This is a genomic window from Shewanella canadensis, assembly GCF_003966225.1.
In the GTDB taxonomy this organism is placed as follows: Bacteria; Pseudomonadota; Gammaproteobacteria; order Enterobacterales; family Shewanellaceae; genus Shewanella; species Shewanella canadensis.
Genome location: NZ_RXNU01000007.1, coordinates 115,343 through 173,013 on the forward strand (window position 1 = coordinate 115,343; position 57,671 = coordinate 173,013).

A 57,671-nucleotide genomic window follows, 5' to 3' on the forward strand; every position below is an offset into this window, starting at 1 on the left:
AAGGGTCGAGAGTTTTTATCAGCAACAGACTCATCCACATGATGAGCCTGTCATATCCGCACTTATTTAAGTGTCACCTCGGCTGATTTATGTGTCAGCTCAGCTGAAATCAAACCATCACGCTGCACAACCTCATCCTGGGGGCGATATAAGCCCTTCTGATAGGCTAAACTTCCCCACAGTGCCCAAGCTAACGCCACCTGTTTCATCTCATCACTCTGCGGGGTTGCAACCAGCGTCTCATCAAGGAAATCATATTTAAACCCGCTAGGCACCTTCTCAGGTTGCAATACTACGACATCATCACCACGAAGATAGGCCATATTCTTATCATATTGCATCAATGCACGACCCGGCCAGTCGTCGCTGACTCGTGTCAAATCTTGGCCAAGCATAGGATAACTATCCGATATCCCCATCATAGAGAGCAAGGTGGGTGCGAGATCTATCTGACTCACCACCCTCTGATCCCGTTTAGCTTCCACACCATCGCCGACGATAATTCCAGGGATCCTGAATCGCGAGATGGGCACCAGACTGGAACCACCCACTCTGCTGTCGTGATCGGCAACGATCAAAAATAGCGTGTCTTTCCAATAGTCAGACTGCTTCGCTAGCTTGAAAAACTCGCCCACCGCATGATCGGCATACTTTGCCGCATTATTGCGCGTCTGCTTAGGCTGTTCATAGAGCTCTATTCTGTCATCGGGAAACTCGAAAGGATCATGATTACTCGAACTAAACACTAAACTGAAAAATGGCTTACCTTGCTTGTGAAATTGCTCAAATTCACTGTTCGCTCTTCTCATCAGGTCTTCATCTGAAACACCCCATGAGCCCGTAAAAGCAGGATTTTTGTAATCATTTTCATCGACAATATTACTGAAGCCATTGCCGAGGAAGAAGCTCTTCATATTGTCGAAATGACTCTCACCACCATAGACAAATTGCGTCTCATATCCATGTTGCTTTAACAACGCCGCAATCGAGAAAAAACCATGCTGGCTCTTGCCTAACTTAACGACCGAACGAGCCGGTGTGGGGGTAAAACCTGTCGTGACCGCCTCAATTCCACGAACCGAGCGTGTACCTGTAGCATAGAGGTTTTCGAAAGCCCAGCCCTCTTTTGACAACTCATCAATATTGGGTGTCAGAGGTAAGCCACCTAAGTTACCCACAAATCGCGCTCCTAAGCTCTCCTGTAAAATAATAACCAGGTTCTTAGGTTTACCTTGATAGCTTGCAGGGTTAAAGGAGAGGCTAGGGATCGCTTCCGATGTGAATGCAGCAAGCTCTCTGCCACTTTCCCTTCGTATCGTATCGATCACTTGCTCTTCATCCATGCTGCCGTACATTTTGGCCGCACTGGCTTCACTCTTCATCTGGCTGATAGCGAAGAACAGGGAGTAGGAGGAGTTGATCACCAGAGAGTTAACCAGAGGATCATCAGCAAAAGCGACCATTGCAGGGTTCAAGGGTCTGTGTCCCAGGCTGGAGCGGGCGCCCATCAGAGTCACGGCGATCACTAGCAGCGCAATAAACGGGCGAAAGAACCAACGAGGATAACGAATGTTTTTCAGTAGGCTGCCACTCAACTTCCATCCGCCCCACAGGGTCGTCAAGCTCAACAAGGCAGCGAAAATCAGCTCGACTTTACGCCCGGCCCACAGCATCGAAAGCACCTCTTTGGGATAGATAAGGTACTCGATATAAAGACGATTTGGTCTTATTCCATACTCTTGGATAAATGAGGGGGTAGAGGCTTCAAGAAACAACATTAGCCAAAGACCAAGCGTTAACCAGACTCTTAACAGAGAGTTCCAGGTGCGACCCAGAGCATGATCACCGGAAAATATCGCCGTTCCCAGTGCAGCAATGCCCCACAACCAGCAAAGCGTTGCCAGATCGACCCTAAGGCCTTGGAGAATCAGATGGGACCAACCACCAACGGCAACGACTCGATCGAATTGCCAGAAACCTAATCCGATACGACTTAAAGTGACAATCAATAATGCGATTAAACAAAAACATAAAATGGATCTAAATGGACCCAAAATGGAAAAGCGAGAGGCCATGAAAGCACCCAAAAGTTATCTAGTATTACTAATCCAGAGTTCTGGAGTGGTCCATGCGCTAAGACTCCCTGGGGAGTTTCCCTCTCTCACCCTCTGAGGAGTGATAAGTAAATGTCTCTTTCACCGTAATAAAACATGTGTACGAGTTAGATTCACCATCCCTTAATAAAGGGGTTTGGAATAAGACAAGCGCGGAGTATATAAGTTCACTTGTTCTTTGCAAAGCAGAAACAAAAGTGAAACATTAAAAACGAGAGTTACAAGCGTAAAGTAAAAAAAATGTCGAATGGGATAACCCAGTCGACATTCTCTAAGCACTCGATAACTAAAGTATCGGTATTACTTCTTCAATTTTGCAAAGGCATCGGCGAAAGCGTTGCCCATGGCAGCATTGGCTTGCTGTTTTGGCTGAGATCTATGCTGAGGCTTGCCTTTGCCTTGCTGATTCGATTTAGCAGCAGGCTTAGACCCTGCCTGAGTTTTGTGGTTAGGTCGGCTCGCTGGCATATCACCGGCCTTCTCATCCAAACGCATGCTAAGACCAATACGCTTGCGCTCAACATCGACCTGCATCACCTTAACCTTCACCACATCACCCGCCTTAACGACTGTGTGAGGGTCACTGACAAACTTATCCGTCAGTGAGGAGATATGCACCAATCCATCCTGGTGAACCCCGACATCGACGAAGGCACCGAAGTTAGTCACATTGGTCACCACACCCTCTAAGATCATATCGAGTTTAAGATCTTTAACCGCTTCAACGCCCTCTTTAAAGGTGGCAGTCTTAAACTCTCCACGTGGATCTCGTCCGGGTTTGTCGAGTTCAGCCAGAATATCTGTAACGGTTGGCAGACCAAATTTTTCGGTAATGAAATCTTCGGCCTTCAGGCTTCGTAACAGTTCACTGTTACCCATTAAAGTGTCTAAGGCCTGATCTTTTGCCTTAGCAATCGATTCCACCAGCGAATAGGCTTCCGGGTGCACAGAGGAAGCGTCTAATGGGTTATCGCCATCGACAATGCGCAGGAATCCAGCCGCCTGCTCATAGGCTTTAGGGCCTAAACGTGCAACCTTAAGTAGCTGCTTACGCTGTTTAAATTGACCATTTTCATCTCGGTAAGTGACAATGTTTCTGGCCAATGTCTTATTCAAACCAGCAACTTGTGACAGCAAGGGCGCAGAAGCCATATTGAGATCAACGCCAACACCGTTAACGCAGTCTTCCACAACCCCCTCGAGAGACTGAGACAGTTGGCTCTGACTGACATCATGTTGATACTGCCCAACTCCGATCGACTTAGGCTCGATCTTAACCAGCTCGGCGAGCGGATCTTGTAGACGACGGGCGATAGACACGGCGCCACGAATAGACACATCAAGATCGGGAAATTCATTGGCCGCTAATTCAGAGGCCGAATAGACTGAGGCTCCCGCCTCACTCACCATAATTTTAGTTAACCCTGGTAGCTCGGTTTTCACACTGGCCATCAGCTCACCCGCCAACTTATCTGTTTCTCTCGAAGCGGTACCATTACCAACCGCGATCAGCTCAACCTTATGCATCTTGGCAAGGTTAGCTAAGGTGCGAACAGACTTGTCCCATTGGTTTTGCGGAGCATGGGGGAAGATAGTCGTATGCGCCACCAGCTTACCCGTGTTGTTCACGATAGCCACCTTCACCCCGCTTCTCAGGCCCGGATCTAATCCTAGTGTGGCCTTGGCTCCTGCAGGAGCGGCCATCAGAAGATCGCCCAAATTCTTCGCAAAAACGTTGATCGCCTCAGATTCTGCCTGTTCACGCATCTTAGCAAGAAACTCTGTTTCCATCTGTAGTGCGATCTTGATACGCCAGGTTGCTGTGACGACGGTTTTCAGCCACTGGTCTACCGCACTATCTGTCAGGTTAAGCTTAAAGTGATCGGCGATGATAACGGCGCAGTAACTGCTTTGCTTAGACTCATTGTCCGGATCGGCATTCATGCTTAAACTCAGCATTCCCTCATTGCGACCGCGTAGCATAGCCAATGCACGATGCGACGGTATCTTGCTTAATTTCTCTGTATGCTCGAAGTAGTCACGGAATTTTGCGCCCTCTTTCTCTTTCCCCTTCACCATCTTGCTCTCGAGCACAGAGTTTTGGCTAAGGTGCTGCCTTACCTTTTGCAGCAGCGCGGCATCCTCGGCAAAACGCTCCATGATAATGAAACGCGCCCCATCGAGAACGGACTTACTGTCGGTAAACCCCGCTTCTGCATTGATAAATTTACCCGCTTCGAGTTCAATATCTGCCTGTCGGTTACCGAATAAATAATCGGCCAAAGGCTCGATACCCGCTTCAATTGCTATCTGACCCTTAGTGCGACGCTTAGGCTTATAAGGCAGGTAAAGATCTTCTAAACGCGTCTTACTGTCGGCATCGACCAAGGCTTTTTTCAATTCAGGGGTCAGTTTTCCCTGAGTATCAATACTCGATAGGATCACCGCTCTTCTATCATTCAGATCACGCAGGTAACTCAACCTGCTATTTAACGTACGCAACTGAGTATCATCCAACCCTCCCGTCGCCTCCTTTCGGTAACGCGCAACGAAAGGTACCGTTGCACCATCATCGAGTAAGGTGATAGTAGAGGTGACTTGTTGTTCGCGAACATTCAGTTCCTGAGCGATGATTTGGGCAATATTTTGCGTCATTTGCATAAGAAGTTGTGTCGTGCCTGGATAGAAAGATTTGAGTGGTGCCAAAGATAGCACAGCCGATACACCTCTTGCATGAAATATGCTTAAAGAGATTCAAACGGTGTGAACAAAAAAGCCCACAGGGTGCGGGCCTTCTCCGAAGGGGGAATCAATGATGAATATAACCATCCTCTTTGATCAGCTTCTTCGCCTTTTCAATATCCAGAGATTCAATAGGCTCGGCCAGATAATAGGGAAGCTCGACTGCCTGCTCACTCAGTTGAACTATCTTCCCCTCCTGCAGCCTTTCCAGCACAGAATGCAGCGTATCTTCTAACTCCTGTGGTGCACTGCGATATTGAGAGCCCATATAAGCAATCAACTCATTCACCGTATGACGACCATCGGCGAGTGATACCACTATCGCCATCCAATCTTCCATCGGAGTCGTATCGTCCGGCTTCTCAATATCAACCAATGACACCTGATTATCTTTGCGTGTGAAAATGGCGGTACGATAAAAATACTGAGTCTTATCCATCTTTATTATCCATTTTTGTTATCTGTCGAAGAATCACTTGCTCTATATGAGTAAACCAATTGTATTTCCCCTAGCCTATAGGGAGATCTATACATGTCAAAGCCTGAAAACTGATATTAGCATGAACAATTGTCGTCTCATCATGACCGACATCAATTTAGCCCTAGCTAATATTACTCACATTCAAACTGCATTATTCTCAAAGCCATCAAAAATGGCCACACAGCTCATTCCACTTTTCGGTGGCTTGGAGGTCGCCGTTTCCGAAGCTCAATTTAAAAGTGTGTTTAGCTATATTTTCACCTTCTGTTATCCATGAGCTTTAATTTGAACCACACAGCTCACTCCATCGCTCGGTGGCTTGGGGATCGCCGTTTCTAAAGCCAATGTAGGTGTTTAACTTCTTAGTCGTCTCACTCTGATGCTCGGCCTTCACAGAGGTCGGAACCTCTATCAGGTGTAATCCACCTTTATGAGCCGTCTCAACAAGGCAAGTCGCAAGTTGTTCAGTCGTCTCACACAGGTGACCATCTCCCCCATAGGCCTGGATCAACAGCCTTGGATTAAACCCTTGATCGTTACAGGCATAAATAGGCGCATCACCGGCCTTGCCCAGATGGAATATATTGTTTCTCATGTAGAGAATCGTCACATTGGCGCCCTGCTTCTGCAGATTGATCAGTTCATTAGCCTGGAAATTAAAACCACCATCCCCAATCATGACTAATACCGGCTGCTGGCTGTTAATGTCGGCAAGTTGATCGGCAATGGCTCTTGCGTAAGGAAGACAGGTTCCCATGGCCGCATACCAGGGGTTTGCAAGATAACTTCTGCCGATATCACTGATATGGGTCTCTAATTCGAAGCTGGCAAACAGGGAGCTACCGACTTCGGGCACGAAGATGTAAGGCTTAACGAGCTGACGCTGAGCCTGATTAATCGTGTCCGCTAAGTTATGGTAGCCAAGCATTACGGACTCGAGTGGCAGAGTTACTTTTTCATCCGGATCCTGAGTGTTTTCAGCCTCCTCATTTAACGGTAACTTCTGCACCAGAAGATCGATAACGGCCTCGATATCCTTCTCCCATCGCGCCGTTCCTCGCAGCATGGTTTTATGGCGATGAGTGTCTATGGCATGGGTCTGACTGCTAAATGCATTATTGGTATCGGAGGGAAATATTGCCGTCCCTAACTCCAAAATATAGTCGGCCTGAGATTCGATATAGTGTTTGCCTTCGAGTTCACTGAAGGCACCGTTATAACTGCCTAAACAGAGAGGCTCGCTCTCATTCAGCATTCCCTTACCGAACCAACTCGTCGCATAGGGCAGGCTATGTTGATGACACAATGAGATGATTTTCGAGAGTAGCGTGCTATTCAACCTCAGCTTTTCTCCAAGAAAAACCAAAGGCTTGTTGGCCTGTTTAAGCTTTGCCTCGATATCTTTGGCGATCAACTCGGCACCACTCAAGTTAAGTGGCTGATTCTGTGATATCTGCTCCAGACTCAGTGGCAGGCTCAGAGATTGAGTCGGCTGATTGATCAGATCCCTTGGGATCTCGATAAATACCGGCTGGCGGTTCAGATAGGCATAGCTGAGCAATTCCAAACATTGTTCGGCGGCAATATTCGGCTGTCCGCTATGTCTCTGCCCCTGGAGACGCTCGGCTCTGACACCCAGAGCACGAAAAGAGTTTAAGGCCGCATCGAGATCCGTGTGCCAGGCAGTATGTGGGTGTACCGAATGGTGCAGGGCATGGCTATTGACCTCTGCCTCACCGGGTGCGCCAGAGATAAAGACCACAGGTAAACCCTCGGTTCTCGCCAATGCGGCAGCCGTAACACAGGGAAGGCTGCCGACCGTATAGGTCGTTAAGCACATCCCCAGAGGATTCAGTTCAGCCTGAGCACAGGCGCTAAAGCCGGCATGCATCTCATTGCTCGACGGCAACACATCGAGATGCCCCTCTAATGCGTTGATCAGGTTTGCAACAAAATCACCGCCGACACCATAGGCTCGTTTCACCCCAAAAAAGGCCAATAACTCACCCAGGCAGTCGCCAAAAAGTGGCAAACTGTTGTAATACTCACTACCAAAGTTATCTTTAATCGACGGGGACACGGCGCAATCCTTCTCTATTTCGCTGACACTCTTTACTTATTGAAGATGCAGCCTAGAGAGATTGAGAAAGAGTATGTTGATCGAGATCAGTTTTGAAAAAATGAACGGAGCAGACCAAGTGTATAATTAACGTTACACTTAAACGTGAGCCGGGTCACAGCCCTATGTTAGGGGATGATAGGGGAGTCCTGTCTGTAGACCCGGGTTTACACCAATCCGCTCATTGACCCTAACGCGGCATCGGTGCAGACTTGGGTTCAGCTTAGGCCAATCGAGAGGGATCGGCACTTTCCAAACGACTATTGAGCCGATCTAACTCTGGAGGTCTTCAAAAGCCTTATACTGGATCTTGTTGATGTACCACTCCTTAGGCCCCAGCGGTGTCGGGACAACCACCTCGTCGTCAACCTGCTTGCCGATAAGCGCACGGGCCATGGGGGAATCTATGGTGATGTAGCCAAGCTTGGTATCTAGCTCATCTTTACCCACGATGCGGTATTGGACTATCTCGCCAGCTTCATTTTCCAGCTCGATCCAGGCACCGAAGAATACCTTACCCTCCTGTTGAGGCGAGTAATCGATAATCTGCAGCTCTTCGACCCGCTTAACCAGATAGCGAACACGGCTATCTATTTGACGCAAAAGCCTTTTATTATAAGTGTATTAGTACCACTCCTATAAGCATACTAAATAACATAGGAAGCACTAGTAAAGACCAGATCATTAACTCACTTAGTAACTTTGACAAAATAAGAACCATTAACTATATACCTATTAGTATAAGTTGCAGGACCACTATTTTGGCTTATGTTCTAAAGAGGCGAGTTGACTATAAAGCAAATCAATCTGCTTTAACGGTTAGCTTTCCAGCCCTCATTACAGAGAAAGGTGTCTTAGTTTCACACCTGAGGTTTCTCTACTCGAGGCGTAACAAATCTCAATCCTGGCTTGAACGCAATATCTTTGCCGTTGAGCTACTGCTTAATTTTATAAATGCTCATCTCAACACCTGCACTTCAGCGACAGAACTATTGAGATCGTTTGTCGATACCCTCTGCTTTGGTTCAATTGATAATTCGCACAACGACACTTCAAATTTGTACTGGCATCCACGCAAGGTTGAAGATGTTAACGTGCTGCTTGGGCATATCAATTTCTATTGTGACTACCTCGACCAAATCTATGGCCATGAACTTCCCAACTTAAACCCACTAAGAAAAGCAACTAAAGCAGAAGAGCGAATGCGCTGGTGCGCTTACTACAAACGCGAGTCTAACTGCTTTTTGAATCACCTCAGTAACCCATCTAAGAACCGATTTTCAATGGTACGCAGCATTCAAGGACCTATGAACCACCTACTTTCCATTGAATCTGTGCATCGTTTCCCTGAAGAGCACTTCGAGCGTTTTTTACAGTATGGATTTATCAACAATCGAACCGGAGTAATTGATTACGCAAGCCAGCTAATTGTGATGTTGATGCACTATGGCGGGCTTAGGTTATCTGAATGTTTTCATATTTATACAAGCGACATTGCCATTGATACAAAAAGTGGTTCAGCAATTGTTTCCGCATTTCATCCAAGTGACGGGGCGAGTCCAGAGCAAGGATTTTCAAATCGTAGAGAGTACCTAAACACTCTATTTCGTCAAAAGCCACGCAATGAGTACAAACGCTCTCACAGGCTTTATTCCGGCTGGAAGCAGCCTCTTTTAACGAATCGAAACCTTTCATTTGATGTCATGCTATTTCCAAATAACAAGGCTACCGAATTCACTTGGTTACTGCAGCAATACCTAGCAGTAAGATCTGATGGTGATCATCCGTATCTTTTTACTAACTCAGTTGGGAAACCAGAATCGAAAAAGAACTTTATTCAAAAATACAAACGTGCAATCGAGCGCATTGGACTGGAAGCAAGCAAACATCTAGGTACGAGCCCGCACTCCCACAGACACTCTTACGGCTACCGTCTAAGCCAAGCGGGCTTCAACCAATTAGAAATACAAAAAGCAATGCATCACAAAAGCCCCTTCAGTTGTTTGGTTTATTTGCAACCTGAAGATAGTGAAATAAGAAACACAATTAGAGGAATAGGGCTATGAAAAAGGAATTTTATGACACCTACTCATCTGCCCAGCAAGCCACCCAAGAGTTAGCAATAACAACAGCTGCTGAATACCAGCAACGCTACAAACAAGACCCTCACCTGCCATCAAACCCAGATCAAGTCTATGCCAGCGAATGGCACAACTGGTCAACATTTTTGGGCACTGCAGATAGATTCTATCCCAACCTGGCTGCCGCCCAGCAAGCCACCCGGGGGTTAGCAATAACGACGAAGACTGAATACCGCCAACGCTACAAACAAGACCCACACCTGCCTGCAAGACCTGATCAGGTCTATGCCGACGAATGGCACAACTGGTCAACATTTTGGGGCAATCCCATCAAGGAACTCTATCCCAACCTGGCTGCCGCCCAGCAAGCCACCCAAGAGTTAGCAATAACAACGAGGACTGAATACCGCCAACGCTACAAACAAGACCCTCACCTGCCATCAAACCCAGAGAAGTTCTATGCCAGCGAATGGCACAACTGGTCAACATTTTTGGGCAATCCCATCAAGGAACTCTATCCCAACCTGGCTGCCGCCCAGCAAGCCACCCGGGGGTTAGCAATAACGACGAAGACTGAATACCTGCAACGCTACAAACAAGACCCACACCTGCCTGCAAGACCTGATCAGGTCTATGCCGACGAATGGCACAACTGGTCAACATTTTTGGGCAATCCCATCAAGGAACTCTATCCCAACCTGGCTGCCGCCCAGCAAGCCACCCAAGAGTTAGCTATAACTTCTGTTGCTGAATACCAGCAACGCTACAAACAAGACCCTCACCTGCCTGCAAACCCAAATACCTTCTATGACTCCGAATGGCAAAACTGGTTGGCATTCTTGCTACCAAAGAAAATTACTAATCTCACGGTGCTAAAGCATGCATGCAAAATACTTGATATCAACAATTCTCAGCAATATCGACTGGCCCAAAAAGAATATAAGCAACTGCCCTCCAAACCAGACAAAAAATTTGAAGATTGGGTAGATTGGTATGATCTATTAGATATTCCAAGGCCATATCCATATGAGCAATTACGTTCGATAGTACTAAAGCATAAATGCAAAACTCTAAAAGACTATAAAAAGATGCGAATCAAGCTAAATGATCCGCAAGTACCTTCTTCGCCAGAAGAAGTTTATAAAAGCACTGGATGGACTAATTCATATGACTTATTTGGAACTACCAGGCCATATCAAATCAAGTATTTTGCTCCTGAATGGAAAGAGTGGACTGATACAATAGTTGAGTTTTTGAAATCAGCAAAAGGTGGTGATACTAAGGCAAAGGACCTCTGTGAGTTTGTTCGTGAATACATTGAGCTCAATGGATTTGAAACCTCTCCTTTAGAGTATCTAACACGCGGGAGAACCAATATTCAGCCAATGTTAGAGTTATTTGAAAAAGTACCAGTTACGCGTAAAAAAAAGTGGTTGTTTTCAATAAATGAGTTTTTAAATTGGATCATCGCAAATTACCTTATCCTCGAAGATATCGAGACTGGAGAGATGACTCCAATAAAGGGAGCGAGTAATCCTTTTTCTCATGTCAATTTTGATGGAGAGCTAGCCCCACAAACAATCAATGAGACTAACAAGTTAGCGCTACCGTATCAATTTGTAAAAAGTTCTAGAGAGTGGATTCTACCTCCGAGTTCAATGCTAAATAAAACTAGCTATTCAGAACTCCACCACCTGCAACGATTTCCCGCTGATTGGATCCCTATCGATGATACAACACTTATCGATAGCTCCGATCCTGACTGTGTAACCAAGATTGAAGGAGGCAGGACTTTCCTTTGGCTCCCGATATATTGGACATACACCTACGCATTAATGCAGTTACCAGCAAGAGGAAGACAGATAATCTATTGCGACTCTGGTGAAGCTGATACTGAGGTAGCAGACTTTAAAAACGATAAGGTCATATGGAAACGGAATCGAAATAATTTAGCAGAACTAACCCAACAACAAAGCATGATAAGCAAGACTAAAGATAATGACTTTGGCGTATATTACACTTCAAATAAAACCAATTTTAACGGTGAAGGTTACGCCATCCCATTTATGCCCTTAGAGCTTGCTTATTGGCTCATCAAGTTGAGAAAGTGGCAAGAAAAATACAACCCCATCACAGAGCCAACTAAATGGCTTGATTGCACCCGAACTAACTTGAACGAAGTGCAGAGAAAACAGAAAGGGATAAATAGCTTTCTGTTTAGGGACTATCAAGATAATGAACCGGGTACATTTGGGGGACGTTTAGCAACCAGACTAGCAGCTGCACTATTTTTTTCTTCTAAGGAACAATTAGCTTCAGCTAATTATGCAGGCAGAAGCTTCAAAGAGTGTCATCACCAACTAGAACAGCAAGAGAGTATTGCTCTTACTCCTTTCAAATCTCAATACACTCCCCATTCGATGCGCGTCAGTTTAATTAATGCTTACGCATACGAATTTGGTATGCCACTTGAAGTGATTATGAAGCTAGTAGGGCACTCGTCTATTGTGATGTCTATTTACTACCTCAAAAGCGATAAAACGGGCGCCAACATTCGAGAGCGAATACAACTGGGTGAGAAGCAGGCTTTGAGTAATGGGGCAGATACTTTAAGAAATTTTGTTGAGTCACAACGAATTGAGGAGTGTAAAAACCAGCTAATTGCTAATAATCCAGATTTCTTACAAACCATAAATAATGCTCGCCCGGCCTCTAGCTATCTTTTTAAAGACTTTGGTATCTGCCCTGTAGGTGGTGCATTTTGCGACGAAGGAGGGGCTCCTGTTGCGATGAAGGCTAACATTTATCATCCTGTAAATGCAGGTTACCTTGGAGAGCAAAACTGCATTCAATGCCGGTTTTTCGTCACTGGTCCCGCTTTCATGATGGGGCTCTCAGCACTTTTTAATGAGGTCAGTTTAGCCGTTAACACTCAATCACATCGCTACGCAAAGCTAGAAAACCAACTAAATGAAACCGTAACCCAAATTGAAGTGCTCTCAAATCAGATATATCAACACAAACTTCAAAGTGAGCAGCTGACTAAGTTAGAAAGAGAAAAGCAGCAGCTGCAAACCCTCAGACGCAAACTCAATTCCGAAATTGAAACTAGGGCAAAGAAAATGGATTTATACATGTCTGACATGAACTCCACTCATAAGCATCTGATCAGCTGTCAGAAAGTAATAAACCAAGAAAAGCAACAAGACAGTTCAAAGCTACAGTTGATAGTGCCACATGAATTTGAAATCAGCTTTGAACTTAATGATGTGAGTGGTTTTCAGCAGCTATCAGAGGTTTGTGAAAACGCCGAACTTTATCATAGTTGTAGTGACGAATTGGCCGTTACACGGCGAAGCCAGGCACTGGACAAGATGTTACTTAAAAATGGTATGAACCCGCAGTTCGTCTTTCTAACTGAAGAGCAGCAACTTGTTGTTGGTAATCAGATGACTCAGCTGATGATCTCTAGACTACAAAGCTGGGAAAAGGTCGATAGGCTTATTAATGGTAGTTTAGTGTTAAACGACTTTGCTGAGAGTGAAGGGTTCTCTACTAGCGATATTAAAGAGTTATTCGCTAATTCCACTCCTCTGAAATTGGTAGATTAATATGGCCGATATATCTTCTAACACGGTACTTGAACAGCTAAAAACGCAAACTTCATCTCGAGTTCAAGACTCTTTAGACGCAATTTTTAAGATTTGCGAAGAGCAGCAAGAGCGCGGTTTAAACGAATTTAGCTATTCAACCATTGCCCGCCTTGGTAAGGGGCATGGTGTTCCTGCGGCTCAAAGTATACGTAACAAGACTGGAGAGCCATATCGAACCCTAATAGCTAGCTTTGCAAAGGCAACTTCTAAGCCTGAAAAAGCTAACACCCATGCAAACAAAGGTAAAAGCTACACATGGATAGAGGAGTTAAAAGACCCTGTTGTTAAACTGCAAGCAAATATCCTCTACTCTCAGAAACTAGCTGCTGAACGGTTAGTAAAAGAGATTGCCCCCATTGATCAAGTCATAGAGATCTTTGACGGCGCTTCATCAACACCTTCTCTCTCAAAATTAACAAATTTAGAGAGAGAAGCACTAGAACATCTGATATCCACTGAGTTTATGCGACAGCAAAGATTGGAGTTGGGCCCAAATGGAAGTATATTAACGACTGATGAAAAAGAGACATTTTTCCCTGTTGCTACTTTAGATGCCATTAAAAAAGCATTGCAGTATTTGTAACCAAGGGCTAGGAACACCAAGTTGAAAACAAACTTAATAACCCGTGAAGGGTTGGACAAACTCAATAAAGAACTCAACTACCTTTGGCGTGAGTACAGACCGGAGATTACCCAGAAAGTGACTTGGGCCGCCAGTCTTGGCGACCGTTCAGAAAATGCTGACTATAAAGAAAATAAAAGATTACTCAGACAAATAGACTCTCGCGTAAGATTTTTAAGAAAGCGTATTGAGGCTGTTAAAGTTATTGAGTATTCGCCCCAGCAAGACGGTAAAGTCTTCTTTGGTGCCTGGGTCGAAATTGAGAATGACGATGGTGAAACCAAGCGCTTTAAAATAGTTGGGCCAGATGAGATTTATGGTAGAAATGATTACGTCTCTATCGATGCTCCCATGGCCCGCGCCCTGCTAAAAAAAGAGGTCGACGACGAGGCTGTCGTTAAGACCCCTACTGGTGATCAAACTTGGTATGTGAATAACATTTCCTACCAAAACCCTAAAGTTGATAATGGTTAATAACTAGCTTGGGAAGCGAAACATGTAAGAGTTATCAGGTAACTATTTTTGTACCCTACAACAAGTCTCATAAGCTAGTGAAGTGAGCTTTTACTTTTTCAATCTCATTAAAAATATACTTAAATTTGTCAAAACTTATTGTTGATTTGTTAGAGCGAACTACCTTTGTTGAAAAAATGTGCTTCCCATATTCCTTTGTTATATCGATGTTTTTTGCTGTTGAGAAGGTTTTACCGCCAATAACGGTACTAAGAGTAGCGGGGGAAAACAGATCTTCCATCATAGAATCTTTACCACCTGCATTAAGTGGCGTCAAAATGAGGTAAAGGTTATGAAATATGTGTATAAAGCCGCTCTTCTTCAAAGTAACTAAATCGTTTGGACATGATTTTACATTTTTAACTAAGTGCTTTAGAAGTGTTTCTGGGCCATCATCATTATCTAAAACCAGAATAACTGGCGACTTAGCCTCTTGATTACCGTAATACTTATAATCTTCAACGTACCGTTTTACAAACCTTAAAAAAGGTGTTGCGCCATCCCCTAAATCTAAGAAATACATTGTCTTGTCATTTAAATTTGGAAACTTTAACTTAGGCTCATACTGGTTATTGATGGTTTTGGGTTTCACTAAATTAGGATAGATTGGCTGAAGCATGCTTAACGCACTTTTCAAATAGATATTATCTGTTTTCCCTTCCGTCAAGATAGTCGGTAATTCATTAGCAAAGAAGTGCTTATAGTGAAGAAATCTGCTGTAGACGACCTCTCTGGAATTAAGTTTATCCCTAAATTGATACAACCCATTATGTTTCATTGGTTCAAATATTGGCTTAGGGTGTTTTTTATTTTGGAGGTTATTATAATAATCAACTGAGTCTATGAATGTCAGTCTTCCCTCGAGTTCAGATAAGGTGCCAACACGAGATTCTCCATTTATTCCAACAACTTCAAAAGATCCATTTTTAAATTGGTTATGAGCCATTGCCCTAGTTGATCGCCAGTACTCTGATTTAACGTTTATTTTTTTATTTACAACTAAACCAGTAACTTCTTGTCTTGAGTCTTTGAACTGGACTCTTGTCTTTTTATTATTCACTGAGAAACCAGATCGTCTAATCTCTCCTAATAGTTTTGCACCCAAAATTCGGTTGCCTGCATCTTTAACAATGCCGAAGGGAAATTCACTCTTCCTAGTTGAAAAGGTCATATCATCTGCATATCTGGTATAAGAGCAGCCATTTTTTCTAGCTAATCTTGCAAGTCTGATGTCTAGGCTATTTGTAATAAGGTTTGCTATCACTGGAGAGCAAGGGCTTCCCTGAGGTAAGGTATCATTATAGCAAGCTATTTGGGCAATAACCGTTGCTATATGAGGATCTAATTTAAAGTCTCTATTAGCAATAAAGTAGCCTCGAACACGACCAAAATTGAAACTATCAAAAAAGCCTTCTAAATCTAAATTTAGGACATTTTTTTTGCCTCTATGAACTCGGGCATTGGTGATAATTGATCTCTCTCGCTCAAAACCATGAGACAGAGAGCATTCAATCTCATTGTCAATGTGATTGACCATTTTACAGTCTAATAAAAGGTCGGACAATTTCCGCTGTATATCTTTTAACTCGGAAGTTGGTGCTGATATTTTCCTTATGCCACCAGATTTTTTTGGAATATCGAACTTGTGATAATGTGTGTTCGCACCTGGTTTATAAAGCACGCGGGTAAGAAAAGATGCTGACACCCCCAATAAAGATGCTAACTGTGGTTTAGTCTTAGCTTGTTTAAGTAATAAATAGCGTCTTCTATGTATCAAGTTAAACTCTTATTGGGTTTTTAAGTATGAAAAAGGCGGCTCACATGCACTCTTTCGCGCAGCTGGCGAGTAGTTCCGGAAGGCATATTAGCAATCCGAAAGGCGAGTCTCTTAGACAATGTGGTCACTGGTTGCGAAGCGCAACCAACAAATCTGCATGTGAGCCTATTAAATAATATACCGCCAAGCACATATCATTACAAGTGATTAATAATATTAAGTTTTCATCTATATTAAATATAAAATAGTAAAAGGGTGTTATGTCTAAATCAATCAAGTCACTCACTATAAAATTACTGTAAAGCCGCACCCAGCCATGTCTAACCCCGTGATTGTGCTACATCCACGTAGTGACGATTCTCATTCAAATTAAAGTGGAAGGTTGTTGAGCTGAAAAGGTAACAAATTCTGTTTTAACTCATATTTGAGGCTAAAACGATTTGGCCTCAATCAGGACGTAGGTAAAAATGATGCAACTCACGTTTACAAGTTTGTTGCCACCTTAGCAGAGTTAAAACAGAGCTCTATTTTAGGTAAGTATTAGGCCGGATTTTAAGGGTAAACAAAGCAGCTAACCAAGAGGCTTAGCTATACACCTTTGCAGAACCAAAGCTTTCGAATTTGCAAACCGTATTGCAGATGAAATACCGGATATGCCCGTTATATTCAGAGAATCTACGGAGAATATTTTCTCTGGAGAGCAGTTTAAAACACATATAAGAAAGACTAAGTTGCCATCTCAAAATAGCCGCGAATTTAGGTTTGGTTCTTCGCCCATAGAGCAATCGCGATCACATTCTCTAGTGCCATCTCCCAGCCACAACCCTTTTAGTTCGAAGTTTCCATCTTTTGAGATTTTAGGTGGATTTAGAGAAAAGGTGGTATCTACTTTCAACTCACCTTTTTAATGCATAAACCTTATTTATGGTGTCACCACAAATAAACTCGACTGCGAAGCCTACGAATACTCACTGCTCACTGCTCACTGCTCACTGCTCACTGCTCACTGCTCACTCAGCATCATAAATAAGCCCATCAAGTTAGCCAGCGAACAAACTTCTTATGGTCAATATGTCATCTTTATCGTATGGCCGTACCGATGATACCTCCAAGCTGAGGAAGCCAGGAATATATAATGTTTCCAACAACTCCTTCTAATGGTCCCCTTAGGAGAGTCAAAAACTCATTAGCTAACTTGGGGTTTTCTGAGTTGATCTGTCTGACAATATTCTCGAGCTCTTCTTTCTTAACATCTGTAGCTCGTTCATCTAGCTTCTTTGCCAAACTTATTAACTCAAGCTCAACTTCACTTTCCTTTCCGTATTTATCGATGAGATTGGATACGTGTTCCTGAGCGATACGGTGTGAAGTTATACTTTCAGAAAGTAATTTGTTCAAGCTAGTAACTTGCTCTTCCAGGCTGAACACTCTTTGTTCATAGTTAGACTGCACCAGAGACATTCGCTCTTGGTAGTGCTTAACTTCCATAGCAGCCATATCGAGTTTGTTCCGTAACGCTAACAACTGTATCTGGTCTGTCATGAATGTTTCTGGTGCTAAAGATCCATTTAGAACCTCACCATATTCATTTAGCAAGGCTTCAACCTTATGCTCTAATCCAGCCTCGGATTTTATCATTAGCCTTACAGTTTCACCGTCCTGCTCAATAGATACTTTGCTATTAGCCTCCGAGCATTTCTGTTTCAGAATTTCACTAAAATAAGAAAGCAGGCCTACACCTGCTTGCACTTGATGTGGTTCGAAAGTAATAGTTCGTCGGCTAACAGAATCTGCTTCGATGATTTCCATATTTGATGGGACTGAAGATATTCCAAGTAAAACAAATTGACTCCCTTCGGCAATCTCAAGGTATTTAGCTCGCTCAACAGCATATTCAAAAGTTATACTTCTTGATCTGTCTTCTTCTCCAAGGAGTGGCAACAGCATGAGAGAAACATATCCAAGAGAAGAGGCTGATTTAGCTTTATACGTGACCCAACTATCGAAATATGTCGCATTAGCCATAGGCCCATCAACACCGATATGACCTTTGATAGCAAGCATTGATACTCTTTTCGGAGGTCCTTTGAAGCTACCATAATTAGGTAAGCCTCCAACAGGTAAGAAATATCGACTCTTCCAGTTGAGCGAACTAAACTTTTCAGAGATAAATTCTTTACTTTCCCTTCGGTAATCCAAATTATCCAATTGGTTCAATACTGTATGAATATCTATCAGTTCAGCTTGATACTCATCCTCTAGCCTTCCCCAAGCACCGCAGGCATTAAAAACCTTATTGATATATAGAGCCACTTCACACTCCAGTTTATAGCTTTAAGCAGAATTACATAGAATAGGACATATGCTGGGAGCATATAATGATACGAGTCAGCTGAAAAGCCCCTTTAATAGGGGCTTTAAGTAACTTAACGAGTTGGGACTTGTGCTCTTAATTGTGCTCTTGCTTGCTCTCGAATTTGCTCTTCGATTACTTCTTGGATTTCTTGATAAAGCTGTATGTCGACCCCTTCAGCAACCTCTAATGTAATTGCTAATCCATATTTAATTGGTTCGACAATCCTAGATGCATTATCTTTACAATTAACTTTGATCAATAACGTTCTGTCTTCGGTTATTACCGCAAGTTCTTCACCTTCGAAAACTTCATGTTGTAGCGTTCCACGCTTAACTTGCCTCCAATCAACAGACTTTGAACTTCGCGCAGTGAGGTCCTTATTTTCACCCTCTACAGTAAACCACAATGCACTATCTCTGTATTTCATATGGGTAGGACATGGCTTTGCAAACCAAGATAACGACACGGTTAAACGACGCCAAATATCAGCACCACCAAGCCCTTCAGGAATAGGTAATTTATATACGTGTGCTTCACTATTTTCAAGAACCCCATAGCCAATAATGGTAGCCCTAGTGTCTAAACAAAACTTAACTCTATCAATATCAGGCTTACCATAGCCAATGTTCCTAGCTACTACATTCTTAAGAGTTGACGAATTAACGCTACCTAGGTGGTTAGAAATATGATCATGCATACTTCCCCATGAAGCACCATGAGTAATGAGCGACTTTAACAACAATGGTGAATACTGTTCAAACTGAGCATTTTGATCGTTTTCATCAAACAGGCCCTCAAGCGTGTCACAAATTTCAACACAACCACGAGAAGCTAGGGCTGCAGAGTTACTGGTACCACGTATATAAACCCTGTAATTTGAGGCCGACGGACTAGGATGTGCCACTAACTGCCCTGGTGCTGCATAATTTGTTACTGCACTTATATCAGAAGAGCCAATCGCTTCATTATGTAGCATTTTTCCACCAGGCATGACAATGTCAGGTTTTACAGCCCTAGCATAACCATTGCCTTGAGCGGAATATGTTGCTGGCATTTCTACATCATATATGTTGTAAAGACCATTCCTCAAAACAGGTGTTGATTCGTCTGAATGCGTAGACCCGACAGTAATAGCATTAACACTTTCAGCGGGAGAAAGTAGCTTCCTTTCCCAGTTACTCTCTTGGAGAGCTTTGAAAATTTCGGTGGCTTTTCGATCATCAGATAGATGATGAAAGTCTAAACCTGACTGCTGTACCGTAATGCTTTGAGAGTGATTTCCCGCACTAACAACGAATAGAACATTATACTTTGAACTCAACCAGTCAAGCAGTCTTGCAAAAGGACTCATTTTTCCATTGAAATGAATATTAGGGTCTCCAATCGAAAGATTAATAACCTTAATCGATGGTGCTACAGGATCTTGTTCACCATCATATTCAAAAAGACGTCGAACAGCTCTATGTACAATATCAAGAGGTAACTCAGTATCAGGGAGGCACTCAATATTGTTTGCAGTGCGTACATCTGGTTTCATAATAGGTCGGACATAAACAGGAGATTCAAGCTTTCTTGCTCCCTCTGTTAGATCACCATTAACAATTAGAGAAGCCATGGCGGTACCATGAATGCGATTCTCTGCAGGGTAGTCACTCTCGAAGTCATCAGGATCATCGACAATAAGACTCCCGCGAAGATCTAAATGATTAGCTAACGGTAGTCCATCGAATAATGCCACACGTGGAAGACGATCAAACTCTACTCTAGAGGCTTCATAATTGACTACTTCCTCTTCGACTTGATTACTACTTTCGGCAGTATCACTCCATAAAGGCTCCACTGACATCTGCCCTAAAGGTCTAAATAACATTACCTGGTCACATCGAATAAGATTGACTCTACTGTCTCTTAAAATATTTTCGATTTGCCCTGCAGGAAGCTCTATAAGCAATGATTGATAATTAATATCAGGTATACAGCAGGAGCTGATAACTTGGCCACCTAGCTCTTGAGTTAGTCTTGTAACATTATTATGCGCATTTTCTCGCTTAACGATATCTGTTCGAAACCATAACTCAGCCTCAAATCTTACAGAGGTATCAGCATCAAACTCCAGCACATCATTCCAATACTCAAGAATGCCTGTATTGCGCAATCGATCTTGAGTATTCCAGTATCGAATATCTTTAAGTAAACTAAATAAATCTCTGAATTTTGCCCACCCTCTCGTGAAAGGCATATTTGGGTTTTGGCCGTATTCGCGCCAAAGAGAAAGAAGTTCATCAATAGCTCTTCGATCTGAGAGCATTAACATCACTTGACCATTAAGTAGCGATTGCGAATCACTTCCAAGACTATAAAAGTCTTCATCAGGCTCAAGATCTCTTGCTTCGTGCTCTCCCAGCCACTCAAGACCTTCTATTTGTCTAACGGCCTTAAAAAAATCAGGAACACTACTGTAAGTTTCAATGACAACAGTATATTCAGGGTCAACTCCTGGAGTATCATTCTGAACCTCAATTCGACGGTTTTCTAATGCAGCTTCTAATCGGGAAAATTGAGGGCTCAGCCTTTCGCCCTGCCTTGTCACAGATGGTTTATGTGGTTCCTCCCCGCCTCCATTGCGTCTAGATGGGCTTGTTGTATCTGGCGTAGGGAATAGAAGTAAAGGCCGGCGACTCATGTGTCATTCCTTTCTATATAGAGGAAAAAGTCCTTTCAGACCAAGTTTTTAGAGTCGATGATATTATATTTTTTATATTCGCACTAGGCTGGCTTAGAACATATTTTCTTAATATCACTCTGCCAAATTCTTCAATTTCCGAATAATTTGAACCATAAAGCCTTTTTGCTAAAGTTTCGTAAGCATACTTCAATTCAACATTATGTCTCGACTCAAAAGCTTTAAACCACTCTTGAATTTGCGCCCTTGTTGGTTGAGGTATTTGAAGTCTTAATTGAAATCTACGCCAAACTGCTTTATCTAATAACTCTGAATGGTTTGTTGCGGCTACAACTATCACATGGGAAGGTAATGAATCGATTTGCATCAAAAGGGAGCTAACTATACGTTTAATCTCTCCAGTTTCATGGGTGTCCCCTCTCTCCTTACCTAATGTTTCAAATTCATCAAACAAGAGAACACACCTTCTAGTTGATGCATACTCAATCACTTTTCTTAATCGGGATGCAGTTTCTCCAAGATAAGAACCTATTATCTCTTCATATCTAACGACAAGAAGAGGCACCATCATTGATTCAGCAATAGCCTCTGCTAACGATGTTTTCCCATTCCCAGGGGGGCCAATTAGTAAAACTCGATTACGAGGTTCAAGACTATAAGAACGTAACAATTCAACGCGGGATTGCTCTTCGATTAGCTCTTGTAAGGGCTCTTGAACAGAGTTTGGAAGAATAAGCTCTGAAAATTTCAACTTGGGAGATATTTCATTTACGAGGTTTGAAACTTTATTGCTCTTCTGCGTAGGTCCATTAAGTGCTGAATTCGAGGTGCTAAGCTTCTCTAGCTCATGCTCTAGCCTCTCAGCTATAACATGATGATTTTTTTGCCTTTCATCAACTATCAAAGACTCCACAACTCTCTTGAATTGCGTTTTGTCATTTAATACCCCAGCTTTTACTAAGCTGATAACTTTATCTGATCTGGCCATTTATTGTTCGCCTCATACAATCTTCATACAATCTTCATACACTAGTGAAATTCCAGCTTAAACCTGGAAGCGACTAAAACTTGCTAACTGTGTATGCCGAGCATAGTGAACCTCTGAGGATTTAAGATCGTGACTGTAACAAATTCAAAATGTAGCACAATATTACCACACAACAAACTTAAACAGTTAATGACAAACAAGTAGTAACGAAAAACTTTTGACCGAATAAGTCATGAAAAAACAAGAAAGTTAAATCAATTTTCTCTCTTAAGAAATAACCTATTTCTAATATATTACTATTCTTTTTTTTACTAGAATATAGACCTTCACTCAAAATAGCGTAAAAGAGCATTTCACTCCACGCCGTGAGACTTAAATGTTTCCGAACAAAGGAATCAGTAAAAAGCGCCTAGACTAACAATAAATGCAGTCAGTCAAATAGTACGGCCTTAAGTACACATACTATAAATAAGATCCTTATTAACAAAGAGTTGAAACAATTAGTATTTATAGACTGGTACTTACGCTTTATCTGCGTTCTCGGATCGGTCACCTTGAGCAGCCGCCTCCTGCACCTTCTTGGTGATCTCAGGGCGATACTCTTTCCACAGATATTTGAGTTCTTTATCTAAGGCCTGCCAGCCTTTACGGGTGATTAACATGGCTTTCATCTATCTAGCTCCAAGGCGACATACCGATATTCGCGTATCTTAGCTTGCTAGCAGCACTATCTCTACCCCAATTTCACCTGGACATCGATAGCCCTGAATCCAGTAGAGGTCATTCAGGTGCTCGACTCACTATGGGAAAATAATATGCAGCGCAAACTTGAAGTTGCAGGCCATTACTTGTGGGCCAATGTGACACTTTTTGCCGGTGATGACTTAGAGATAAGACCGGGCTTGTCTCTTTTTGCCCAAATAAAAGGTGTTAGCATGACGGCATCTGATCTGGCCCAATCTCACTAGCCTAAAGAGAGCGCTCCAGTGTAGTTGCAGGCATTATTCCATCAGTCATTTTCATACGAATAGAAAAAGAGATAGCAATGGTCGAATTTACCCCCATCGGATTATCGATTGTCGAAATAGACAGGGTAGAGGCAAACCGCATCTTCGTACGGGGCATAGACCTATTAGATGGAACACCGATTCTGGATATCAAACCCTATATACAGTCTTTTGATAATATTAAAGATACCAAAGATGGTTGGTATGAGAATGGTCTGGATCCCCTTACCGTTCGCTCAGATAAACAATTTGCTTAATTTATAAAGTTAACGCTATGACCTCTTAGGCAACTCTGGATGAACCTAAATTTTCTGATTAAAGATCGAACCATCCATTGTATGTAAAAAAAGGAGAGCACGATTTAGATCCTATTTAGTTACAATTTCATTAATCAAGAGTTGGCCCAAACACAATAACGATTAAATTCAACAGATTAAACTTGTCCTTTCTCATGTCGGCGTAAATGAGATGTGATAGTAAAAAAAATGGGGGCTGGTCTTTGACAGGAGTAAACGGCTATATTAGCCTTAATTAAAAAGATTCATATTCAATATCAGCCAGTTGGATACCGAACATTGTCGAATACCGATCAAAAAGGATAATAAGCATGGGACAGGAAACCTCTAAAATTCTCGTCGTCGATGATGATATGAGACTAAGAGCTTTACTAGAGCGCTATCTTATGGAGCAAGGTTATCAGGTTCGTAGTGCAGCCAATTCTGAGCAGATGGATCGACTCCTTGAGCGTGAAAACTTTCACCTTCTTGTACTCGACCTGATGCTTCCCGGTGAAGATGGCTTATCTATCTGCAGAAGACTCCGTCAGACAGGTAATCCCATTCCTATTGTTATGCTTACGGCCAAAGGAGATGAGGTCGACCGTATCATTGGTCTTGAACTCGGAGCCGACGATTACCTGCCTAAACCATTTAACCCTCGTGAGTTACTGGCCAGAATTAAAGCCGTGATGCGCAGACAGAGTCAGGATGTTCCGGGGGCGCCGACTCAACAGGAGGAGGAGATCACTTTTGGTGAGTTCGCCCTCAACCTGGCTACCCGTGAGATGTACCACGGTGAAGAGGCTATCTCTCTTACCAGTGGTGAATTTGCCGTACTAAAGGTATTGGTAAGTCATCCCCGTGAACCGCTATCGCGTGATAAGTTAATGAACTTAGCTCGCGGCCGTGACTACTCTGCACTCGAACGTTCTATCGATGTTCAGGTTTCCCGTTTACGACGCCTGATAGAGAAAGATCCGGCAAATCCAAGATATATTCAGACCGTATGGGGTCTTGGGTATGTGTTTGTACCCGATGGTGCCGCCCGACGATGAGCCAAGGTTTCACCTTAAACCTTTGCTTGTCAGCTGAGTCAGTTGGAGTTTGTCACTGAAATGAAGTGGCTGAAGAAGTTTCTCCCCCGTAGCGCTTTTAGTCAGACAGTCATGCTGATTGGCTGCCTGCTGCTGATCAATCAGCTAGTGTCATATCTTTCAGTGGCCACCTATTTTATCCAGCCAACCTATCAACAGATCAATCAGTTGATAGCGCGTCAGGTAAAGTTACTTTTCGTCGATGGTGTCGATATCGGCCGCGAGCACTTGACCATGGTCGATGCCCTGAATGCCAAGGTGCGTGACGATGGCATGGAGATATACAACCAGAAGCAAGCACGGGAAGCGGGTATCGATCAGGCCGTATATTATGGCTTCTTATCATCACAGATGTCTGAGCACTTAGGAGGAAAAGCCGAAGTTAAGATAGCTCAGGGAGATGATTTTGAGATCTGGATCCGCCCTCCTCAAGCTCCCTCAATCTGGATAAAGGTCCCCTTAACCGGTTTCAACGAGTCAGACCTGTCCCCACTCACCCTTTATCTTATGGTGATTGGAGCATTGAGTGTCGCTGGCGGATGGTGGTTTGCCAGACAACAAAACAGACCCCTCAAAAAGCTTCAGAAAGCGGCAATATCGGTCTCGATGGGCGACTATCCAGAACCCTTGCCTCTCAGTGGTTCTACCGAAATTGTCGAAGTAACCAACGCCTTCAATCAGATGTCACATAGCATGAAACAGCTCGAGCAAGACAGGGCCCTGTTGATGGCTGGGATATCCCATGATCTTCGCACGCCACTGACCCGTATCCGTCTGGCCTCTGAGATGATGGTTGAAGAAGATGAGTACCTCAAAGACGGCATAGTGCACGATATCGAAGATATGGATGCCATCATCAATCAGTTTATTTCCTATATCCGCCAAGATCAGGAAAGTACCCGAGAACAGGGACAGCTTAACGACTTGATAGAAGATGTGGTGCAGGCCGAATCGAACCGAGAGGCAAAAATTGAAGTCGAACTCAATCCATGCCCCGAGATCCCCATGCAGAGCATCGCCATCAAGCGGATACTCAGCAACCTGGTCGAAAATGCATTTCGATATGGTAGAGGCTGGGTAAAACTGAGCTCTCATTTCGATGGAAAACGGGTGGGTTTCAGTGTCGAAGACAATGGCCCCGGTATTCCGGAAGATCAAATCCCCAAACTATTTCAGCCTTTTACCCAGGGTGACACAGCAAGAGGCAGCGTGGGATCCGGCTTGGGGCTTGCCATAATCAAACGAATTACCGATCGCCATCAGGGAGAAGTGGTACTGACAAATCGAGCCGAAGGCGGCCTACGCGCCCAGGTTTGGCTACCCATGGAGTAGACAGAGTATCTGTCGTCATGCTTTTGAGTCGTGCATCATCGACTTTCAGTAAAGCTATCACTCTAGCGAAGACAGTCAAAAGCAAAAAATTGGTAATTTTCGCCAGATCATTTCTGATTTAACGTGTTAAAATATTGCTCATTAAATGACTCACTTAGATTTGGTGAGTAACAAATAGCATCAGGGAAAACGATGAATAAATTAACTCTCGGCGCGACCATTGCGGCCTTAGGGCTGTCATTCCACATGAATGCTGAAGAGGTCAGCTCTCCACTGGCCATGTCTATTATTTCGGGTATGGAAGCCTATGAAGACTCTCCTGGCAGCTCTTTATCGAAAGGTGCAGGCATCTCACTCATTTGGGACGACCTTAGATACGATCAAACTTACAAACTTAATAAAAATTATTTCCGGGCACGCGGCACCTACTATTACGAAAAAGATTCCGAGAAATACGACGAAGACAGATATCGTGACTCGATGGATTTTAAGCTCCATTACCAGCGCCCTTTTATGAGTATCAATAACGATGATGATTATACCCTCAGCGTTATCGGTCATTACGCGGGCCATTACAACAGTCAACAACTCGAGGAATTTGAGCAGCTTGCCGTCGGAGGTTTAGCACTCAACAGGCGGTTTGGTGACACCCATCATTACGACTTAGGGGTCACCTTAGGGTTAGCCTTTAGCGAAGAGGAGAAAGATGATGACTGGCCGAGAGAGTCACAGGGAATTAGCGAGGAAGAGCTTAACCGTCGTGGTTTTGGTTACTACTTTGAACTAAATAACAGCTATACCTTCAGCCACACTGGAGTTCAGATATCACTAAACTACAGCCGTTATGACGGCCTGTGGAAATATGAAGATAATAAGTCCTATACCTTCAACAAGGTTAATTTTGGTGTCGTTATTCCTCTAGCCAATAAAAATAACCTGCTGCACTTCGCAACTGAATATATTCACCGTGACTCTGAACAAGACTTGATTGGGTTCGATGATATCCTCTACCGAGTGCATGCTGAATACGTACACTACTTCTAAATATTACTACTTACCAATACAAAAAAGGAGCCATAAGGCTCCTTTGCTTTATTCGGTGATAAATAATCCAAACATAGAGCGCCAAGAATCCCCCCCATTGATTGGTTATTCGACAAGTTAGCAATTCCTGTCAGGAAAGCCTCTTTCATAACTTGGATACTGGCTAAATATTCAGGAGGGGATATGAAAGATAGCGATATCCAATTGATGGCAGTTAAAGACGAGAGGCTCAGGAAGTATATGGCAACAGATGCTAAGACAGAGGATTACGACATAACCATGAACCGGGTTTGTGATTATATCTATGCAAATTTAGATGAAAGTTTGACCGTCGAACATCTGAGTCAATTCGCAGGGTTTTCTAAGTTTCATTTTCATCGTCAGTTTTCAGATTTTTTTGGTATTAGTATATCCAGATACATCCAGCTTTTACGTTTAAAAAGAGCTTCCTACCAGCTCTATTTTAACCGTGACACCAAAATTATTGATATCGCTTTAGATGCTAAATTTGATTAGCCCGAATCTTTTTCCCGGGCATTTAAAAAGGCATTCGATCAATCTCCCACTGAATTTCGCCTCCAGCCAAAGTGGTTGGAATGGAATGAGAAGTATCAATTCGGAGTACAAAAGATGGATAAGCAGCAGGTTGAAATTGCCACTTTTGCAGAGACAAAAATTGCGGTCTATGAGCACAGAGGAGCACCTGAACTGGTAAATGAATCCGCAGGTAAGTTTATCGCGTGGCGTAAGAACACAGGCTTATCACCTGTAACTAAGAGCCAAACTTTTGGAATAATCTATGAGGATCCTAAGTCGGTCCCAGCCGAGGAGTTTAGGTTTGATATCTGTGGGTCGGTATTGCAGGAGGTACCGGATAATGACTCAGGGATCATCAATAAGACCATACCCGAAGGACGCTGTGCCGTCATTCGTCATCAGGGTTCACACGACCATTTGGGGGCTAAGGTACACTATCTCTACGGTCAGTGGTTACCACGGAGCGGCGAGTCATTAAGAGACTTCCCCTGCTTCTTTCATTACATTAACTTCTTTCCCGAGGTAGCCGAACATGAGTTAATTACAGATATTTACCTGCCACTCATCTGAGCGGGAAGTATGGTTAACTTTCATTAACTGTACTTGAGTCGATCACTTGTCATAATGCGGCTTAGGGAGATAACAGAACAAAAGGCTTAGTAACATGATGAATAAATTGACTATTGGTTTGGTGCTAGCCTTTTCTTCCTTTATTTTGTGGATGACCTATCTGGCAAATACCGGCGGCAGTAGTGTGTTCTTCAATCTGATAAGAGTGCTTCCCTATGGAGACAAGCTGGGGCACTTTTGCCTTTTTGGTATACTGACTCTTTTAATTAACCTCGCCTCTCACTGTAAGTCATTTCCAGTAGGCCGATTCCGTATTTACTATGGTACCGCGGTCGTTACTATTTTTGTTCTTACGGAGGAGATTAGCCAAAAATTCATCCCCAACAGGACATTTGATCTGATGGATCTCACCGCCGATGCCCTGGGGATCCTCAGCTTTACCTATTTCAGTTTTCTCAGCAGTAAAAAGCCGATGAAGGGATAGGCGTTAGGCTTTCATAGCAGCCTTAACATAGACATCGAAACGATTTTTCTTGGTCGCGATGACCATAGAAGGTTTTACGCCATCCAGGTCTTCCGCATAGTCAGGTCGCTTAACCACCACTCGCTTAGTGGCTAATGCCATGGCGGGAGCGAGCAAGCCATCAGCATCGAGATCGGCACCAACCAGTGACTGGAATACCCGCATCTCTTTTTTCACGAGTGCGGATTTTGATTTATGCGGATACATGGGGTCTAAGTACACCACATCTACCTCTTCGCCAAGCTCGGCAACAGACTCAAGGCTAGAGCCATGTACCAGCCTCATGCGCTCACGCATCCAATCGCCGATCTCTTCACTTTCATAGGCGCGGCGCAAACCATCTTCAAGCAGAGCGGCAACCACAGGGTTTCTCTCTATCATAGTCACATTGCAGCCAAGACTGGCCAGCACGAAGGCATCACGACCGAGGCCAGCGGTACCATCGACGACGCTTGGGTTCACCCCTTGCTTAAGACCTACCGCTTTGGCTATCGATTGCCCTCGTCCACCACCAAATTTGCGACGATGCGCCACGGCACCGGAGACAAAATCCACACAGATACCTTTCAGTTTTGGTTCATCACGCTTATTCAAAACAAGGCAATTATTTTCGAATATCAGCTCGAATGCAGCTTCCTTATCAAAGACAAGTCCCCATCTTTGGCAGATAGCCTCTAATGAAGGGTATTGAGCATTAAAGAAGATGCCTATCGGCTGTATTGATTGCTTAAGTTCGGTCACTGTAACTCGATGTGGCGTGATTATGCGTCTATTATGCCAAAAGCTCCGTCTGGGAGATATATTTTAAGGAGTTTGAGTTATAATCCGTTGCATCAGGCAATTTTTGCCATACCCAAATTAACCTCGCAAAGCCAAGTTCAGTTATCCATAAACGATATCCAGCTTAACGCTATGCCGAAACCCTTAGGAATCATCATGCTGAGTTATCGCCACGGCTACCATGCCGGAAATTATGCCGATGTATTAAAGCACTCTGTTTTATTACAGGTACTTAAACTAATGCATAAGAAGCCAACCCCTTTTGTCTATATCGATACCCATGCTGGCGCCGGCGGTTATGCTCTGAGCGATGAATTCGCTCAAAAAACCGGTGAATATTTAGACGGGGTTGCTAAGCTATGGGGGAAAGAGGATCTGCCTGAACCACTAGCTGAGTATATTGCTGATGTCACTCACTTCAACCAAGGTAAGCCTGAGCTCTCTTTCTACCCAGGCTCTCCAGCCTTTGTAGACATGAACAGCTATGAAAAAGAGCGCATGGTATTGCATGAACTTCATGGCGCCGATCACGCCCAGCTTGAAGAGCAGTTTGCTGGTGACAGGTATATTCGCATTGTCAAAGACGATGGCTTAAAAGGGTTAATCGCAGCGGTTCCTCCCCGTGAACGACGCGGCGTTATCTTAGTCGATCCAAGTTATGAGATGAAAACTGATTACCAAGATGTGCCTAACGCGATCATAAAGGCCCATAAAAAGTTCGCAACCGGTGTATATATGCTCTGGTATCCGGTCGTGAATCGTGCTCAAACCGAAGGTATGTTGAAAATTCTTGCCCAGAGTGGCATTAAGAATCAACTGCGTATCGAACAAGCTGTCAAGGCTGACAGCGATGAGTTTGGTATGACGGCTGCGGGCTTATGGATCATCAACCCTCCCTGGAAACTCGATGAGTCGGCAAAAGAGATATTAGATTACCTCTCGCCACTACTGAATCAAGGTGGCGGTGAAACTAAGATTATCTTGGAAGTCAGTGAGTAGACATCTTATTTAAGTAGTGAGTTTGTTGTTTATATCAGTTGTATTTCGCCAATACGTGTTTGAATGAAGGTAAGATCAATTGACCACTACTATCCTATGCTTTTTATGTAGTGGCATAGTGAATTTATCCGCAAGATTTATTTGATCTGCACAAAAAATGTGCGTAGAATGCCCGGCAATTTATCTGATTGGGATTTGAAATGAGCCGCCAAGTTAAGCAACCCTTAACCCAAAACCGTCGAAAGTCGGTTCCGCTCAATTCTATTCTGGTCATTTATAAGAAAGCCTCTTTTTTAAAAGGGGCTTTTTTTTGTCTGTTTTTTAGAAGACTGCTTTTTAGAAGACAGGCACTTTGCATTGAGATAAAAATAAAAAGGGAAGAAAGGCCATGGTAAATTCATTATATAAAAAGCACATTATTTCCATTCCGGAATTAGACCGCAGCCAGCTTGAATCAATAGTGGCGACAGCCGGTGTGCTTAAGGCAACTCCAAACCCTCAGCTGTTGAAGAATAAGGTTATCGCCAGCTGTTTCTTCGAACCCTCGACCCGTACCCGATTGTCTTTCGAAACCGCAGTCCAGCGTCTGGGCGGCACGGTTGTCGGCTTCGATAATGGCGGCAACACCTCCCTGGTAAAGAAAGGCGAGACCCTATCGGACTCGGTACAAGTCATCTCCTCCTATGTTGATGCCTTCGTAATGCGTCACCCCCAGGAAGGTGCAGCTCGTCTGGCCTCGGAGTTCTCCAATGGCGTGCCCATCATCAATGGCGGTGACGGTGCCAATCAGCACCCGACACAGACCCTGCTGGATCTATTCAGCATCTTCGAGACTCAGGGGCGACTGGATGATATTAATATCGCCTTTGTCGGCGACCTCAAATATGGCCGTACCGTCCACTCGCTAACCCAAGCCCTATCCAAGTTTGACAATGTTTGCTTCTATTTCATTTCGCCGGAAATTCTGGCCATGCCGGATTATATCTGTGAGGAATTGGATGAAGCCGGAATAAGCTACAGCTTGCACACCAGCATGGAAGACGTGATCCCAAGTTTGGATGTGCTGTATATGACCCGGGTACAGAAAGAGCGACTGGATGAATCTGAGTATGTCCATATGAAGGCAGCCTATATCCTCAGTGCCACCATGCTTACCGAGGCACGTGAGAACCTGAAAATTCTTCATCCCCTGCCCCGTATCGATGAGATTACCGTCGATGTAGACAAGACTAAGCATGCCTATTATTTTCAGCAGGCAGAAAATGGCGTCTACGCCAGGGAAGCCTTACTCGCACTGGTACTAAATGAACAGCTATCAGCAGGAGACACAAACAATGTCTAAATCGATGAAAATGCAGGTTGAAGCCATTAACAATGGCACGGTAATCGACCACATTCCGGCCAATATAGGGCTCAAACTACTGAAGTTGTTCAATATCCAACTCGTTAACCAGCGCGTGACCATAGGGTTCAATCTGCCCTCATCGGCCTTGGGCTGCAAGGATATTATCAAGGTTGAAAATGTCTTTATCAACGAGGATCAGGCGAACCAACTGGCCCTCTATGCGCCGAATGCCACGGTCAACCAGATTGAAAACTACGAAGTAGCCAAAAAGCTCAATCTCAAGTTGCCCGATCAGATCCATGCCATTTTCAGGTGTCCGAACAGCAACTGTATCACCCACAACGAACCCGTGGACAGTAACTTCAGGGTGCTCACCAAGAGGGATGATATCCAGCTCAAGTGCAAATACTGTGAGAAGGTGTTCTCTAGGGAGATCGTCACCGAGCACCCTTGATACGGCTCACGGGGATAGTTTAGTTCGCCCCCAAAAAATTCCTAGGCTCACAATCCATAAAAACCTCAGCACTTGCTGAGGTTTTTACTACAGCCAGTTTAAACCTGCGGCCTAAAACGGTAATGAGCAAGGCCGTTTGAGTAGCGAGTCGCTATAAAATACTGTGCCGCTCAAAAAGCGTGTCGATATAGTTAAAATCAATATCCAACTTAAAAATATCTCAGATCTTGATGCTGTAAACGATGTTTACACAAGATTCTTCAAAGGCGATCTTCCTGCAAGAACAGTCGTTGGCGTTTCGGCTATGCCTATGGATGCTTTGGTACAAATTGATGCCATTCTTTCTAACGCTGAAGGTACACCTCCTGCGAAATAACAGGTATTTATTTACATGCATTAAGTCGGGACATCCATAAAATCTAGATACGCTTTGATCTTTTGGATGTCCATTCCTGCTTATTAAAACCGAGCGGATTGAACGAATTCCTAAATAGCTCAAAATGGTTCGCATGGTGTCCCCTGATGAAAGATCATCTGCCAGCGCCCTTGGCTTTTTCTCCATAGCGAGCTACGTAAGGAGTAACGGGTAATAAACTCACCGGGTTTTTTCATCGTTGCCTTATAGACAAGCTGAGCAACATCGCAAGAAAGATGTCTCAATTCGAATGCCGTAGCTGAAAATTCGGGGCACTTCTCCCGGGGGAGCTGCTTTAACACCTCTTTCTTGCCGAAGCTTATTCCCGAGCCGCCAAACTCGAGAAAATCGTCATGGATAAGCTGATCGAGATCCTGAACCGATACCCTCACATCTGCCTTAAGAAGATAGAGCTCCAGCTCAACAAGTTTTTTCTTTAAACTGGTGTGCATACACTATCCTCCCTGCAAGACCTACTGCATCGATGCGCGAAAACAACAATAGACAATTACTGCCTTAATAATAACTTAGCATAAAAAATTAGGTAATGAGTCGATTCTTAAACATAGATTCAATTTCCAGGAATATCCACTCCATCACAGGACCGTAGGCTCTGTCCCGTCGGTTCACCACCCCCATCTCAACAAGCAGGGGATCGGGAATATTCTCTGTCGACAGCTCAATCACCTCATTGGTGTACCACTCCGAATTAGCCAGGTGATCGGGCACCAGTGCCCAACCGAGCCCCCTGATAACCAAGGCCGTGATGTAATAATAGCTATCGATATACCAATGATTTGCCGACAAGGCTTTAGCCTGACTTTTCCCGACGCGATCGCGGATAACAAGCTGACGATACTGGTTGAGTTCATCGATAGTCGGTGACTCAATCTTAGATAACGGATGCTTAGGTGATACGATCAATGAGTGGTAAAACTGACCGATGGACATAAACTCTAACGAGTCTGAAAAAGACTTAACATAAAACAGTATCCCCATGTCCGCCTTTCCCTCATCGACCCATTGAGCGATATCATCCTGAGAACCATTTATTATGGTGAGCTTGAGTAGAGGAAATCGTTGAGCGACTCGCTCAATCAGAGATTCGAACGCATTGATAGGCACGGCTTCATCCATAGCAATGGTTAACGCTATCTCCTCCCCGCTCGTCACCGTCAGGGCTCTCGACTGCAACCGCTGACACTGTTCGAGTACGGCCTGAGCCTCTACATACATATCTTCCCCGTGCTGAGTTAAGACTGGCAACTTTGCCGTTCTGTCGAATAACTCGAAACCGAGATCGGCCTCCAGGTTCGCGATAGCGGTACTCACCCTTGACTGCGCACGGCCTAGTTTTCGTGCTGCCGCAGAAAATGATCCACACTTAACCGACAAAACAAACGCCTCTAACTGAGCCAGAGTCCAATTCATAACCTCTCCATCAACACACTCTAATCATCTCAACCAACCATCCGAAATCCGGATAGAAACCAACTTTCATCAATCCGCTTATTGAGAGTATCCTATGGGCCTCCACTAAGTACCAGAAAATAAGTACCAGAAAAAAGATTATGCAAGCCAACATTCAGGATATAACCTCCGATCGTTCAATACAGCGCGCCTTTTGGCGTTACGCTATCCCTTCGATCGCGGCGATGTTAGTCAATGGCCTATACCAAATCATCGATGGTATGTTTATCGGGCACTACCTGGGTTATCAGGGCTTAGCGGGTATCAATGTGGCCTGGCCCATCATCTATGTGATTGCCGGGGTAGGCTTAATGATAGGGATGGGTGCAGGCAGCCTGAATTCTGTCAGTCGCGGGAGAAGCACGACAAGCCAACAAGACTCAAAAGAGGCGGTAAGAGCTCATACACAAGTCGCCAAAACGCTATACACGGCTTTGGGCTTAGCCATCGGCTTTGGGCTTATCTTCTCGTATTTGCTCTTATTAAACGGCACCCACCTACTGCTTGCTCAGGGCGCAGAGGGTCAAGCCCTCGTATTGGCACAACACTATCTCTCCCCTTTCGTGTGGACGGCAGTGATTACGATTCTGGCCTCGGCTTTACCCATATTAGTTCGTAACGATGAGAGCCCGAACATCGCGACAGCGCTGATGGTCACCGGAGCATGCATTAATATCATGTTGGACTACCTACTCATAGTTCAGTTTGACATGGGACTTAAGGGGGCTGCACTCGCTACCGTGTGTGCACAACTGTCTGTATGTGTGGGCGGTTTCGCCTATTTCCTCTCGAGTAGAACACAACTCAAATTATCGACATACCGCCCGAGCTTCAACGCACGGCTCGCAGGAAAAATTCTGTTACTGGGGTCATCGAGTTTTGTCATGTATATCTACACCAGCTTTGTCTTTGCGCTGCATAACCGTCTGTTTATGGAATATGGCACATCCATAACCGTTGCGGCCTTCGCCATAGTCGGATACCTGATGGTCCTCTACTATTTCATCGCCGAAGGGATAGGAGAAGGTATGCAACCACCGGTCAGTTTCTTTTTGGGGGCGGCGCAGCCCCATAATATAAAAAAGATGGTTCAGTTGGCGGCGACAGTCACACTCACAATAGGCCTGAGCTGGGTGGCCGTACTAAACCTATTTCCCGAGACCATGATTGGGCTATTTAACACTGATGATCCAATCCTGATACAGGAAACCGTTACCGGTATTCATCTGCACCTGTTTGCTATGTTTCTCGACGGCCTCATAGTCTTAGCCATCATGTATTTTATGGCTGTGAATCAAGGTGGTAAGTCATTAGCTATTTCAATGGGCCATATGCTTATCCAGCTACCTTTCCTCTACATATTGCCGAAATGGCTGGGAATATATGGTGTCTGGATAGCGATGCCACTCTCCAATGTGGCCATGTTTTTTATCGTTGCACCTATGGTCTGGTATCACATGAATGCGGCAACACATAAGCAGGAACCAAACCTTGCGACAGCTTAAGCACTGCACTTATGGTGGATAAAGACAGGTGTGGTGTGTCAGCAGTGAAGTGATAAAAATCCGTTATCCCGGTTTACGGTATCGTTCGAGCAAGATCTTCACGCGCTTTACGTAGGCTTGAGTCTCTGAAGATAATGGAGAGGGATCCCCATGGATGTTTAACAAGCGAAGGGGTTACCCTGGTTTACGGTAGCGTTCGAGCAAGATCTTCACGCGCTTTACGTAGGCTTGAGTCTCTGGGTAAGGGGGGATCCCCTTATACTGGGTGACATTGGTTGGGCCCGCATTGTAGGCGGCGCAGGCTAAATCGATATCACCATCGAAGCGCTGGAGCATCTGGGCTAAATATTTTGCCCCCCCATCGATATTTTGCTCCGGCTTGAAGGCATTTTTAACCCCCAGCTCTTTCGCCGTTTCGGGCATAAGCTGCATCAACCCCATGGCTCCGGTTCGAGACAGGGCAAATACATTAAATGCCGACTCTGCGTGAATAACCGCCCGAATAAGCGCAGGTTCAAGGTCATGGTTATTGGCGGCGTGATTGATTAGCTCATCATAGTCTCTGGGAAAAAGCGGCATTTTTTTCCAGTCCAGATTTGAGTCGGGTTGACATGCATAACAGTCATATAATAGCACCTGATATTGAGCCGCCCCTGGAGCATGGTCGGAGAAAGCCATAACGCCATTTTCCTGCTTGTATTGATACACCTTAAGCTGATTATCTGCGTCTTTTGAAGGAGGAGGTGGGGAAGAGGTCGAAGCAGAAAGTGTTGAGTTGCCTAGTATCCCCTCTTTAGAGTAACTCGCTTTATAATGAGGTTTGCCGCCATCCTCAATCGAGAGCTGAGCATAGCAGTGGGTCACGCCCATAAACCAAAGCAGAGAACTAACAACGCCACCACACCAGATGGCATGCATAGATTTCATCACAGGCCGGTATACTCATCGAGTTTCAGTACTTCAATCATAGCAAAGAGTTGACGCATCTCTCTGTTAATTTGACTAAACTCGTACTCGAAGGTGGCACCATTGAAAATAGAACCCAACTCGAATCGATTTTCTCTGCTGGCTAACATGATGAGTAATTTATCCTCATAGAAAGCACATTGAAATTGACCGGAAAAGCAGTCCGCTAACTCCTGTAATCGCTCCATAAAAGAGACGGTCAATAGATAGCGAGCCTCAACCTGATCGGATGAAAAAACGTCAAATAGTTTTTCAAAACGGGGGTCTTCAAGCTTGACCCTGGACAAGCGCTTAAAGGAGTCAGAGAGGAAGTTCATCAAGCTACCTCGACTACGTACAACCACAGTATGACCATTAAACTTCTTATGGCAGCTGAGTTGCACCATAACACCATTAAATACCGTCTTCGTCTCGCTGTTCTTATCTCGCCTAACCTCCTTAGTAAGCGCCAGCTCGTTAATCGCTATCTCGATCCCCCGGTAAGTTCCTTGAACGTAATCATCAAAATGCGCCTTATCGTAACCGGGTAGCAGCTTTGAACGCTTAAGCGTTGTCATGCTCATGCTGTGCGTCGGGCTAAAGATAAAATCGTCACCAAAATATCGAAATATCTTTGGAAATACCTGCAGTTTTACATCGCTTTGATAATGGGTTATAGGCCTGGAGCACCACCAGAACAGAGGAACCAGCGGCAACAGATAGAAGAGCCAAGATATGACGATTCGCTGTGTGGAATCGAATAGGAAACAGATAAAGAACACGGCTGCAAAAATACCGATACTCATATATATCCGCAGCCTTAGCGCCTTTAAGCAGGCCACTCGACGATTCTCAAACTTGCGCGTTAATGGCTCGATATGTTCATCGTAATGCGTCTGTAATGATTCCTGTTCATCACCCACGGCGTTCAGAGGCTTTGTTTGGCGCTTAGGTTTTATACGCGCACCAAAAATAAAACTAATTATATTCATGGGAAGCTAGACTAAATAATCGATAGATAGGTTGCGGCACCCGAGTACCGCATAACATTATTTAAGATAATCAGAGGCGTCAACTGGCGCCTTCGACACTTCATCGGCTTCATAGAAAGGCATCACCTTGATATTAGCCATAGAAGCGATGATAGAGCCGGGGAAGATCTCCACCGCATTATTGAGCTCAGTTACCGACGCATTGAAGAAGCGGCGTGCGGCAGAGATATGCGCCTCCACCTCGTTATAGGTCTGCATAGCCTGAAGCATAGTGTTGTCGGACTTTAGCTCGGGGTAATTTTCGACATTCACCATCAACTGACCCATCTTGCCATTCAATTGCTCCGCCTTGCTCAGGTGATTCTGAATAGCAGACGCATCACTGGTGTCATAAGATTTTTCTACCTGGGCACGCAGCTCGGTGATCTCAGTCAATAATGACTTTTCATGATCCATGAACTTCAGAGCAATTTTTAAAATATTGGGGACCAGATTCGATCTTTTTTTCAGTTGTACATCTATGCCAGATAGGGCCTCGCGAACAGAATTACGCTTTTTAACCAGACTGACGTACCAAAGGTAAGCAATAATAAGCAGTAGCCCTAAACCTAACAGCAACCCTTCCATCGTATATCCTTATTATTCTGATTTAACTTCAATATTCTCAGCTTATCGGTAAAGCCATAACTCTCTACTTTCACCTATTTTTTGCACTATTTCCAGAGATTTATCGGTGTTCTCGACCGAGGAATTAAGGGTACAAATTGCGCTTTTTTCAGAATGATTAACCCATTTATGACATTTATTTAAAAGTAAACATACGCTAACAACCAGCTAACGATAGAAATCGACGGGAATCAAAATAATTGCCACAAAAATAAAACTACAAATATTGAGACTGGAAAAAACCATTATTTATCAACAAGAAAAGATAGAACCGTGAAGTGGTAAAAAATGAGCACCCATTCAGAAATAATAAAGCCACCTCCTGAATTATCACTAAGTTAACCTACAAAAATCACCATTAAGAGATGCATTACGCAAGATGCTTACAATAACCCGGTTTAAAGGCCTCTATTCATGCTAAACACATCTCATGCCCCTGCTAGAGCAAACAAGCCCCATGCTAATAAAGCACAAAATTCAAGCAACCTGTTCAGGTTCCATACAGACAAGTTCAGGCACAATGACTCACATGAAGTCCTGTTACATCATCTCATTACGTTATAGTTATACATCCTTTTTAGGCTCTAGTTTGAGCCTATTTTTTTGCCTGTAATTCGAGGAAAAACAGAGTCTTTCCATTCAGTTTTCATACAGTCAATATGAGCTATATTGGTCACAAGCAAACATGATGACAACCAACCCCAACTGATTGACTCGATGTAATTGCTAGCGCAACCCTATCCCTTTGGCCCCACTTTTATGGGGTCTTTTTTTGCCTGAATTTCGGTTAATGTTTAAACCCTCCCCTTGATCTACTCCCTCCTCACTCGAGTCTTGTAACACCTCATTTCTTTTACAAATTTAATATTCAGTTAAACCAACTAAGACACTATGGCAGGTCTACTCGGAAATACCGAGTCCGAAAACCAATAATACCGATTGGTATAAAGCCGCAATCAAAGTTGGCGTTCAAAAGGTCCGCAGAGACTAAATATTGAAGGGAAGGATATGGGTATAAATAAAGATGAGAGCATAGAACTGCCTCTCGATTCATCTGGGGCGTCAGGGACACCTGAACCACACAGTGGGGCTTTTGTTCGTTTTCTAAATATTGTCGAACGCTTAGGAAACTTGCTGCCACACCCTATTACGCTTTTCGCCATGTTCTGTTTGGCCGTTATCGCCATCAGTGGTGTTGCAGGTTATTTTGAGTTAACCGTTATCGATCCACGTCCGGTTGGATCTTCGGGGCGAGGTGAAGACGGCCTGATCCATGTAGTCAGCCTGATGAACGCCGAAGGTTTGAGAATGATAGTCTCAAATCTGGTCACCAACTTCACCGGGTTTACACCGCTGGGGACAGTGCTGGTTGCCCTGCTCGGTGTCGGTATAGCCGAGCGTTCAGGCATGTTATCGGCTGCGATGCGCTTACTGGTGATGGGTACATCTAAGCGACTGGTAACCCTGACCATAGTTTTCGCCGGCATAGTATCGAACACGGCGGCAGAGCTAGGTTATGTGGTATTAATTCCTATGGCGGCAATGATATTCCACTCCCTTGGTCGTCACCCCCTCGCAGGCCTTGCAGCCGCATTCGCTGGTGTATCGGGTGGCTATAGTGCCAACCTACTATTGGGTACCGTAGATCCACTGCTTTCGGGGATCACCGAAGCCGCGGCGCAGATGATCGACCCTGAATATACGGTAGGACCCGAGGTTAACTGGTACTTCATGTTCGTCTCCACTTTCCTGATCACCACTTTAGGCGCCATAGTGACAGAGAAGATCGTCGAGCCTAAGCTAGGAAAATACGATGCCAGCGAAGCAAATGTCGACCTGTCACACCAAAAGATGGACCGCGTCACCAGTGATGAGAAACAGGGCCTGAAAGCCGCAGGTATCGCCATTCTGGTGCTATCGTTATTATTGGCATTAACGGTTGTTCCCGAAAATGCGCCACTAAGAAATCCGGAAACCGGCTTAGTGGCTGGCTCGCCATTCCTGAAGGGGATCGTCGCATTTATCTTTATCTGCTTCGCTATTCCGGGTCTGGTCTACGGTAAGGTCGTCGGCACCATGAAGCGAGATAAAGATGTCATCGATGCCATGTCTTACAGCATGAGCTCGATGGGCATGTATATTGTGCTGGTATTCTTCGCTTCTCAGTTCGTCGCCTTCTTCAAATGGACTAATTTAGGCGCGGTGCTCGCCGTATCAGGCGCCGACGCCCTGAGTGCTATCGGTTTAACGGGCCCACTGGTATTCGTGCTGTTTATCATGATGTGTGGCTTTATCAACCTGATGCTGGGTAGTGCCTCGGCGCAATGGGCCGTTACGGCTCCGATTTTCGTACCCATGCTGATGTTGGTTGGCTATGCGCCGGAGACCATTCAGGCCGCTTATCGAATAGGGGATTCGGTCACAAACCTTATCACCCCTATGATGAGCTACTTCGGGTTGATCCTTGCAGTTGCTTCTCAATATAAGAAGAATCTCGGCATAGGTACACTGATCGCAACCATGCTGCCTTACTCCATCGTCTTCTTCATCGGTTGGACCTGTTTCTTCTTCATCTGGGTATTCGTTCTGGGTCTGCCGGTAGGACCTGGAGCAGAGACCTATTACACGCCGTAAATAGAGATAAAAATATGGCGCAGCAATTGGGGCTACCCTGTGCTGCGCCTTTATATATTTTCAAACCACATTTTAACGAGTGTAAACGTCTACTGTAGAGCTTCTTTACCAAAAGCTTCATGGTAAGCAATCATAAAATCTTCGCGAATAAGTTGCTCCAGGTGAGCTGCGCGCTCTGTGGGGCAAAAAATCATAATATGAATATTTTGCTCGCCAGTGGGACCGCTATTGATATGGATATGCGGCTCTGAGCCAGGTAGGTCAACACCGGCATGTTTTTCAATAATACTATTATAGCGTGTTGCCACTTCATGAAAGTCTTCGCAATGCGCTTCAATTTGTTCGCGTAGTTCAGGAAAAAGAGGATATAAATTCACGAACTCAATCACGGTAATATGAAAGTTATGGTAGACATAGCGCTTCATAAAATTAAGGTTCTTGACCGCATAGCTGAAGAACATGCTGTTAGGTAACGTTGCCGTTTTACCCGTGTAGTGGTATTGACCGTGGTGAAGGTCTATCTCCTGGATCACAGTCGCCATTAAATTATGTTCAATGACCTCACCACATAATTTACCAACTTCAATCCAATCACCGATGACAAATGAGCGTGAGCTCGCACGCTGAATTGAGCCAGTAAAACACAATATTATCTCTTTTGAAGCAACCACTATCGCGATAGCAATGGCGGTAACTGACAGTGCAAATCTATTTATCTCTGTCTGCCAAAGCATAAATAGAATGACAATGATTAAGATAAAAGTACCGTTTTTGGTACGCGACATCCACTTGCGCTGCACCTCAGTTAAAAATGGGATATCCCCACGAATTTTCGAGATGACAAAACGTTTAATCAGTGAGATGCAGACAATCACCAGGACGGTCAATAAAAGCTTATGAGTTAGTAAGAAATCAACTGCAATGGTAAGTTTATCCACAAAACCCTCTTTAACACTAAAAAAACCGGTGCAATTCAGACGAGTAAACCATAGTAAATTAATGATTTAAGCGCTATTGCAGATGATAAAGCAACTCTAAGGTTATCGTAGCTAAAAAACAAGTTAGCATGGATCCACTTGCGATTACGTTATGCTTAGTTGGATCGCTAGATATTAGGTACTTCTAGAGTAAAAAGGAGTTAATGTTATCGCTATGACCACAATATCATCTCTACCAATGCTTTACTCTTTACGAAATTGTCCCTACGCCATGCGCGCAAGAATGGCTGTTTATGTTTCAGGCCAAGCTGTGCAGCTCCGCGATATCGTATTAAGCGATAAGCCTGTTCATATGCTCCAAGTCTCACCCAAGGCAACGGTTCCGGTTTTAGTACTGAGCAATGGCGAAGTGTTAGAGCAAAGTCTGGAGATAATGATGTGGGCTTTTGAACAAAGCGATCCTAACAACTACTTAATGAGCGATTGTCCGAATACACGAGCCGAAATGCTGAGTTTAGTCGACCTTTTTGACACCGAATTTAAGTTATGGCTTGAGAAGTATCGCAGCGCAAAACGTTATCATGACGAAAGTGTATTAGAACATAGGTTAGCTTGTGAGCAATACTTGAAAATGTTGGAGCTGAAGCTATCTCAACACGCATATTTGATCTCAGATAGCCCAAGCTTAGCGGATTTAGCGATAATGCCTTTTATTCGACAGTTGGCCCGAGTTGAGCGTCAGTGGTACTTACAGTCACCCTATCCCAATATTAGAAGATGGCTCAACGATTACTTACAAAGCCGGATGTTCAGTAAAGTAATGACTAAATATCCGTTGTGGTTAACAGAAAAATCTTTGATAGTTTTTTCTGCTGGCAAGCCATTAAGTTAACGCCCTATACCAATCGGTATTAATCTAAGAGGGCATTTCTGGAGGTGAAATAAATAGTCTTCCGGAGACCTAAAAAACCTAACAAAAAGCCCGGCAATCGCCGGGCTTTGAAGATTTAAGCAAACACGCGAGTGCTATTCAGCCGTTGGTGTTTCTGCTTTAGCACCTTTCTTCTCACGTTTGCTGAAGATACGTTCAACAATCACAAAGAAGATTGGGATAAAGAAGATCCCCATAAAGGTCGAGCTCATCATGCCGCCCAGTACCGCAGTACCGATAGCATTTTGGCTTCCTGAACCTACACCGCTACTGATAGCAAGAGGTACAACCCCAAGACCGAATGCCAGCGATGTCATCAAGATTGGACGCAAACGAACGCGGACTGCATGCAGTGTAGCCTCAACCAATCCTGCGCCTTTCTCGTAGTACTCTTTGGCGAATTCTACAATCAAGATGGCGTTCTTGGTCGCGAGACCGACGGTCGTTAACAGACCCACCTGGAAGAATACGTCATTAGGTAAACCACGACCATTCATCGCAATCAGCGCACCAATAATACCCAAGGGTATAACCAGAATCACCGAGAAAGGAACCGACCAACTCTCATAGAGTGCCGCCAGCACCAGGAATACCACCACGATAGATAGTGCGTATAGCATTGGTGCCTGGTTACCTGAGAGGCGTTCTTCATAAGAGAGACCATTCCACTCGACACCAAATCCAGGTGGCAACTGCTTGACCATATCTTCGATGATGTTCATCGCCTCACCGGTACTGAAACCTGGTGCAACACCGCCTTGGATATTCAGCGCGGGCAGTCCGTTGAAACGCTCGAGTCGCGGTGAGCCATATTCCCAAGTGCCTGTAGCAAAGGCGGAGAATGGCACCATATCGCCCTTAGTGTTGCGGACGTACCAGGAGTCGATATCTTCAGGCTGCATACGGTAATCCGCTTCACCCTGGACATAAACCTTCTTCACTCGGCCACGGTCGATGAAGTCGTTAACATAGTTACCACCCCAGGCAGTACCCAGCACGCTATTTACTGCATCGATATCGACGCTCAAGGCTCTGAGCTTACCGTGATCGATATGGATCTGATACATGGGCGCATCTTCCTGACCATTGGGACGAACGCCCACAAGGTTAGGGTTTTGTGCAGCCATGCCTAACAACATGTTACGCGCTTCAACCAGTTTATCGTGGCCCTGGCCATTTCTGTCCTGCAGATAGAAGTCAAAACCATTCGCAGTACCCAGTTCAATAACCGCTGGCGGCACAAACGCGAATACAAAGGCCTCTTTCATCTGCATAAACATGCCCATGGCACGTCCAGCGACAGATTGCACATCCTGACCAGGATCGGTTCGTTCAGCCCAGTCTTTCAAGCCCACGAACGCAATACCCATGTTCTGACCGTTACCGGCGAAACTGAAGCCCGATACGCTAAATACAGATTTAACGTTGTCGCCTTCCTGTTCCAGGTAAAAGTCTGTCACATCCTCCAGGACACTTTTCGTCGCTTCCTGAGTCGAGTTCACCGGCAAGATAGCCTGGGTAAACAAGATACCCTGATCTTCATCGGGCAGGAAGGCGGTTGGCATACGCATGAAGATCCAACCCACCGCAACCGTAATGGCTAAGTAAACCATCATGGTACGGCCTGCGCGCTTGATCATGGCAGCAACGCTTGCCTCATAACGAGAGGTCAATGCATCAAATTTACGGTTAAACCAGCCGAAGAAGCCGGTATCAACCGCATGATGTCCCTTAGCGATAGGCTTAAGCATGGTGGCACATAGCGCAGGCGTCAGGATGATAGCAACCATCACAGATAGCGCCATCGCCGATACAATCGTTATCGAGAACTGCCTGTAGATCACACCGGTCGACCCCGACATAAATGCCATGGGAACGAATACCGCTGAAAGCGTCAGACCGATACCCACAAGTGCGCCGGTGATCTGATCCATCGACTTCTTGGTAGCTTCAATGGGGCTGAGCCCCTCTTCGGACATCACTCGTTCGACGTTCTCAACCACAACGATGGCATCATCTACCAACAGGCCAATGGCCAGTACCATAGCAAACATGGTTAAGGTGTTAATTGAGAAGCCTGCAGCCGACAAAATCGCAAACGTACCTAAGAGTACAACCGGCACCGCAATTGTTGGGATCAGCGTTGCGCGGAAGTTCTGCAAGAACAGATACATGATCAAGAAAACCAAGACCACAGCTTCAAGCAGAGTATGCACTACCCCTTCGATAGATTTCTCTACGAATGGTGTCGTGTCGTAGGGATAAACGACTTCTAACCCTTGCGGGAAGAAAGGCTGCAATTCGGCAATCTTAGCGCGAACCCCTTCAGCGGTAGCGAGTGCGTTAGCACCGGTTGCCAGCTGAATACCGATACCGGCAGCGGGTTTACCGTTATAGTAAGACTCAACATCATAGCTTTCAGCCCCAAGCTCGACGCGGGCGACATCTTCGAGGAACACTTTGGCACCAGTCGAATCAGCCTTGATGATGATCTTCTTAAACTGATCGGCCGTCTGCAGACGACTCTGTGCCGATACCGTAGCGTTGAGCTGTTGGCCGCCAACCGAGGGTGCCCCGCCCAATTGTCCCGCCGAAACCTGCGCATTTTGCTCCCTGATAGAAGCAATAATATCTTGACTGGTCAGGTTGTACTGGGTCAGTTTCAGTGGGTCGAGCCAGATACGCATCGCGTACTGGGCACCAAATAACTGGATTGTCCCCACACCAGGCACACGACTCATCGGGTCTTGAACATTCGATCCCACATAGTCAGAGATATCATTCTTATCCAGTGAACCATCCTGAGATACGAAGCCCACAACCATCAGGAAACCAGCACTGGACTTGGCGACGTTAACACCTTGAGCCTGAACTTCTTGCGGCAGCAGTGGCATTGCAAGCTGAAGCTTGTTCTGCACCTGTACCTGCGCGATATCCGGATCGGCCTCGGCATTAAAGGTTAAGGTGATGGTCGCATTACCGAAACTATCACTGGTTGATGAGATATAGCGCAGGTGGTCAATACCTGTCATTCGCTGCTCGATAACCTGAGTTACCGAATCTTCCATCGTCTTTGCCGATGCTCCCGGATACACAGCCCTAATCTCAACCGATGGCGGTGCGATACTCGGATATTGCGATACGGGCAGACCCAGGATAGATAACACCCCAGCCAGCATCACAATAATGGCGATCACCCAGGCAAAAATAGGGCGATCGATAAAGAAACGTGCCATAGTTTTACCCTATTTCTGTTGTTGTGCTTGTGATTTCTTATCCGCCACTAACGGGCCTGCTTTAACAGGTGCACCAGGACGAATTTTTTGCAGACCTTCAACAATCAGTTGATCACCTACAGTTAAACCATCAGTAATACGCCACTGGTGATCGATCACTTCTGCAGTCGTGACGACTCGCGCAGCCACCTTACCTTCAGCGTCGATAATCATCGCAACGGCTTCACCTTTGGTATTACGCGTAATAGCTCTTTGCGGCACTAGAATAGCTTCAGGATCGGTCCCGGTATTGAGCACGGCACGCACATACATTCCTGGCATTAACACGCCATCAGGGTTAGGGAACTCTGCCCGCAAAATAACGGAACCCGTGTCCTCATTTACACTCACCTCGGCGAACTGCAACAAACCATCGTGCTTGTATGTTGTACCGTCTTCCAAAATGAGCTGAACGCCCGCGTTATCGGCCGCCTCAAGTTGACCCTGCTTTAACTTAGATTTCAGACGCAACATTTGAGCGCTTGATTGTGCAATTTCGATATTAATAGGATCGAGTTGCTGAATCGTCGCTAATGTTTGAGTTTGATTTGCAGTCACAAGAGCACCGGCAGTCACTGAAGACTTACCCACTCGTCCGGCAATAGGCGCGCGAACTTCGGTATACTCAAGATTAATCTTTGCTGTATTGATCGCCGCTTCAGCAACGGTAACTGTTGCTAATGCTGCTTTATAAGCGGCATCGGCTTCATCATAGTCTTGCTCGCTTATAGAGTTAAGCTTAACCAACTTTTCAAAACGTAATGCTTTTGCCTTCGCGGAGACTAAGTTGGCTTTTGCACTTTGAAGATCCGCTTTAGCACTGATCAGTGCTGCAGTGTAAGTCGATGAATCGATCTGATATAAAGATTGACCTTTTTCGACATCTCTCCCTTCCACAAAGCCGCGAGTCATAATGATACCGCTAACTTGAGGACGCACTTCCGCTTCCAAATAAGCTTTACTACGACCTGGCAACTCAACCAAAATTGATTGAGGCTGCGTCTCTACTGTTACAACACCTACTTCCATGGGTCCACGTTCCTGCGGTCCTTGTTCAGGTTTTTGTCCACAAGCAGTTATCCATAACGCCACACTTAAAACAGAGGCAATTTTCACTATTTGCCGCATGAGAACTCCTAATAAAGCTACCTATCAAACATAACAATCGTAGCAGCAGGAAATTCTGCGGCTTCATTTATTGACAGCATAATTTTTGTGTAAGATTTGAACCTGTCTTTATCTCATAACTGGCCCATCTCAACAAGGAGTACAGGGCTATAATTTTGTAAACGAATGCAAATATTCACCATTAATCAGCGTGTTGTGTTAATGACAAGTTAAATTCAATGTCCTCCCACCATTCTTGTTGCCTGCTTGTTTTTTTACAATTGCCGAGCCGGCCTCAAACTTCCCAATACATTCACAGCTTAACCCCAAGCCAGCCGATGATCCGCTCATTCATAATTGTTCATATTATGACGTTATTGATTCACGCCATATCCCATCGCCATTCATAAGTTAACCCTATAGTAACAACTGTGTTAACAAATAATTCAATATGAGATGAAAACCATGACTATCCAGATGAAACTACAACACAAGATACTTTTAGGCGGGCTACTACTCTCCGCAACTTCATTTGCACAAGCCGAAAATGAAGGTGAAGTTCTCGGTGGAACAATCAGTGGCAACCTGACCTTCGCTTCCGACTATGTATTCCGTGGCGAGTCAGAGACTATGGATGGTGATGTTCCGGTAGTTCAAGGTACATTAGGCTGGGGCAATGATGATGGTTGGTATGGCGGTGTTTTTGCGTCAAATATCAAGTTTGCCGACCCCAACCTTGAGATCGTTACCGCTCCTTATATCGGTAAGGCGGGTGAGTTTGGGGATAGCGGTATCACTTATGACGTCATGGTGTTTTCATATCTTTATCCGGGTGCCTCATACTCTAACTACACTGAACTCTGGATCAAGGTCGGTAAGCAGTTCGGTCAGGCCAATATTCAACTCGAAGTGACTCCCACGATCGATGACTGGTTTGGTGTCGATGGGTGGCAAGGCGTCAACTACTCAGTTCACCCAAGCTATGCATTTAACAATGGCCTGAAAGTATCGGGTTCTGTCGGTTATCAGGATCTTGATGGTGACAATGCGGAAGGCTGGGGGCACTGGAACTTAGGTGTCAGCAAAGCATTTTACGGGCTGAATTTCGATCTTAGATATCATGGTAGCACCGTCGATGAGACTCACAAGGTCTACGGTACACAGACAGAAATTTTTGATGACCGGGTAGTTATCGGCATCAACAAGAGCTTTTAAATTTTAACTTTGGAAAATTGTTCCACCTAATACACAGTTCGATGTTTATCTCTATTTATTGCTCTATCTTCGGCAATCTTTCGCCAGCCCACTCCAGGCTGGCTTTTTTTTCCTTCAAACTCTCTTTCTTAGCACTTAGCACTTACAGCTACTGACTCTAAGCTCCAGGCTCTAAACCCTGTTATCTCCGACACTGCAGGCTAAGATCCGACTGATATCGGCCAGACTGCGCCCCGACTCCTGCTGCCATTGATTAAACACAGCTTGAACCTGATTCAGTCCACTCTTAGAGCTGAACCCAAAGTCGACCAAATGATGTGCCTTCAGATATCCCTGCACATCACCTGTCAGCAGGAAGGTGTCTTTACCTATGGCGCGTAGAAAGTAGGGGCCGGTATTTCCTCCAAGCCGGGTTCCGCGTCGCTTAAGTACAGACCAAAGACCCGTGATCTCCTCACTCGGCCAATTAGCTATGTATTCGGCAAGACTGCCGTGTTCCTTAGCAATATCATTTGTCATCATGGCGTTATCATAAATGGCCATCGTCTTCTTCATATGCCGAATGAGATTAGGATCTGTCGCCCTTTGCTGCAACTGCTCCGGTGACAACATCAGAATTTTATGAGGTTCAAAATTGAAGAAGGCGGTTTCATATGCCGCCCACTTATTTTCGACAATGCGCCAAACGAAACCACTCTGGAAGACTTTTTTACTCATCTCAGACAAAAGCTCGGCATCTCGATACTGACCAATCTCATCTGCGGACAAACTAGCTGATAACAGGCTTTCCAGCCCTGAACTTCCACCTTTGCGATCGCTGGCTCTTTGATAAATTGAGGAAAAAGACTCTAATTGACTCATAATAAATTAACTTCCAAACGAAGTAGAGAGTGACATAGTATGAAACCTGTAAGATAAAGCAATCCTCAGGCTAAATGTCATCCAGCCTATTTACTGGACAAAATTCAACTCGACACCTAGATTTAATACACACCGAGTTATATTACACAATCAGTACCCATCAATCCTTTTTGGTAATCGATATTAACCAATTGCCATCAACAAGCGTGGATTATTCTTATGGACGCGGCTCAACTCTATCGAATGCTTGTCTTCGCCAACGTTGTCGAACAAGGCTCACTCACCGCAGCAGCCGATGAACTTGGTATCAGCCGCTCTATGGTCAGTCAACATCTGAAAAAGCTTGAGCTAAGGTGTGCGACGCAACTGATACACCGCACGACACGAAAAATGGCGTTAACAGAAGAGGGTCAAAGCTTTTATCACTACTGCGCCGAACTGTTACAACTTGCCAAACAAGCCGAAAATTCAACAAAACCTCAGGATAAAGAGCTACAGGGCAGCATTAAGATTTCAGCCCCCGTTTGTCTTGGGGAACAAAACCTCATTCAACACATTGGCGATTTTAATAAACGCTATCCCAAGATTAGAATCACGTTACTACTAGAAGATAGAAGGCTTAACCTGCTGGAAAATAATATCGATATCGCAATTCAGACAGAGCAGGCTACAGAATTCACCTCTATCAGACTCGGTCAGTTCGATGAATACCTGATTGCGAGTCCGGAATATGTTGAACAACATGGTTCACCGCTTCATCCGGATATGCTGGCAAAACACCAATGGATTATGCAGTCATCTAACTACCTTCCTAAGAGTTGTCACCTACAAAACAGCTTCGGAGACAAATTCAAGATTAAGATCAATCCATTTATCTGTTGTAACAGCAACCATGGCATCGTCAAACTTGCTAAGCAGGGATTAGGGATAGCGATACTCCCCAGCTATTTAGTACAGGCTCAGATAGACAGTGGAAAGTTCATTCATATCCTTCCCGACTATCACCTTAGAGAAGGAGTGATATATGCCGTTCATCCGTTTGACGATGTTACACCACCGAGAGTCAGAGCATTCCTGTGTTTCATAGAAAAGCGCCTATTTCCGGAGATGCAGAGTTAAATTTGGCTATCAATCTCTATACCCGATCTCGTTGGAACGATTAAGAAACCTAGCACGACTAAGGGTTCACCTCGGTCAGTCCCAAACTAATTTGCGTTATTTATGACTATACTTGGTAGATAGCAGAGGCCAAAACTCTCTATATCTAATTTTTCACTACACCTGCCGGGAGAGGTCGCTGATGGAACTGTTTTACCACCCTCTTTCCCGCTATTCACAGAAAGTACTGCTTGCCCTCTATGAAAAACAAGCCAATTTTTATCCACGTGTAATCGAATTGTCGGATCCACTTTCCAGACGAGAGTTTTGTGATTTTTATCCACCGGGAAAGTTACCCCTGCTTAAGAGTAAGAGTGGTGAGCTTATTCCTGAGTCCAGCATCATTATCGAATTTATCGATAGTGAGTTTTCTACCGGGACACGACTCTTTCCTATCGATAGAAGGCTTGCACTCGATACAAGATTACAAGATCGATTAATCGACAACGATTTCAGTAATGTACTCTTCGAGCTGGAACATCAAAAACTAGAGGATGGCGATCAAAACCATATAATGACTAAGCAACTTGAGAATGATATCAGTCAGTTTCTTGGTTATCTGGACAAAAAATTAGAGAAAAATCACTGGTTATGCTCAGACGGTTTAACTTTGGCTGATTGTGCCCTGTTTCCCTGTCTGCATTGTGCTCAAGACTATTTTAAACTCTTTCAATATGACAATCTGAATCGATACTGGCATCAGGCTCAGCTCAGAGGGTCATATCTACAGGTCAAAGAGGAGGTTGAGCTAGCCGCGGGTGACGTGCTCTCTGGTCGTAGGCCCATTCCTTAGGAGAAGAGCCTAGATTCTAGGACCTAGGACCTAGGACCTTCTAAATATTGCGCTCTTTCTTTAGCTGCAGGAAGGCTTTCCACTTAACCACTTCAGGCGGTAACTCGGGTCTGGGCCCCTCAAAGTTAACCTCTTTGACCATGGTATCTATCGGTACCTGTTTGCCCTTACAAACAAAAACGCCTCGCACATGTACGATGCAATGAAGGATATTATCACTGACAAAGCGCTGTTCGATATAGAAGTACTTATCATCCCAACCAACCAGTTTGGATTCAATCTCAAACTTAGTGAGCGGCTTGATATCCCGAATATAGGTAAACTCTGCCGCATTGACGATCGGTAGCCACCTCAGCTTAATGAAACGCTTAAGGAGTCCCATCTCGGCCAACATATATGTACGAGCCAGGTCCATAAGTGCCGGATAACGAGAGTTGGTTACATGGCAGTTAATATCGCAGTCCAGGGGCAATGCACGATAGCTAATACGACTGGTACCGAGGAAATCGATAGAGTTGCAGTGGCGAACACGCCAGATGAATAGCCAAAATAGTCTGAAATAGAGGTTCATTAACATTAGTCCCTAAGAATGAACGCGAAAGGCTAACAGAGGTCATACCAGATAACAAGTTTCACCATAAAAGGGCCACTCGCCCTTTAATTTTACCTTTAAGCCCTATCTGCACTCAATCTGCACTCTGTGAGGGTAAAACAGTGATGATAAGTTCCGGCTGACATACATATCATGACAAAAAGTGACTTGCTCTAATCAAGTCTCTCTTAGTAGGATCCGCAACGTAAGCAGAGCCTCGGGAATAAACTTAGAAGCTGGAATCGCCGACCTAAGTTCCGACACTACTGCTCAATATATCAACAACCTCTTTAGTTATTTAAGTCAGGTACCTTTTGTGAAATCTATCTTTTCAATTTTTGTATTATTCATCTCATTGGCGACATTTACCGCCTGCGCAACTTCCCGTCCGACATCGATAACGGTTGACGATTCGAATAGGCTTGTTGAGATAAAAGTTTCCGGAAATTTTCTTGAGGATGAGTTGAGATTTAAAAGCGCCAAATATGATATTTGCATTCAAAATTTAGGCGATAATCTGTTCCATATAGACGCTAAAGTCATATCTAAGAGAATCGATCCCCTGACTGGGGATGAACTGATAGCCCGCAACCAGATAGTCACCCAAGTCAAAGTAGAGCCTGAAGTAAAGGTGATGATTGGCGGTCTCGACACTTGGTCGAGCTCAGTTCAAAAAGATGGCACAATCACAGAGACTCGATCGCAAAAACGATATGTACTACAGATTTTAAAATAATCCATAGAGAATACAAAAATGCCAATTGGCAGAACCAATTGGCATAATTTTTACTGGGTCAGCATGGCAAGCTAACCCGCAGACTAATTATCTGAAATTAGCCATTAATGCCTGAGTGTCGAAGTAGTGCATCGATACGAGGCTCGCGACCACGGAAACGCTTAAACAGCTCCATCGGCTCCTCACTTCCCCCCATCTCTAAGATGTTGTTTAGGAAGCTACGGCCAGTTTCGCTGTTAAATATGCCCTCCTCCTCGAAACGCGAAAATGCGTCTGCAGACAAGACTTCTGCCCACTTATAGCTGTAATAACCGGCAGCATATCCACCAGCAAAGATATGAGCGAAACTGTGCTGGAAACGGTTAAAGTCAGCCGCCTTGATCACAGCCACCTGACTTCGCACTTCATCCAGCTTTGCCTGAATATTTGCACCTTCTTCAGGGCTATATTCTAAGTGCATTCTGAAGTCAAAGAGTGAAAACTCTAGCTGGCGTAACATTCCCATGCCGGATTGAAAATTCTTCGCCGCCAGCATCTTATCGAGCATAACCTTCGGCAAGGGCTCACCGGTTTCAAAGTGACCAGAGATCTCTGCCAATGCTTCCTCTTCAAAGCACCAGTTTTCCATAAATTGACTCGGCAGCTCTACGGCATCCCAAGGTACACCGTTAATCCCGGATACCCCGGCGACGTCTATTTTGGTCAACATATGGTGGATGCCATGACCAAATTCATGGAATAAGGTGGTCACCTCATCATGGGTAAACAGGGCAGGCTTACCATCGACTGGCGCATTAAAGTTACAGGTAAGATAAGCCACCGGATTTTGCATACCAGAGGTGGTTTGTCTGCGTACGCGACAATCATCCATCCAGGCACCGCCGCGCTTTCCTTCACGGGCGTAAAGATCAAAATAGAAACTGCCTCTGTGCTCACCTTCGCTGTCTTCGATACTGAAGAAGCGAACATCTTTATGCCAGGTATCGAACTCCTTCTGTTCGGTGATCTTCAGACCAAACAGGCGGTTAACCGTATAGAAAAGTCCTGATAGCACCTTATCTTCCGGAAAATAGGGGCGAAGCAGTTCTTGAGAGATCTCATATCTGTGATGCTTTAACTTCTCGGCGTAGAAGCTGAGATCCCAAGGAGAAAGATCGGTGGCACCAAACTCCTTTCCGGCAAACTCGGTCAACTCGGCGAGTTCGGTTTTTCCCTGCTCTTTAGAGCGAGAAGCAAGTTCATTGAGAAACTCCAGCACCTGTTCAGGCGTCTGTGCCATCTTAGTAGCCAGTGATTTGTGAGCGTAACTATCAAACCCTAATAGTTGTGCCAGTTCATGACGCAGTGCCACAATCTCATCCATCGAGGGACCGTTATCATACTTACCGGCAAATGGCCCCTGATCGGATGCCCGCGTCACAAACGCGCGATAACACTCCTCTCTTAAGTTACGGTTTTCGCTATAGGTCATCACCGGCAGGTAGGAAGGGAAGTCTAAGGTGAATAACCAGCCCTCTTGTTCTTTAGCCGCCGCCATGGCTTTAGCCGCTGCAATAGCAGACTCCGGCAACCCTGAGAGCTCGACTTCATCGGTGATCAACTTAGTCCACGCCTGTGTTGCATCGAGAAGTTGATTCGAGAAACCGCTGGTCAACTCTGACATACGCTTGACTAGTTCACCGTACCTCAGTTTGTCGGCATCATTGAGTCCGATACCTGAAAGCTCGAAGTCACGTAAACTATGGTCGATAACCATTTTCTGCGCTTGAGTCAGCTGTTCAAATTCATCCGAAGCCTTCAGAGACTTATAAGCTTCGTAGAGTGGTTGATGCTGACCCACGAAAGTACCGTACTCTGAAAGCAGAGGTAAACAGGCATCGTGGGCCTTACGCCACTCTTCACTGCTTACGACAGAATTCATATGGGAGATGGGGGACCAGATCTTACTTAGCTCATCATCAACCTCTTCGAGGGGAGCAATTAGGTTATCCCATGTGAAAGACACGGGCTGTGCTAGTACCTTCTCTATCTGACTGCGGCAATTGGCAATACCCTGCTCGACGGCGTCTTGAATATGCTCTGGTTCGATCTTAGAAAAAGGGGGTAACATTGCGCTGGTAAGCAAAGGGTTGCTCATATTGATTCCTCAGCATAAAAAATATTCTATGCTCTAGATAATGGTCTATAGATTAGATATGGGCTGATTGAGCAATATTCAAGAACTATCTTCAGCAAGTCATTCCATCTCAGCTCACCTATCAGGGCATACCTTAGAAGAAATTGATCTAGAACAATAAAACCACTTACGAATCATTTACATTCCTGCTATTGAGAATTGCATCTCAAATGGGAAGTGTTATCATTTACATTCTTGACATTAGTATTACTATCACCAAGTAATTAATCACATCATCGAAATTCGCCTGAGCCATATATGAACAATACATTGAAGTTTTCACTACTGACCAGCCTAATAATTGCATCGTCTTTAGCCCATGCCGACGCAAGTACAGCCATAGATGACTCGCATAGCAGAAATACCCTCCCACAAAACGAACAGCTAGAGACTAACTACCTGCTCGATCTGGGCTGGGATTCTAAATATGTTTCGGAAGGGCGAAATAATCTGGATAAAGGCGGGATATTCTGGGGCACAGCAGCCGTGCAGCATGGTAATTTGAATGTCTATGCCACCCTTGGCCGCGCCGATGATCAAGACTATACCGAGTGGAACTTTGGTCTTGAGTACGCCATAGCCTTGTCTGATACTCTTGAAGCAACTGTCGGGTACCAAAGGCTGGAGTTTTACGGTGATGAACGTTGTAATGATAATGAGTTCTTCAGCTCTCTGACCTATAGCGGTATCGAATGGCTGACTCCGTCTATCAACTATACCTACGCGACTGAAGCCGGCGGTTACTTCGTGGAAGCGAGCCTGCACAGTAGCTGGGAGTTACTGGAAAACTTCACCGTGACGCCTTATGTCACCCAGGCATTCGATTTTCAGTATGCTAGCGAAGATCATGATGGACCTAACCATTTCCAATTTGGGTTAGAGGCTGAATATCTATTGAATGAGCAGATCGTATTATCAGGACATATCAGTCACACCATAGCTCAAGAGGACATTAAACTTGAAGCAAAGGCTGACGGTGTTGAAGGCAGCCTAGATCAAACTTATGCAGGTGTTCATTTAACCTGGAATTTCTAAAGTAAAATCCTGAGCACTTTGTAAAAACAGAGATCCTCGACTAAATTTACCTAAACCAAAGACAGGGAGTGTCTTTGGCAAATAGCTTTTAATCGTTACACTTTCAAGAGGAACAGGGAATGTCACTCTTAACTCAATATACTTGGTTCATTAAACTTGCGACTGTCGCCAGCTTCTCCATTATCATCTCAGTAAGCATTGTTCCCTATAGCCGAGCCGACACCAAAGAGCCCCTGCCTTTAGGCGTAGTGCTGGATAGTGAAGGAAACCCCATCTCCCTCCCCTCCCGAAACCAAAGCGCTCTGGAATTTCACTCGCCTACCATCACAAAACCCCATCATAACCCTGGCGTAAATCCGGTTCCCAACAAAAGGACCAGCAAGAAAAAGGCTCGTACGAAAAAGCTCAGCCGCAAGCAGCAACTCGCCAGCAGAGTCAATGTAGCCAACGATCCAAGTTGTCGCTGGCTAAACAGTAGAATGAATAAATTAGAAGAAAGCATTACATCGTTCGGCAACAGTTCAACTAACAACTATCAACGAAAAGAGTTAGCAGTCAGGAACAAGGAGTGGAAATGTATGAAATGTGGCGCCGAAGGGCCAGAGCAAAAAGATCACGACAGGTGCCAATACCGCCGCTAAAAAGGATGACGGTAAGGTCTAAGGTAATGCCACTTCTGTACTGAGACATGGTTTGCCCCTACAATGACTGCCTTTCATCGCAACTTTTGAACATACTCTTTGGAGATAAAAAATGGCCCAACATTTTGACTACATCTGTCTTGGCGCAGGTAGTGGTGGTATTGCATCGGCAAACCGCGCAGCCATGCGTGGTGCTAAGGTACTGCTGATCGAAGCCAAGGCGCTTGGCGGCACTTGTGTCAACGTTGGCTGTGTACCAAAGAAAGTCATGTGGTATGGCGCCCAAGTTGCCGAAGCTTTACATCTATACGCTAAAGATTATGGCTTCGATGTTACGGTCAACAAATTTGACTGGAATACTCTGGTCGCGAGTCGCGAAGCCTATATTGATAGGATCCATGGCTCATACGATCGTGGTCTTGAAAACAATAAAGTCACCTTGGTACGTGGTTATGGCCGTTTCGTTAACGAACGTACCATAGAGGTCGACGGGCAAGAGTACACCGCCGATCACATCTTGATCGCAACAGGTGGCTCACCAAGCATTCCCAATATCCCTGGTGCCGAACATGGTATCGATTCCGATGGTTTCTTCGAGTTGCGCGCACAACCTAAACGTGTGGCCGTCATAGGCGCGGGCTATATTGCCGTAGAGCTCGCCGGTGTACTTCACTCTCTGGGCAGTGAGACTCATCTATTTGTTCGTAAACATGCACCGCTGCGTAGTTTCGATCCTATGCTCAGTGAAGCACTGATGGAATCGATGGCCACCGATGGTCCAACGCTGCATACTCACAGCACACCAGAATCGGTCATCAAAAATAGCGATGGTAGCCTTACCCTAAAGCTTGAAAACGGTGAGAGTTTTGAGGTTGATACCCTTATCTGGGCGATAGGCCGCAAGCCGTCTACCGGTAATATCGGCCTGGAAAGTACCCAAGTTAAGTTGAATGACAAAGGTTACGTGGTCGTAGATGAACAGCAAAACACCACAAACTCTGGCATCTACTGCGTGGGAGATATTATCGAAGGTGGCGTAGAGCTTACCCCTGTTGCCGTTAAGGCGGGTCGTCTGCTCTCTGAACGCCTCTTTAACGGCATGACAGATGCGAAAATGGATTATGCCCTTATTCCTACCGTAGTCTTTAGCCACCCGGCCATCGGCACCATGGGCCTATCTGAGCCGGAAGCTATTGCCCAATATGGTGCAGAAGAGGTTAAGTGCTACAACTCTGGCTTCACCTCTATGTACACCGCGGTCACGGCACACCGTCAGGCATGTAAGATGAAGTTAGTCTGTGCCGGTCCCGATGAGAAAGTAGTGGGTATCCACGGCATAGGTTTGGGTATGGATGAGATCCTCCAAGGCTTCGGTGTCGCAATGAAGATGGGCGCCACCAAGAAACAATTCGATTCCGTTGTCGCCATCCACCCTACGGGCGCCGAAGAGTTCGTTACCCTCAGGTAATGCCTCATATCCCCTCTAAGCCTGAC

The 57,671-nt window shown here is 44.8% G+C and carries 46 protein-coding genes and 4 pseudogenes (1 of these 50 cut by a window edge); 28 read left to right on the forward strand and 22 right to left on the reverse strand.

All coding sequences use genetic code 11. The features are described from left to right. Nucleotides 1-70, forward strand: the final stretch of a protein-coding gene (locus EKG38_RS14550) for a hypothetical protein (RefSeq protein WP_126520963.1). 434 nt of this gene lie to the left of the window's left edge; only the last 70 of its 504 coding nucleotides appear in the window; its start codon lies beyond the left edge, outside the window; the stop codon is at nt 68-70. Here the strand turns inward: EKG38_RS14550 and EKG38_RS14555 are convergent. From EKG38_RS14555 to EKG38_RS14575, 5 genes and pseudogenes are all read right to left on the reverse strand, one after another. Next, the gene (locus EKG38_RS14555; protein ID WP_126520964.1) at nt 63-2,075 is read right to left on the reverse strand and encodes an LTA synthase family protein; all 2,013 of its coding nucleotides are present in this window, start codon (nt 2,073-2,075) and stop codon (nt 63-65) included. The genes EKG38_RS14550 and EKG38_RS14555 overlap by 8 nt on opposite strands. A gap of 339 nt (nt 2,076-2,414) precedes the next feature. Beyond that, nucleotides 2,415-4,775 (reverse strand): Tex family protein, encoded by a 2,361-nt coding sequence (locus EKG38_RS14560; protein WP_126521097.1) that lies wholly within the window; start codon nt 4,773-4,775, stop codon nt 2,415-2,417. A gap of 148 nt (nt 4,776-4,923) precedes the next feature. Beyond that, on the reverse strand, nt 4,924-5,295 hold the full coding sequence (locus EKG38_RS14565; RefSeq protein WP_012004311.1) for a hypothetical protein: 372 nt from the start codon (nt 5,293-5,295) through the stop codon (nt 4,924-4,926). Between the two features lie 322 nt (nt 5,296-5,617). Then, complete coding sequence (locus EKG38_RS14570) at nt 5,618-7,417, reverse strand: thiamine pyrophosphate-binding protein (RefSeq protein ID WP_126520965.1); 1,800 nt, start codon at nt 7,415-7,417, stop codon at nt 5,618-5,620. 312 nt (nt 7,418-7,729) lie between these two features. Continuing rightward, a pseudogene (locus EKG38_RS14575) lies at nt 7,730-8,080 on the reverse strand (GreA/GreB family elongation factor); the annotation flags it as partial. A 137-nt stretch (nt 8,081-8,217) separates the two neighbouring features. On the opposite strand from EKG38_RS14575, the gene gmtY reads away from it, so the two are divergent. From gmtY to greB, 4 genes are read left to right on the forward strand one after another with little or no spacing between them, the layout of a single operon-like run. Continuing rightward, nucleotides 8,218-9,522 (forward strand): gamma-mobile-trio recombinase GmtY, encoded by a 1,305-nt coding sequence (gmtY, locus tag EKG38_RS14580; protein ID WP_126520966.1) that lies wholly within the window; start codon nt 8,218-8,220, stop codon nt 9,520-9,522. After that, entirely contained in the window at nt 9,519-13,148 is a 3,630-nt protein-coding gene (gene gmtZ / locus EKG38_RS14585) for a gamma-mobile-trio integrase GmtZ (RefSeq protein ID WP_126520967.1), read from the forward strand. The genes gmtY and gmtZ overlap by 4 nt, the downstream gene beginning before the upstream one ends. Before the next feature lies 1 nt (nt 13,149). Continuing rightward, nucleotides 13,150-13,773, forward strand: coding sequence for a gamma-mobile-trio protein GmtX (gene gmtX / locus EKG38_RS14590; RefSeq protein ID WP_126520968.1), 624 nt, complete (start codon nt 13,150-13,152; stop codon nt 13,771-13,773). Between the two features lie 21 nt (nt 13,774-13,794). Next, on the forward strand, nt 13,795-14,286 hold the full coding sequence (gene greB, locus EKG38_RS14595) for a transcription elongation factor GreB (protein ID WP_126520969.1): 492 nt from the start codon (nt 13,795-13,797) through the stop codon (nt 14,284-14,286). A 67-nt stretch (nt 14,287-14,353) separates the two neighbouring features. Here greB and EKG38_RS14600 read toward each other — a convergent pair whose 3' ends face one another. Beyond that, nucleotides 14,354-16,102, reverse strand: a complete 1,749-nt coding sequence (locus EKG38_RS14600) for a retron Ec67 family RNA-directed DNA polymerase/endonuclease (protein WP_126520970.1) — start codon at nt 16,100-16,102, stop codon at nt 14,354-14,356. 480 nt (nt 16,103-16,582) lie between these two features. On the opposite strand from EKG38_RS14600, the pseudogene EKG38_RS25480 reads away from it, so the two are divergent. Continuing rightward, a pseudogene (locus EKG38_RS25480) lies at nt 16,583-17,010 on the forward strand (diguanylate cyclase); the annotation flags it as partial. A gap of 172 nt (nt 17,011-17,182) precedes the next feature. Here the strand turns inward: EKG38_RS25480 and EKG38_RS14610 are convergent. The 4 genes and pseudogenes from EKG38_RS14610 to EKG38_RS14625 form a co-directional block, all read right to left on the reverse strand. Then, nucleotides 17,183-18,415: a hypothetical protein gene (locus tag EKG38_RS14610; protein ID WP_126520971.1), complete on the reverse strand. Its 1,233-nt coding sequence runs from the start codon at nt 18,413-18,415 to the stop codon at nt 17,183-17,185. Between the two features lie 113 nt (nt 18,416-18,528). Next, nucleotides 18,529-21,141, reverse strand: coding sequence for a S8 family peptidase (locus tag EKG38_RS14615; RefSeq protein ID WP_126520972.1), 2,613 nt, complete (start codon nt 21,139-21,141; stop codon nt 18,529-18,531). A gap of 13 nt (nt 21,142-21,154) precedes the next feature. Continuing rightward, entirely contained in the window at nt 21,155-22,129 is a 975-nt protein-coding gene (locus tag EKG38_RS14620; RefSeq protein WP_126520973.1) for an AAA family ATPase, read from the reverse strand. A gap of 530 nt (nt 22,130-22,659) precedes the next feature. Beyond that, nucleotides 22,660-22,800: pseudogene (locus EKG38_RS14625) on the reverse strand (transcription elongation factor GreB); the annotation flags it as partial. A 144-nt stretch (nt 22,801-22,944) separates the two neighbouring features. Between EKG38_RS14625 and EKG38_RS24950 the strand changes: the two are divergent. From EKG38_RS24950 to EKG38_RS14655, 8 genes are all read left to right on the forward strand, one after another. Next, complete coding sequence (locus tag EKG38_RS24950) at nt 22,945-23,097, forward strand: TOBE domain-containing protein (protein ID WP_185826862.1); 153 nt, start codon at nt 22,945-22,947, stop codon at nt 23,095-23,097. A gap of 77 nt (nt 23,098-23,174) precedes the next feature. Continuing rightward, nucleotides 23,175-23,393, forward strand: a complete 219-nt coding sequence (locus tag EKG38_RS14630; protein ID WP_126520975.1) for a TrmO family methyltransferase domain-containing protein — start codon at nt 23,175-23,177, stop codon at nt 23,391-23,393. 350 nt (nt 23,394-23,743) lie between these two features. Then, on the forward strand, nt 23,744-24,469 hold the full coding sequence (gene ompR / locus EKG38_RS14635; RefSeq protein WP_012004307.1) for an osmolarity response regulator transcription factor OmpR: 726 nt from the start codon (nt 23,744-23,746) through the stop codon (nt 24,467-24,469). 60 nt (nt 24,470-24,529) lie between these two features. Further along, on the forward strand, nt 24,530-25,840 hold the full coding sequence (envZ, locus tag EKG38_RS14640) for a two-component system sensor histidine kinase EnvZ (RefSeq protein ID WP_126520976.1): 1,311 nt from the start codon (nt 24,530-24,532) through the stop codon (nt 25,838-25,840). A gap of 192 nt (nt 25,841-26,032) precedes the next feature. After that, nucleotides 26,033-26,884, forward strand: a complete 852-nt coding sequence (locus EKG38_RS14645) for a hypothetical protein (RefSeq protein WP_126520977.1) — start codon at nt 26,033-26,035, stop codon at nt 26,882-26,884. Nucleotides 26,885-27,067: 183 nt separating this feature from the next. Then, on the forward strand, nt 27,068-27,400 hold the full coding sequence (locus tag EKG38_RS25405) for a helix-turn-helix domain-containing protein (protein ID WP_342775850.1): 333 nt from the start codon (nt 27,068-27,070) through the stop codon (nt 27,398-27,400). Between the two features lie 114 nt (nt 27,401-27,514). Further along, nucleotides 27,515-27,991, forward strand: coding sequence for an AraC family transcriptional regulator (locus EKG38_RS25410; RefSeq protein WP_342775851.1), 477 nt, complete (start codon nt 27,515-27,517; stop codon nt 27,989-27,991). A 94-nt stretch (nt 27,992-28,085) separates the two neighbouring features. Next, a complete protein-coding gene (locus EKG38_RS14655; RefSeq protein ID WP_246033172.1) occupies nt 28,086-28,475 on the forward strand; it encodes a VanZ family protein in 390 nt (129 codons plus the stop codon). Between the two features lie 3 nt (nt 28,476-28,478). Here the strand turns inward: EKG38_RS14655 and EKG38_RS14660 are convergent, their stop codons facing one another. Further along, nucleotides 28,479-29,255 carry a class I SAM-dependent methyltransferase gene (locus tag EKG38_RS14660; protein ID WP_126520978.1) on the reverse strand — a complete coding sequence of 259 codons (777 nt, stop codon included), beginning with the start codon at nt 29,253-29,255 and terminating at the stop codon, nt 28,479-28,481. Nucleotides 29,256-29,450: 195 nt separating this feature from the next. Here EKG38_RS14660 and EKG38_RS14665 point away from each other — a divergent pair, with 195 nt between their 5' ends. The 4 genes and pseudogenes from EKG38_RS14665 to EKG38_RS14680 all read left to right on the forward strand — a co-directional run. After that, a complete protein-coding gene (locus EKG38_RS14665; protein WP_126520979.1) occupies nt 29,451-30,293 on the forward strand; it encodes a 23S rRNA (adenine(2030)-N(6))-methyltransferase RlmJ in 843 nt (280 codons plus the stop codon). A gap of 388 nt (nt 30,294-30,681) precedes the next feature. Next, entirely contained in the window at nt 30,682-31,635 is a 954-nt protein-coding gene (gene pyrB / locus EKG38_RS14670; protein ID WP_126520980.1) for an aspartate carbamoyltransferase, read from the forward strand. Further along, complete coding sequence (gene pyrI / locus EKG38_RS14675; protein ID WP_126520981.1) at nt 31,628-32,092, forward strand: aspartate carbamoyltransferase regulatory subunit; 465 nt, start codon at nt 31,628-31,630, stop codon at nt 32,090-32,092. Before pyrB ends, pyrI begins: the two co-directional genes overlap by 8 nt. A 184-nt stretch (nt 32,093-32,276) precedes the next feature. Further along, a pseudogene (locus EKG38_RS14680) lies at nt 32,277-32,468 on the forward strand (RidA family protein); the annotation flags it as partial. A 119-nt stretch (nt 32,469-32,587) separates the two neighbouring features. Here EKG38_RS14680 and EKG38_RS14685 read toward each other — a convergent pair. Together EKG38_RS14685 and EKG38_RS14690 are read right to left on the reverse strand one after the other, a co-directional pair. Continuing rightward, complete coding sequence (locus EKG38_RS14685; RefSeq protein WP_126520982.1) at nt 32,588-32,959, reverse strand: nuclear transport factor 2 family protein; 372 nt, start codon at nt 32,957-32,959, stop codon at nt 32,588-32,590. Nucleotides 32,960-33,047: 88 nt separating this feature from the next. After that, nucleotides 33,048-33,938 carry a LysR family transcriptional regulator gene (locus EKG38_RS14690; RefSeq protein WP_126520983.1) on the reverse strand — a complete coding sequence of 297 codons (891 nt, stop codon included), beginning with the start codon at nt 33,936-33,938 and terminating at the stop codon, nt 33,048-33,050. Nucleotides 33,939-34,078: 140 nt separating this feature from the next. On the opposite strand from EKG38_RS14690, the gene EKG38_RS14695 reads away from it, so the two are divergent. Beyond that, the gene (locus EKG38_RS14695) at nt 34,079-35,482 is read left to right on the forward strand and encodes an MATE family efflux transporter (RefSeq protein WP_126520984.1); all 1,404 of its coding nucleotides are present in this window, start codon (nt 34,079-34,081) and stop codon (nt 35,480-35,482) included. Between the two features lie 174 nt (nt 35,483-35,656). Here EKG38_RS14695 and EKG38_RS14700 read toward each other — a convergent pair whose 3' ends face one another. The 3 genes from EKG38_RS14700 to EKG38_RS14710 are packed head-to-tail and all read right to left on the reverse strand — an operon-like array spanning nt 35,657 to nt 38,046. After that, entirely contained in the window at nt 35,657-36,409 is a 753-nt protein-coding gene (locus EKG38_RS14700) for a lytic transglycosylase domain-containing protein (protein ID WP_246033178.1), read from the reverse strand. Next, nucleotides 36,409-37,419 (reverse strand): DUF3137 domain-containing protein, encoded by a 1,011-nt coding sequence (locus tag EKG38_RS14705; protein ID WP_126520985.1) that lies wholly within the window; start codon nt 37,417-37,419, stop codon nt 36,409-36,411. Before EKG38_RS14705 ends, EKG38_RS14700 begins: the two co-directional genes overlap by 1 nt. A gap of 57 nt (nt 37,420-37,476) precedes the next feature. Continuing rightward, a complete protein-coding gene (locus tag EKG38_RS14710; RefSeq protein ID WP_126520986.1) occupies nt 37,477-38,046 on the reverse strand; it encodes a LemA family protein in 570 nt (189 codons plus the stop codon). A gap of 1,047 nt (nt 38,047-39,093) precedes the next feature. Between EKG38_RS14710 and EKG38_RS14715 the strand changes: the two genes are divergently transcribed. Next, nucleotides 39,094-40,719, forward strand: coding sequence for an AbgT family transporter (locus EKG38_RS14715; RefSeq protein WP_126520987.1), 1,626 nt, complete (start codon nt 39,094-39,096; stop codon nt 40,717-40,719). 89 nt (nt 40,720-40,808) lie between these two features. Here the strand turns inward: EKG38_RS14715 and EKG38_RS14720 are convergent, their stop codons facing one another. Beyond that, nucleotides 40,809-41,657, reverse strand: coding sequence for a mechanosensitive ion channel family protein (locus EKG38_RS14720; protein ID WP_126520988.1), 849 nt, complete (start codon nt 41,655-41,657; stop codon nt 40,809-40,811). A 214-nt stretch (nt 41,658-41,871) separates the two neighbouring features. Between EKG38_RS14720 and EKG38_RS14725 the strand changes: the two genes are divergently transcribed. Continuing rightward, nucleotides 41,872-42,549, forward strand: coding sequence for a glutathione S-transferase (locus EKG38_RS14725; protein ID WP_126520989.1), 678 nt, complete (start codon nt 41,872-41,874; stop codon nt 42,547-42,549). Nucleotides 42,550-42,683: 134 nt separating this feature from the next. Here the strand turns inward: EKG38_RS14725 and EKG38_RS14730 are convergent, their stop codons facing one another. After that, nucleotides 42,684-45,824, reverse strand: coding sequence for an efflux RND transporter permease subunit (locus EKG38_RS14730; RefSeq protein WP_126520990.1), 3,141 nt, complete (start codon nt 45,822-45,824; stop codon nt 42,684-42,686). A 9-nt stretch (nt 45,825-45,833) separates the two neighbouring features. Then, the gene (locus EKG38_RS14735; protein ID WP_126520991.1) at nt 45,834-46,991 is read right to left on the reverse strand and encodes an efflux RND transporter periplasmic adaptor subunit; all 1,158 of its coding nucleotides are present in this window, start codon (nt 46,989-46,991) and stop codon (nt 45,834-45,836) included. Nucleotides 46,992-47,447: 456 nt separating this feature from the next. On the opposite strand from EKG38_RS14735, the gene EKG38_RS14740 reads away from it, so the two are divergent. Further along, entirely contained in the window at nt 47,448-48,185 is a 738-nt protein-coding gene (locus EKG38_RS14740) for a TorF family putative porin (protein ID WP_126520992.1), read from the forward strand. Between the two features lie 171 nt (nt 48,186-48,356). On the opposite strand, the gene EKG38_RS14745 is transcribed toward EKG38_RS14740, so the two are convergent. After that, nucleotides 48,357-49,046: a DNA-3-methyladenine glycosylase I gene (locus EKG38_RS14745; protein WP_126520993.1), complete on the reverse strand. Its 690-nt coding sequence runs from the start codon at nt 49,044-49,046 to the stop codon at nt 48,357-48,359. Nucleotides 49,047-49,265: 219 nt separating this feature from the next. On the opposite strand from EKG38_RS14745, the gene EKG38_RS14750 reads away from it, so the two are divergent. Next, entirely contained in the window at nt 49,266-50,165 is a 900-nt protein-coding gene (locus tag EKG38_RS14750; RefSeq protein WP_185826863.1) for a LysR family transcriptional regulator, read from the forward strand. Nucleotides 50,166-50,346: 181 nt separating this feature from the next. Further along, a complete protein-coding gene (locus EKG38_RS14755; RefSeq protein WP_126520995.1) occupies nt 50,347-50,997 on the forward strand; it encodes a glutathione S-transferase family protein in 651 nt (216 codons plus the stop codon). A gap of 40 nt (nt 50,998-51,037) precedes the next feature. On the opposite strand, the gene EKG38_RS14760 is transcribed toward EKG38_RS14755, so the two are convergent. Further along, the gene (locus EKG38_RS14760) at nt 51,038-51,568 is read right to left on the reverse strand and encodes a thioesterase family protein (protein WP_126520996.1); all 531 of its coding nucleotides are present in this window, start codon (nt 51,566-51,568) and stop codon (nt 51,038-51,040) included. Nucleotides 51,569-51,905: 337 nt separating this feature from the next. Here EKG38_RS14760 and EKG38_RS14765 point away from each other — a divergent pair, with 337 nt between their 5' ends. Beyond that, nucleotides 51,906-52,325, forward strand: a complete 420-nt coding sequence (locus EKG38_RS14765; RefSeq protein WP_126520997.1) for a hypothetical protein — start codon at nt 51,906-51,908, stop codon at nt 52,323-52,325. 97 nt (nt 52,326-52,422) lie between these two features. Here the strand turns inward: EKG38_RS14765 and prlC are convergent, their stop codons facing one another. Further along, a complete protein-coding gene (gene prlC, locus EKG38_RS14770) occupies nt 52,423-54,462 on the reverse strand; it encodes an oligopeptidase A (RefSeq protein ID WP_126520998.1) in 2,040 nt (679 codons plus the stop codon). Nucleotides 54,463-54,759: 297 nt separating this feature from the next. Between prlC and EKG38_RS14775 the strand changes: the two genes are divergently transcribed. The 3 genes from EKG38_RS14775 to gorA all read left to right on the forward strand — a co-directional run bounded on the left by EKG38_RS14775 (nt 54,760) and on the right by gorA (nt 57,645). After that, a complete protein-coding gene (locus tag EKG38_RS14775; RefSeq protein ID WP_126520999.1) occupies nt 54,760-55,536 on the forward strand; it encodes a hypothetical protein in 777 nt (258 codons plus the stop codon). Between the two features lie 119 nt (nt 55,537-55,655). Next, the gene (locus EKG38_RS14780) at nt 55,656-56,177 is read left to right on the forward strand and encodes a hypothetical protein (RefSeq protein ID WP_126521000.1); all 522 of its coding nucleotides are present in this window, start codon (nt 55,656-55,658) and stop codon (nt 56,175-56,177) included. A 112-nt stretch (nt 56,178-56,289) separates the two neighbouring features. Further along, nucleotides 56,290-57,645: a glutathione-disulfide reductase gene (gene gorA / locus EKG38_RS14785; RefSeq protein WP_126521001.1), complete on the forward strand. Its 1,356-nt coding sequence runs from the start codon at nt 56,290-56,292 to the stop codon at nt 57,643-57,645. Nucleotides 57,646-57,671 lie beyond the last annotated feature (26 nt).

Bases quoted from the DNA above. Each gene is read 5' to 3' on its own strand.
- EKG38_RS14555 (WP_126520964.1), bottom strand. From the start codon at position 2,075: ATGGCCTCTCGCTTTTCCATTTTGGGTCCATTTAGATCCATTTTATGT.
- EKG38_RS14560 (WP_126521097.1), bottom strand. From the start codon at position 4,775: ATGCAAATGACGCAAAATATTGCCCAAATCATCGCTCAGGAACTGAAT.
- EKG38_RS14565 (WP_012004311.1), bottom strand. From the start codon at position 5,295: ATGGATAAGACTCAGTATTTTTATCGTACCGCCATTTTCACACGCAAA.
- gmtZ (WP_126520967.1), top strand. From the start codon at position 9,519: ATGAAAAAGGAATTTTATGACACCTACTCATCTGCCCAGCAAGCCACC.
- gmtX (WP_126520968.1), top strand. From the start codon at position 13,150: ATGGCCGATATATCTTCTAACACGGTACTTGAACAGCTAAAAACGCAA.
- EKG38_RS14615 (WP_126520972.1), bottom strand. From the start codon at position 21,141: ATGAGTCGCCGGCCTTTACTTCTATTCCCTACGCCAGATACAACAAGC.
- EKG38_RS14620 (WP_126520973.1), bottom strand. From the start codon at position 22,129: ATGGCCAGATCAGATAAAGTTATCAGCTTAGTAAAAGCTGGGGTATTA.
- EKG38_RS24950 (WP_185826862.1), top strand. From the start codon at position 22,945: ATGCAGCGCAAACTTGAAGTTGCAGGCCATTACTTGTGGGCCAATGTG.
- EKG38_RS14630 (WP_126520975.1), top strand. From the start codon at position 23,175: ATGGTCGAATTTACCCCCATCGGATTATCGATTGTCGAAATAGACAGG.
- ompR (WP_012004307.1), top strand. From the start codon at position 23,744: ATGGGACAGGAAACCTCTAAAATTCTCGTCGTCGATGATGATATGAGA.
- envZ (WP_126520976.1), top strand. From the start codon at position 24,530: ATGAAGTGGCTGAAGAAGTTTCTCCCCCGTAGCGCTTTTAGTCAGACA.
- EKG38_RS14645 (WP_126520977.1), top strand. From the start codon at position 26,033: ATGAATAAATTAACTCTCGGCGCGACCATTGCGGCCTTAGGGCTGTCA.
- EKG38_RS25405 (WP_342775850.1), top strand. From the start codon at position 27,068: ATGAAAGATAGCGATATCCAATTGATGGCAGTTAAAGACGAGAGGCTC.
- EKG38_RS25410 (WP_342775851.1), top strand. From the start codon at position 27,515: ATGGATAAGCAGCAGGTTGAAATTGCCACTTTTGCAGAGACAAAAATT.
- EKG38_RS14655 (WP_246033172.1), top strand. From the start codon at position 28,086: ATGATGAATAAATTGACTATTGGTTTGGTGCTAGCCTTTTCTTCCTTT.
- EKG38_RS14665 (WP_126520979.1), top strand. From the start codon at position 29,451: ATGCTGAGTTATCGCCACGGCTACCATGCCGGAAATTATGCCGATGTA.
- pyrB (WP_126520980.1), top strand. From the start codon at position 30,682: ATGGTAAATTCATTATATAAAAAGCACATTATTTCCATTCCGGAATTA.
- pyrI (WP_126520981.1), top strand. From the start codon at position 31,628: ATGTCTAAATCGATGAAAATGCAGGTTGAAGCCATTAACAATGGCACG.
- EKG38_RS14685 (WP_126520982.1), bottom strand. From the start codon at position 32,959: ATGCACACCAGTTTAAAGAAAAAACTTGTTGAGCTGGAGCTCTATCTT.
- EKG38_RS14690 (WP_126520983.1), bottom strand. From the start codon at position 33,938: ATGAATTGGACTCTGGCTCAGTTAGAGGCGTTTGTTTTGTCGGTTAAG.
- EKG38_RS14695 (WP_126520984.1), top strand. From the start codon at position 34,079: ATGCAAGCCAACATTCAGGATATAACCTCCGATCGTTCAATACAGCGC.
- EKG38_RS14700 (WP_246033178.1), bottom strand. From the start codon at position 36,409: ATGAAATCTATGCATGCCATCTGGTGTGGTGGCGTTGTTAGTTCTCTG.
- EKG38_RS14705 (WP_126520985.1), bottom strand. From the start codon at position 37,419: ATGAATATAATTAGTTTTATTTTTGGTGCGCGTATAAAACCTAAGCGC.
- EKG38_RS14710 (WP_126520986.1), bottom strand. From the start codon at position 38,046: ATGGAAGGGTTGCTGTTAGGTTTAGGGCTACTGCTTATTATTGCTTAC.
- EKG38_RS14715 (WP_126520987.1), top strand. From the start codon at position 39,094: ATGGGTATAAATAAAGATGAGAGCATAGAACTGCCTCTCGATTCATCT.
- EKG38_RS14725 (WP_126520989.1), top strand. From the start codon at position 41,872: ATGACCACAATATCATCTCTACCAATGCTTTACTCTTTACGAAATTGT.
- EKG38_RS14730 (WP_126520990.1), bottom strand. From the start codon at position 45,824: ATGGCACGTTTCTTTATCGATCGCCCTATTTTTGCCTGGGTGATCGCC.
- EKG38_RS14735 (WP_126520991.1), bottom strand. From the start codon at position 46,991: ATGCGGCAAATAGTGAAAATTGCCTCTGTTTTAAGTGTGGCGTTATGG.
- EKG38_RS14740 (WP_126520992.1), top strand. From the start codon at position 47,448: ATGAAACTACAACACAAGATACTTTTAGGCGGGCTACTACTCTCCGCA.
- EKG38_RS14745 (WP_126520993.1), bottom strand. From the start codon at position 49,046: ATGAGTCAATTAGAGTCTTTTTCCTCAATTTATCAAAGAGCCAGCGAT.
- EKG38_RS14750 (WP_185826863.1), top strand. From the start codon at position 49,266: ATGGACGCGGCTCAACTCTATCGAATGCTTGTCTTCGCCAACGTTGTC.
- EKG38_RS14755 (WP_126520995.1), top strand. From the start codon at position 50,347: ATGGAACTGTTTTACCACCCTCTTTCCCGCTATTCACAGAAAGTACTG.
- EKG38_RS14760 (WP_126520996.1), bottom strand. From the start codon at position 51,568: ATGAACCTCTATTTCAGACTATTTTGGCTATTCATCTGGCGTGTTCGC.
- prlC (WP_126520998.1), bottom strand. From the start codon at position 54,462: ATGAGCAACCCTTTGCTTACCAGCGCAATGTTACCCCCTTTTTCTAAG.
- EKG38_RS14775 (WP_126520999.1), top strand. From the start codon at position 54,760: ATGAACAATACATTGAAGTTTTCACTACTGACCAGCCTAATAATTGCA.
- EKG38_RS14780 (WP_126521000.1), top strand. From the start codon at position 55,656: ATGTCACTCTTAACTCAATATACTTGGTTCATTAAACTTGCGACTGTC.
- gorA (WP_126521001.1), top strand. From the start codon at position 56,290: ATGGCCCAACATTTTGACTACATCTGTCTTGGCGCAGGTAGTGGTGGT.